Origin of the sequence: Phocaeicola sp. ICN-14070 (assembly GCF_037892625.1) — a bacterium.
In the GTDB taxonomy this organism is placed as follows: Bacteria; Bacteroidota; Bacteroidia; order Bacteroidales; family Bacteroidaceae; genus Phocaeicola; species Phocaeicola plebeius.
Genome location: NZ_JBBKBF010000036.1, coordinates 1 through 41,655, shown reverse-complemented (window position 1 = coordinate 41,655; position 41,655 = coordinate 1). Strand labels below are relative to the sequence as shown.

The 41,655-nt window shown below is 44.6% G+C and carries 33 protein-coding genes; 21 read left to right on the top strand and 12 right to left on the bottom strand.

Going from position 1 to position 41,655, the window contains the following annotated elements:
* Positions 1 to 34: 34 nt before the first annotated feature.
* The 3 genes from WKT20_RS10790 to WKT20_RS10780 all read left to right on the top strand — a co-directional run bounded on the left by WKT20_RS10790 (position 35) and on the right by WKT20_RS10780 (position 3,505).
* Positions 35 to 1,174 carry an OmpA family protein gene (locus WKT20_RS10790; protein WP_270653208.1) on the top strand — a complete coding sequence of 380 codons (1,140 nt, stop codon included), beginning with the start codon at positions 35 to 37 and terminating at the stop codon, positions 1,172 to 1,174.
* A gap of 166 nt (positions 1,175 to 1,340) precedes the next feature.
* Positions 1,341 to 2,285 carry a TIGR01212 family radical SAM protein gene (locus tag WKT20_RS10785; RefSeq protein ID WP_117702602.1) on the top strand — a complete coding sequence of 315 codons (945 nt, stop codon included), beginning with the start codon at positions 1,341 to 1,343 and terminating at the stop codon, positions 2,283 to 2,285.
* A 29-nt stretch (positions 2,286 to 2,314) separates the two neighbouring features.
* Complete coding sequence (locus tag WKT20_RS10780) at positions 2,315 to 3,505, top strand: FprA family A-type flavoprotein (protein ID WP_117702601.1); 1,191 nt, start codon at positions 2,315 to 2,317, stop codon at positions 3,503 to 3,505.
* A gap of 83 nt (positions 3,506 to 3,588) precedes the next feature.
* On the opposite strand, the gene WKT20_RS10775 is transcribed toward WKT20_RS10780, so the two are convergent.
* From WKT20_RS10775 to WKT20_RS10765, 3 genes are read right to left on the bottom strand one after another with little or no spacing between them, the layout of a single operon-like run.
* Entirely contained in the window at positions 3,589 to 4,455 is an 867-nt protein-coding gene (locus WKT20_RS10775; protein WP_118244556.1) for a mechanosensitive ion channel family protein, read from the bottom strand.
* 31 nt (positions 4,456 to 4,486) lie between these two features.
* On the bottom strand, positions 4,487 to 5,098 hold the full coding sequence (locus WKT20_RS10770) for an L-threonylcarbamoyladenylate synthase (protein WP_117702599.1): 612 nt from the start codon (positions 5,096 to 5,098) through the stop codon (positions 4,487 to 4,489).
* Positions 5,099 to 5,147: 49 nt separating this feature from the next.
* A complete protein-coding gene (locus WKT20_RS10765) occupies positions 5,148 to 7,148 on the bottom strand; it encodes an AAA family ATPase (protein WP_117702598.1) in 2,001 nt (666 codons plus the stop codon).
* A 572-nt stretch (positions 7,149 to 7,720) separates the two neighbouring features.
* Here WKT20_RS10765 and WKT20_RS10760 point away from each other — a divergent pair.
* The 3 genes from WKT20_RS10760 to WKT20_RS10750 all read left to right on the top strand — a co-directional run bounded on the left by WKT20_RS10760 (position 7,721) and on the right by WKT20_RS10750 (position 11,288).
* Complete coding sequence (locus tag WKT20_RS10760; protein ID WP_117671745.1) at positions 7,721 to 9,088, top strand: MATE family efflux transporter; 1,368 nt, start codon at positions 7,721 to 7,723, stop codon at positions 9,086 to 9,088.
* A gap of 390 nt (positions 9,089 to 9,478) precedes the next feature.
* Positions 9,479 to 10,045: a Crp/Fnr family transcriptional regulator gene (locus tag WKT20_RS10755; RefSeq protein ID WP_117702597.1), complete on the top strand. Its 567-nt coding sequence runs from the start codon at positions 9,479 to 9,481 to the stop codon at positions 10,043 to 10,045.
* Between the two features lie 91 nt (positions 10,046 to 10,136).
* A complete protein-coding gene (locus WKT20_RS10750) occupies positions 10,137 to 11,288 on the top strand; it encodes an acyltransferase family protein (protein ID WP_340417348.1) in 1,152 nt (383 codons plus the stop codon).
* A 92-nt stretch (positions 11,289 to 11,380) separates the two neighbouring features.
* Here WKT20_RS10750 and WKT20_RS10745 read toward each other — a convergent pair whose 3' ends face one another.
* Positions 11,381 to 13,540 (bottom strand): DNA topoisomerase 3, encoded by a 2,160-nt coding sequence (locus WKT20_RS10745; RefSeq protein WP_117702595.1) that lies wholly within the window; start codon positions 13,538 to 13,540, stop codon positions 11,381 to 11,383.
* A 146-nt stretch (positions 13,541 to 13,686) separates the two neighbouring features.
* Here WKT20_RS10745 and WKT20_RS10740 point away from each other — a divergent pair, with 146 nt between their 5' ends.
* The 6 genes from WKT20_RS10740 to WKT20_RS10715 all read left to right on the top strand — a co-directional run bounded on the left by WKT20_RS10740 (position 13,687) and on the right by WKT20_RS10715 (position 20,226).
* Positions 13,687 to 14,364: a zinc metallopeptidase gene (locus WKT20_RS10740; protein ID WP_007562054.1), complete on the top strand. Its 678-nt coding sequence runs from the start codon at positions 13,687 to 13,689 to the stop codon at positions 14,362 to 14,364.
* Positions 14,365 to 14,446: 82 nt separating this feature from the next.
* Complete coding sequence (gene hisS, locus WKT20_RS10735) at positions 14,447 to 15,811, top strand: histidine--tRNA ligase (protein ID WP_117702593.1); 1,365 nt, start codon at positions 14,447 to 14,449, stop codon at positions 15,809 to 15,811.
* Positions 15,812 to 15,931: 120 nt separating this feature from the next.
* Complete coding sequence (rmuC, locus tag WKT20_RS10730; RefSeq protein ID WP_117702592.1) at positions 15,932 to 17,341, top strand: DNA recombination protein RmuC; 1,410 nt, start codon at positions 15,932 to 15,934, stop codon at positions 17,339 to 17,341.
* 285 nt (positions 17,342 to 17,626) lie between these two features.
* Positions 17,627 to 17,899, top strand: a complete 273-nt coding sequence (locus tag WKT20_RS10725; RefSeq protein ID WP_118164011.1) for a co-chaperone GroES — start codon at positions 17,627 to 17,629, stop codon at positions 17,897 to 17,899.
* A 42-nt stretch (positions 17,900 to 17,941) separates the two neighbouring features.
* Positions 17,942 to 19,579: a chaperonin GroEL gene (gene groL / locus WKT20_RS10720; protein WP_007562045.1), complete on the top strand. Its 1,638-nt coding sequence runs from the start codon at positions 17,942 to 17,944 to the stop codon at positions 19,577 to 19,579.
* A gap of 179 nt (positions 19,580 to 19,758) precedes the next feature.
* Positions 19,759 to 20,226 carry a nucleoside deaminase gene (locus tag WKT20_RS10715; RefSeq protein WP_117671778.1) on the top strand — a complete coding sequence of 156 codons (468 nt, stop codon included), beginning with the start codon at positions 19,759 to 19,761 and terminating at the stop codon, positions 20,224 to 20,226.
* A gap of 189 nt (positions 20,227 to 20,415) precedes the next feature.
* Here WKT20_RS10715 and WKT20_RS10710 read toward each other — a convergent pair whose 3' ends face one another.
* Together WKT20_RS10710 and WKT20_RS10705 are read right to left on the bottom strand one after the other, a co-directional pair.
* Entirely contained in the window at positions 20,416 to 20,919 is a 504-nt protein-coding gene (locus WKT20_RS10710; RefSeq protein ID WP_118164016.1) for an NUDIX hydrolase, read from the bottom strand.
* 18 nt (positions 20,920 to 20,937) lie between these two features.
* The gene (locus WKT20_RS10705; RefSeq protein WP_118441796.1) at positions 20,938 to 22,155 is read right to left on the bottom strand and encodes an S-adenosylmethionine:tRNA ribosyltransferase-isomerase; all 1,218 of its coding nucleotides are present in this window, start codon (positions 22,153 to 22,155) and stop codon (positions 20,938 to 20,940) included.
* Between the two features lie 150 nt (positions 22,156 to 22,305).
* On the opposite strand from WKT20_RS10705, the gene WKT20_RS10700 reads away from it, so the two are divergent.
* Together WKT20_RS10700 and WKT20_RS10695 are read left to right on the top strand one after the other, a co-directional pair.
* Positions 22,306 to 23,358 carry a DUF2027 domain-containing protein gene (locus tag WKT20_RS10700; protein WP_118244207.1) on the top strand — a complete coding sequence of 351 codons (1,053 nt, stop codon included), beginning with the start codon at positions 22,306 to 22,308 and terminating at the stop codon, positions 23,356 to 23,358.
* A gap of 5 nt (positions 23,359 to 23,363) precedes the next feature.
* Positions 23,364 to 23,774: a PaaI family thioesterase gene (locus WKT20_RS10695; RefSeq protein ID WP_118164023.1), complete on the top strand. Its 411-nt coding sequence runs from the start codon at positions 23,364 to 23,366 to the stop codon at positions 23,772 to 23,774.
* Between the two features lie 75 nt (positions 23,775 to 23,849).
* Here the strand turns inward: WKT20_RS10695 and WKT20_RS10690 are convergent, their stop codons facing one another.
* On the bottom strand, positions 23,850 to 25,136 hold the full coding sequence (locus tag WKT20_RS10690; RefSeq protein ID WP_340417347.1) for an O-acetylhomoserine aminocarboxypropyltransferase/cysteine synthase family protein: 1,287 nt from the start codon (positions 25,134 to 25,136) through the stop codon (positions 23,850 to 23,852).
* A gap of 169 nt (positions 25,137 to 25,305) precedes the next feature.
* On the opposite strand from WKT20_RS10690, the gene WKT20_RS10685 reads away from it, so the two are divergent.
* Together WKT20_RS10685 and metF are read left to right on the top strand one after the other, a co-directional pair.
* Positions 25,306 to 25,770, top strand: a complete 465-nt coding sequence (locus WKT20_RS10685; protein ID WP_007562030.1) for an Lrp/AsnC family transcriptional regulator — start codon at positions 25,306 to 25,308, stop codon at positions 25,768 to 25,770.
* A gap of 175 nt (positions 25,771 to 25,945) precedes the next feature.
* Positions 25,946 to 26,899 (top strand): methylenetetrahydrofolate reductase [NAD(P)H], encoded by a 954-nt coding sequence (gene metF / locus WKT20_RS10680; protein ID WP_302462612.1) that lies wholly within the window; start codon positions 25,946 to 25,948, stop codon positions 26,897 to 26,899.
* Positions 26,900 to 26,912: 13 nt separating this feature from the next.
* On the opposite strand, the gene WKT20_RS10675 is transcribed toward metF, so the two are convergent.
* Complete coding sequence (locus WKT20_RS10675) at positions 26,913 to 29,003, bottom strand: alpha-L-fucosidase (protein ID WP_340417346.1); 2,091 nt, start codon at positions 29,001 to 29,003, stop codon at positions 26,913 to 26,915.
* A gap of 115 nt (positions 29,004 to 29,118) precedes the next feature.
* On the opposite strand from WKT20_RS10675, the gene WKT20_RS10670 reads away from it, so the two are divergent.
* From WKT20_RS10670 to WKT20_RS10655, 4 genes are all read left to right on the top strand, one after another.
* The gene (locus tag WKT20_RS10670) at positions 29,119 to 29,823 is read left to right on the top strand and encodes a nucleoside-specific channel-forming Tsx family protein (RefSeq protein ID WP_007562024.1); all 705 of its coding nucleotides are present in this window, start codon (positions 29,119 to 29,121) and stop codon (positions 29,821 to 29,823) included.
* Positions 29,824 to 29,859: 36 nt separating this feature from the next.
* Positions 29,860 to 31,146, top strand: a complete 1,287-nt coding sequence (locus WKT20_RS10665) for an NCS2 family permease (RefSeq protein WP_117702615.1) — start codon at positions 29,860 to 29,862, stop codon at positions 31,144 to 31,146.
* A 354-nt stretch (positions 31,147 to 31,500) separates the two neighbouring features.
* The gene (locus WKT20_RS10660) at positions 31,501 to 32,418 is read left to right on the top strand and encodes an ABC transporter ATP-binding protein (RefSeq protein ID WP_117702585.1); all 918 of its coding nucleotides are present in this window, start codon (positions 31,501 to 31,503) and stop codon (positions 32,416 to 32,418) included.
* Between the two features lie 18 nt (positions 32,419 to 32,436).
* Positions 32,437 to 33,690, top strand: coding sequence for an ABC transporter permease (locus tag WKT20_RS10655; protein WP_007562017.1), 1,254 nt, complete (start codon positions 32,437 to 32,439; stop codon positions 33,688 to 33,690).
* Between the two features lie 93 nt (positions 33,691 to 33,783).
* Here WKT20_RS10655 and WKT20_RS10650 read toward each other — a convergent pair whose 3' ends face one another.
* From WKT20_RS10650 to mutA, 3 genes are all read right to left on the bottom strand, one after another.
* Positions 33,784 to 34,452, bottom strand: a complete 669-nt coding sequence (locus WKT20_RS10650; RefSeq protein ID WP_131201004.1) for a hypothetical protein — start codon at positions 34,450 to 34,452, stop codon at positions 33,784 to 33,786.
* Positions 34,453 to 34,639: 187 nt separating this feature from the next.
* The gene (scpA, locus tag WKT20_RS10645; protein ID WP_117702583.1) at positions 34,640 to 36,793 is read right to left on the bottom strand and encodes a methylmalonyl-CoA mutase; all 2,154 of its coding nucleotides are present in this window, start codon (positions 36,791 to 36,793) and stop codon (positions 34,640 to 34,642) included.
* 8 nt (positions 36,794 to 36,801) lie between these two features.
* Positions 36,802 to 38,712 (bottom strand): methylmalonyl-CoA mutase small subunit, encoded by a 1,911-nt coding sequence (gene mutA, locus WKT20_RS10640; RefSeq protein WP_340417345.1) that lies wholly within the window; start codon positions 38,710 to 38,712, stop codon positions 36,802 to 36,804.
* A 291-nt stretch (positions 38,713 to 39,003) separates the two neighbouring features.
* On the opposite strand from mutA, the gene WKT20_RS10635 reads away from it, so the two are divergent.
* Positions 39,004 to 40,683: a putative transporter gene (locus tag WKT20_RS10635; RefSeq protein ID WP_118441802.1), complete on the top strand. Its 1,680-nt coding sequence runs from the start codon at positions 39,004 to 39,006 to the stop codon at positions 40,681 to 40,683.
* Between the two features lie 299 nt (positions 40,684 to 40,982).
* On the opposite strand, the gene WKT20_RS10630 is transcribed toward WKT20_RS10635, so the two are convergent.
* Positions 40,983 to 41,655, bottom strand: a 673-nt coding sequence (locus WKT20_RS10630) for a M64 family metallopeptidase (RefSeq protein WP_340417344.1), incomplete at its 5' end; no start/stop codon positions are given.

Genomic DNA, 41,655 nt, shown 5'->3' with positions numbered 1-41,655 from the left:
CAGTAATTAGGTATTAAAGTTTTTGAATGAAAAAATGAAAAAGGTAAGTTTTTTAGTAGCAGCGTTAGCTGTATCTGCTCTTTCTGTGAATGCACAAAAAGCGTATGAAGGAACTCGTTTCTTGGATAATTGGTATGTAGGTGTGAAAGGTGGAGTAACTACTCCTACAGCTCATTCTGCATTTTGGCCTAACATGCGTGCTGAAACTGGCATTGAGCTAGGAAAACAGATTACTCCGGTGTTAGGTGTTTCTTTTGAGGGATTGACAGGTATCAATACATCTTTCAGCAAAACAGCTTTTGATGATTTGAATTTAGGTGTGTTGGGTAAGATTAACTTAAATAATCTTTTTGGGGGATATAACGGTGAACCCAGATTATTTGAAGTAGAAGGTATCGCCGGATTTGGTTGGGGACATGATTTCATGAACTCGGGTAGTGGTTATGATCGCTCTTATATGGTAAGCCGTTTTGGTGCCAGCTTTAACTTTAACTTGGGTGAGAAAAAAGCATGGGCTGTAAATGTACGTCCGGCTATTGTTTACAGAATGGATGGCGACCGTGCACAACAACTGAATGTAAACAAGTCGAAGATTGAAATTTTGGCTGGAGTAACTTATCGTTTCGCAAGCAGCAACGGAAAGCACTATATGACTATTCAGAAGCCATACAACCAGGCTGAGGTGAACTCACTGAATGAAACGATTAATGCCTTGCGTGCAGAAAATGCCCGTAAAGATGAAGCTTTAGGAGCAAAGGATGCAGAAAATGCACGTTTGGAAAAAGAGTTGACAGATTTGCGTAATGCACCTAAGCAGGTAGAAACTATTATTCAGAATACACATTCCAAGTCATTGGAATCAGTTATTACGTTCCGTCAGGGAAAGACCACAATCAGTACTGATCAGGTGCCTAATGTAGAGCGTATTGCAACTTATATGAAGAATAATCCAAAGAGTACGGTATCTATTAAGGGATACGCTTCTCCAGAAGGTAGTGCCGAAGTAAATGCACGTGTAGCTAAGCAGCGTGCGGAAGCTGTAAAGAATATGTTGATAAGTAAGTATAAAATTAGTGCTTCACGTATCACAGCTGAAGGTCAGGGTGTAGGATCGATGTTCTCAGAACCGGATTGGAACCGTGTAAGTATTGCTACTTTGAGTGAATCAGAATAATTCTTTTTTTATTGAAATAATGTAGTCTGAAGGCTGTTGCAGGTAAATACTGTGGCAGCCTTTTTTATGTCTCTTTGTTTTCATGTATGTTTTTACATTTCTTGTACAGATAAAGACTGGGAAAAGTAACTGAAAATCCTTATCTTTGCGAGGAATTTGTAAACTCATGGGAGAACGTACACGATACAATGATTTTGCCTGGTTTTTGGCCCTTCATTTTCCTTTTAAGGTGCAAAAAATCTCATTGAATGTGGGATTTACTTGTCCGAATAGAGATGGTGTAAAAGGATATGGAGGATGTACCTATTGCAATAACCAGACCTTTAATCCGGCATATTGTCGGACAGACAAGTCTGTTATGCAACAGTTGGAGGAAGGAAAAGAGTTTTTCGCCAGAAAATATCCGGAAATGAAGTTTTTGGCATATTTTCAAGCCTACACGAATACCTATGCAGAATTGGATAAGCTGCGTCAGATGTATGAAGAGGCATTGCGGGTAGAAGGAGTTGTCGGACTCGTTATCGGCACGCGTCCTGATTGTATGCCCGAAGAATTGCTGGATTATCTGGAAGAGTTGAATAAGCGAACCTTTCTTTTAGTGGAATATGGTATTGAGAGTACGGATAATCATACTTTGCAGCGAATAAACCGGGGACATACTTTTGAATGTACGGTGGATGCCGTAAAACGTACAGCGGAAAGAGGGATACGTGTGGGAGGTCATGTGATTTTAGGACTTCCGGGAGAAAATCATGAAGCTATCATCCGTCAGGCACGGCAGGTGTCTGAACTTCCTTTGACAACGCTGAAAATGCATCAGTTGCAGCTAGTGCGTGGTACACGGATGGCACATGAATATGAGTTGTGTCCTGAAGATTTTCATTTGTATGAGGTAGATGAATACATTGATCTTGTGATTGATTATCTGGAGCGTGTGCGTCCGGATCTTGTGCTGGAACGTTTTGTTTCGCAGTCTCCCAAGGAATTGCTGATAGCTCCAGACTGGGGCATTAAAAATTACGAATTTGCCGTTCGTATGCAGCGTCGTCTTCAGGAAAGAGATACCTGGCAGGGAAAATTCTATGAAGAAGTAAAAAAGGAAACAATATAATATCAAATTTTTAAATTAGTTAGGATTCAATGGAAATTAAAGGTAAAGTTCATTATGTCGGTGTGAACGACCGTACAAAAGCTTTGTTTGAAAATTTGTGGCCACTTCCTTATGGCGTGTCTTATAACTCTTACCTGATTGCCGATGACGATATGGTTGCATTGGTCGATACGGTAGATGTGGCTTTCTTTGAAGTATATATTAAAAAGATACGCAGTGTTATCGGAGACCGTAAAATCAATTATTTGATTATAAATCACATGGAGCCTGACCATTCCGGTTCAATTGCTCTGATTAAGAAATACTATCCTGAAATCGTATTGGTAGGTAACAAGAAGACTTTCGAAATGGTAGAAGGATATTATGGAGTAACAGGTGAACGTTATGTGGTAGGTGATGGAGATTTCCTGAAACTGGGACATCATAACCTTCGCTTCTATCTGGTACCCATGGTACACTGGCCGGAAACAATGGTAACTTTCGATGAAACAGAAGGTATCCTGTTCTCTGGAGATGCTTTCGGCTGTTTCGGAGCATTGAACGGAGGATGCATCGACCGTAACATCAATACTGATATTTATTGGAATGAAATGCGCCGCTACTATGCTAATATCGTAGGTAAGTTCGGTAATCCGGTACAGAAAGCCTTACAGAAATGTGGAGGACTGCCTATCAAGACAATCTGTCCGACTCATGGACCGGTATGGGAAGAATGTATTCCGCAAGTGGTAGATATGTATGACAAGCTGAGCCGCTATGAAGGTGAAGAAGGTGTAGTGATTGTGTATGGAACCATGTATGGTAATACAGAAGAACTGGCTGAAGCTATTGCAGAAGAACTGAGTGCACAGGGCATCAAGAATATCATTCTGCACAATGTTTCTCATACGCATCATTCTTATATCCTGGCCGACATCTTTAAGTATAAAGCTTTGATAGCAGGCTGTACTACTTATAACATGCATTTGTATCCTGAAATGGAATCTCTGTTGAGCAAGGTAGCCGCTCGTGAAATGAAGAACCGCCTGTTTGGTTACTTCGGTTCGTTCACCTGGGCCAGCGCAGCAGTGAAGAAATTGGGTGAGTTTACTGAAAAACTGAAATTTGAAGTAGTAGGTAATCCGGTAGAAATGAAGCAGAGCATGAAGGCCGGCAATTATGCACAGGCTAAGGAATTGGCTAAGGCAATGGCCGACCGTTTGAAAGCAGACCGTAAATAAATCATCTTTTTGATAGATATAAAAAACTTCCACTAAAGGATTTTTCCTTGGTGGAAGTTTTTTTATGGAGTGATATCTGCTTATCAGTCTTTTGCTTGGTGTACGGTCAGTTGCGGGAACGGGAATCCGATGCCTTCTTTGTTGAATGTGTCGTATACGATTTTATTCATGTCAAAATACACATCCCAGTAGTTTTCAGTCTTGGTCCACACACGTACCTTAATATCTACACTGCTGGCAGACAAAGCTCCAAGTCCGATAAAAGGAGCTGGAGTCGTGAGGATTCGCTCATCGGCCGCAATGATTTGCTCCAGTACAGCTTTTACTTTTTCATAATCTTCTCCGTATTCCACTCCGAATACCCATTCAGCGCGGCGCATGTCTTGTTTGCTGTAATTGGTGATGGCATTGCTGCTCAGAGCACCGTTTGGTACATAAATAATTCGGTTGTCTACCGTAGCCAGAATGGTGTGGAAAATCTGAATTTCTTTTACTGTTCCGCTGGCACCTTGTCCGTCGATGTAGTCTCCTACCTTGAAGGGCTTGAATACTAAGATGATTAATCCTCCGGCGAAGTTAGACAGGTTTCCGGACAATGCCATACCGATTGCCACACCGGCAGAAGCTAAGATTGCAGCGAAGCTGGTGGTTTCCACTCCTAATTTGCTGATGATGGCAAATGCTAAGATTAGGTTCAGAAGTATGCTGAGCAGACTTTTTAAGAAGGTCTGTACACTGATTTCCAGTTTACGTTTTTCCAGAATTTTGCTGACCAGTCGGTTGATTTGCTTGATGATAAACCGGCCGACGATGTAGATGATAATGGCAGCCAGAATGTCTTTTCCAACCTCGATTCCCCAGTTGAGCAGTCTGTCCAGCAGCTGTTCTACGTTAATTTTTGAAGCAGTATTGCTTGCTTGTGCTGTAGCTTGTAATAATGTAAGTAACATGTGTAATGTGAATTAAAATTTTTATAGTTAATCATTCATTTAATATCCCCTTGCCTTGTCGGACAATTTCAGGTACATCATCACAACAATTTATGACGGTAGAAGGTTCAATACCTCCCGTACCTCCGTCAATAATAAGGTCTACTTTCTCTCCAAACTTTTCGTCAATCAGTTCCGGTTCAGTGATGTATTCAATGTCTTCTCCTTCCTCTAACGGCAGAGTGGTCGTCAGAATCGGTGCATCGAGCAACCGGCAGATTTCACGGATGATGGCATTGTCGGGTACACGGATACCCACTTCCTTCCGGTTGCGGAAAATCTTGGGCAGACGGCTGTCTGCATTCAGGATAAAGGTAAACGGACCGGGCAGATTGCGTTTCATCAGTTTGAAAGTGGCATTGCTCACGCGAGCATATTCGCTGATGTTGCTCAGGTCGTAACAGATAATGGATAAATTATTCTTGCGCGGATCGATATTTTTCAGTTTACAGATACGCTCAATGGGGCGTTCCTTCAGCGCATGACAGCCTAATGCGTACACCGTGTCTGTGGGGTAGATAATGATACCCCCATCGTTCAGAATGTCTACTATGCGCTGCAGGTCTTCCGGTCGGTTGTTTTTAGAATATAATTTAAGTAACATGGCGTTATTTACGAAGATTTGACTTCGTATGAACGCAAAAATAAGAAAATTATTTCTTTTTCTTTCGCAGTTCTTCTGCAATTCGATAGTGAATGGCAGCTTCTATTTCCTTTCCGCTTTTTTTGAGTGCTTCAGCAAAATATTCATGCGCACCGGCATGCTGCGGCTTCAGGCTGGTAGCCTTGTCCAAATCGGAGAGCGCTTCTTCCGTTTTTCCGGTCAGCAGACGAAGTTTTCCTCGGTTGTATACTGCTTTGAAATCCTGTGGCCGTAGTTGTACGGCACGATTCAGGCATTCTTCAGCTTCTTCCATTCGGTTTTCATCAAAGAATGTCACTCCTTTTCTTACCCAGGCATCCACATACTCCGGATACAGCTCCAGAGCCTTGTCATAGTTGGCTTGTGCTGCCCTCGGGTCGTGTGCCTTAGTGATGCATTCGTTTCCCATCAGGTAATATTCCCGGGCGTACTTCTGTAAATTCTGGCGCTGTTGTTGCATTTGCTCCTTCAGCAATCGGTTTTCTTCCTTTAACCGGTTGATGATGCCTAATTTCCGGCGGATGAAACGCTGTATCAACGGTTTTTCAATGTCATATCGGCTGTGGATGGCCTTAAAGAAAGCTTCTAAGAATTCGGCAAAATTGCCTTTGTCGAAAGCTTTTACAGAGGCTACGTATTGAATGTCTGCCTGTGCCTGCTTCATGGCCCTCTCAAATGTCTGGTTGTCATTGAAGCGCTGGGCAAAGCTGACAATTTCCGGTCGGACAAACACATCTGCGTGCGAAATCCGCCGCTTCAACTGGATGCCTTCCAATGAGGTGCAGCGGCTCAGGGCTACATAAGCCTGTCCTCCGGCAAAAACTCCTCCCGTAAAGTCGATAACTACCCGGTTGAAAGTCAGCCCCTGACTCTTGTGTACGGTGATGGCCCAGGCCAGCCGGATGGGGTATTGTGTAAAAGTGCCTAATTCCTCTTCTTCTATTTTCTTTTCCGTCTCGTTATATCGGTAGCGGATGTTGCTCCAGCTTTCCTTGTGTACATTGAATTCACTCCCGTCTTCCGTTATTACATAGATGGTACCGTCTTCCGAAAGGCCTGATACCGTACCGATGGTACCGTTCACCCAGCGTTTTTCCTGGTCGTTCTTGATGAAAATCACCTGTGCTCCCGGCTTGATGACCAGTTCCATCAGGGTAGGGAGGCTGCTTTCCGGAAATTCACCATGTATTTCTCCTTTTAATGTGACCGGTTCGCCTGGCAGTTCGTTGAGTTTCTTTTCGTTGATATAATCTACATTATCCCTCCGGGTGGCCAGCGTGATGTACAAATCATTCTCTTCCGGGCAAGGTGGTGTCGGCGTATAACGGGTGTTCAATAGTTGTAAATCCGCATTTCCGGCAGTATTGGTCCGGATATGGTCGAGCACGCTGACGAATACCTGGTCTGTTTGCCGGTATACCTTGGTGAGTTCGATGGATACCAGTTCCATCTCCTGGAACACTTTAGCCGAAAAGAAATACGGATTCGGATAAAAACGGTTCAGAATCTCCCGTTCGTCACTTTTTACTACCGGCTCCAGTTGGAATACGTCGCCCACTAACAGCAGCTGTTTTCCACCGAACGGCTCACGTAAGTTATGAGAGTACGTGCGAAGCACCTTGTCGATAAAGTCGATGATGTCGGCCCGCACCATGGAAATTTCATCAATGATGATGAGCTCGATGTTCTGAATGAGTTTCCGGTGGTCGGAAGAATACTTCAGAAAATCTTTCAGTTTCCGCCCCTGAAACTTCGGATCATCGGGCAGGAGCGGATGAAACGGAAGCTTGAAAAAACTGTGCAGGGTACTGCCACCCGCATTGATAGCCGCAATACCCGTAGGAGCCAGTACCACATATTTCTTTTTGGTATGCTGGCAGACGTATTTCAGAAATGTAGACTTACCCGTTCCCGCTTTTCCGGTCAGAAAGACCGATTGGCGGGTATATTGGATGAGTTTCAGTGCATTCTGAAATTCGGGGTTGTCGGTATCTATCAGGGTAGGAGTCATCTGTCATTGTGTTTAGAGATTCATGCAAAGATACGGACAAATGGGAAATAAAAAAAGCGGTTAGAAGTCTAACCGCTTTTTCGTCAGAATATTTACGAGAAGCCTTTCGGCATTTATCAGATTCGTCTTTAAAATGCTGAACTTGTCAGCGTCGCAGTTTTATTTGCGTCTTTCGTCATTCAGCATTACATAACCCCAGATCATTGGATCTGCATTTGCAATCTTGTGGAAAATGTTTTTTACCTTTTTCATAATTGTTACCCTTTCTTTTTTAGTTAGTTTAATTAAATCTTCTTAGCGGACTTCCCAGCCGGCCGTTGTACTTGTTACCTTATTTACCTTGAAAACTTTTTATTGGCTTTTTCTTTTAGCCTTTCTTTTTACACTGCAAATATAGGCCTTTTTTCTTTACAAAATATGTTTTATAGCATGTTTTTCTTGTAAAAGGCCAATTTGTTGATGTAAATCAAATCCGGAGGCAGGGTTATTTCTTTTCAATTACATTTTCCCCTTTCTCTCCCGAAAAACTCGTAACTTTGCAGCCGTTTTGTAGAATACCTATGGCAGCAAGAATGAACAATCAGTACGAAGAACGCCTGGGAACGGAGCGGATGCTTCCTCTCATTTTCAAAATGGCTTTACCGGCAGTGGCCGCGCAGTTCGTCAATCTCCTATATAATATAGTAGACCGTATTTATATCGGTCATATACCGGAAATCGGGACAAATGCATTGGCGGGAGTAGGAGTGACTACCTCTATTGTAATTCTGATTTCTTCTTTTTCGGCTATTGTGGGAGCCGGAGGTGCGCCACTGGCTGCCATGGCACTGGGACAAGGCGACCGGGTGCGTGCGGGGAAATTCTTAGGCAACGGTTTCATGCTGCTGATTCTGTTTACCGTGCTGACTTCGCTGGTATCTTATTTGTTTATGGAGCCTATTCTGCTGTTTGCGGGAGCATCTGCCGTTACACTTCCTTACGCAGAAGATTATCTTTCAGTGTACTTGCTGGGTACTTTGTTTGTGGAAATCTCTACCGGACTCAATACGTTCATCAATTCACAGGGGCGTCCCAATATTGCGATGTATTCCGTCTTGATTGGGGCCTTGCTGAATATTGTGCTTGATCCGATTTTTATTTTCTGGTTTGATATGGGCGTAAAAGGAGCGGCACTGGCCACTATTCTTTCGCAGGCATGCAGCGCCTGGTGGGTGTTAGGCTTTCTATGTTCCGACCGTGCCTCTTTGCGTTTGCAAAAATGTTACCTGAAATTTGACCGCCGTATCGTCGGTGGAATGTTGGCTTTGGGGGTATCTCCCTTCATTATGGCCAGTACAGAGAGTCTGGTAGGATTTGTGTTGAACGGCAGTCTGGAGAAATTTGGCGATATATACGTAGGAGCCCTGGCTATTTTACAGAGTGCCATGCAGCTGGTCAGTGTGCCACTTACAGGATTTGCCCAAGGTTTTGTGCCGGTGGCCAGCTACAACTACGGACATGGTGACCGGCAGCGGGTGAAAGACTGTTTCCGTATTGTACTGACGGTAATGTTCTCTTTCAATTTTGTCCTGATGTTGCTGATGATTTGTTTCCCTACGGTAGTCGCTTCGGCATTTACGAGCGATCCGGAGTTGATAGCCACCGTAGAGCATGTGCTGCCGCTCTTCCTGGCTGGAATGACAATCTTTGGTTTGCAGCGCGCCTGCCAGAATATGTTTGTAGCCCTTGGTCAGGCACGGATTTCTATTTTTATAGCTTTGCTGCGTAAGGTTATTTTGCTGGTACCTCTTGCTCTGGTTCTGCCTCGTTTCTGTGGCGTGGAAGGCGTATTTATGGCCGAAGCAGTTTCGGATGCTACGGCCGCCATCTGTTGCACATTGCTCTTCTTCTGGCAGTTCCCGAAGATACTTCGCAAGATGCAGAATCTGGTACAGAACTAATTTTACGATTCCGATAGGTAAATTGTTTGAAACACAGAGAGATAAAGTGTCAAATGCTTAATCGTATTCTCTGTTTCACAGTGTGGGATACAAAAACCACAGTGTGGGATACATATTTCACACTGTGAAATACAAATCCCACAGTGTGAAACAGAGAATTCTTCGAAGCGTTTTGAATTATGCTTTTCGGAATTTGTAATTATGTGTCGGGAGAGGTGGAATTTCCTGATAGAAATTATCGGCTATGCTATAAATCTTTATAACTTTATCCTCCAAGTATATCGTGGCTATGATTGAGGTGGCATTAAAATGCAGAAACGAATACGGTTGTGTTTCCAGGCTGCCTAGCTCAGTATGCAAGTTTTATTTATTGAAAACCAAGTCTTATAAATGAAAAATATAATAGAGAATATTAGAAAGCAATATCCGGTGTCCGATTTGACCATAAAGGAACTTGAATCCTATTTAACACCTTGCAGTTTTCCTAAAAGGTATCAACTTATAAAGGAAGGTATTTATTGTAAGTATGCTTATTTTATAGAGAAGGGTATCTTAAGAGCCTATTGGGTGGTCGATGGAGAGGAATATACTACCTCGTTCGGAGCAGAGGGATGTATTGTTTTCAGCATGGATGAATTATATTACAACAAAAAAAGCGAAGAATATGTGGAAACGCTGGAGGAAGTGGAAGCCTACAGGATCAATATAAGTGACCTCAAAAATCTTATGGAAACCAACTTGGAGTTATGCAACTGGGGGAGAATTATACATCAGAATGAATACAGACGATTGCACAGAAGCCATAAAGAGAGGTTGTCATTGCCGGCAAAAGAGCGTTATGAAGAATTTCAGAAACAATTTCCGGAAATATGCAAAAAGGTAAATCTGAAATACATTGCATCCTATTTAGGAATCACCCTTTCTACCCTCAGCAGGTTGCGAAGCAAAAAGCCGTAATTTGATTTAGGACAAATTTTTAATGGATGAGATTCCTTATCTTTGCACAATATATGAATTATAAATCCTAATCCTTTTTATTTATCTCAATATGAATCATCGAATCTCATCATCAGCTTTTGCAGATACAAAACCGCATTATGAACTTCTTGACGGGCTAAGAGGGGTGGCCGCACTGCTTGTGGTGTTCTATCACATTTTCGAAGGTTTTTCTTTTGCTGGAGGAGGTACCCTCATTACTGTCATTAATCACGGTTATCTGGCCGTCGATTTCTTCTTTATACTTTCAGGTTTTGTCCTCGGATATGCGTACGATGACCGGTGGAAGAAGAACTTGACGTTAAAAGGCTTCTTTAAGCGGAGACTTATCCGACTCCATCCGATGATTATTATGGGGGCGATAATCGGTTGCATTGCTTTCTTTGTGCAAGGGGGAGTGAAATGGGATGGTACACATGTAGCGACCTCCGCGGTCATGTTGGCACTCTTGCTTGCAATGTGCTTTATTCCGGCTTATCCGGGAGCCGGGTATGACGTACGCGGGAACGGAGAGATGTTTTCCTTGAACGGACCGAGCTGGTCATTGTTCTTTGAATATATAGGTAATATACTTTACGCTCTTTTCATTCGTCGTTTGAGTAATAAGGCACTGACAGTATTGGTCATACTGCTTGGTTTGGGACTGTCCTGGTTTGCTTTGTTTGATGTGGTAGGTTATGGCATGATAGGAGTGGGCTGGACGCTCGACGGACTGAACTTTTGGGGAGGCATGCTGAGAATGCTGTTTCCTTTCACGTTAGGTATGCTGATTTCAAGAAATTTCTGTCCGTTCAAGATTCGAGGCGCATTCTGGATTTGCAGCATTATCCTGTTGGGACTTTTCTGTGTGCCTTATATCGAAGGTAAGTCACCGGTATGCTTGAATGGCGTGTTCGAGATGATATGCATTGCGGTGGTATTTCCTCTATTGGTGTGTATGGGGGCATCCGGCAAGACGACAGACAAGCAGTCGACCGCTATCTGTAAGTTCCTGGGAGATATATCTTATCCGCTTTATGCCATTCACTATCCTATTATGTATGTATTCTATTCATGGCTTATTGAGAAACAGTTGTATACGTTGGAAGACACTTGGCCGGTGGCAGCTGTCGTATATTTCGGAAGTATCGCATTGGCATACTTGTGTCTGAAGCTCTATGATGAACCCGTGAGAAGGTGGCTTGGGAGTAAGTTTGTGAAATGAGGATGAATAATTCTAAATGATATACAATCAATCTCCCCAAATGTCTGAATTTTTGTATCGGACATTTGGGGAGATTTTGTTATCCATTATAATTACGCTTTAAAAGGCTTGCGGAATTTACATCCGTTTTTCCACTGAGAGCATCCGTAAGCTGTTTTCCCTTTGATAATGATGCCCGTGCCGCATACGGGACAGGCTTTTCCTAAAATGCTGTCATCGGCTGGCAGGTTGTCTTCCTTAGGTGCTTCGGGAGTGGCTGCTTTCTTGCTGGCCCGTGGCTTGCGGGGAGCCGCTTTTTTCTTGGGCTCTTCTTCACCGTTTTTAGGGGAAGCTGTTTTTTTCAGTGGAATTTTAGGGCTGTCATCGGTCGTAACGGTTACACGGCGGTTGCTGTTGTCGCGCAGTACGCTGTAGACTATTTCGGTGACCATCTGCTTCAATTCAGCTAAGAAGGTACCCGCATCATAACTTTTTCGTTCGATTTCGCGCAATTTCTTTTCCCAGATACCGGTCAGTTCGGCCGATTTCAGTAATTCTTCGTGAATCAACTGAATCAGCTCCACCCCGGTAGGCGTAGCAATCAGATTTTTGCGTTCCTTGCGGATGTAATGCCGTTTGAACAAGGTCTCGATAATGGCTGCACGGGTAGAAGGGCGACCAATGCCGTTTTCTTTCAGGGCATCCCGCAGTTCATCGTTATCCACCAGTTTTCCGGCGGTTTCCATGGCACGCAGGAGGGTGGCTTCGGTGTAGGGACGAGGCGGCTGTGTCCATTTCTCGTTGAGCATCGGATTATGCGGACCGCTTTCTCCTTTGTTGAATGCAGGCAATACGCTTTCTTCCTCATTTTCTTTCCCTTCCTCCGGAACGTCCTTGGCAAAGATTATGCGCCAGCCGGGGTCCAGAATCTGCTTTCCGGTTACCTTGAACTCTATCTGGTCTGCTTCACCGATGACGGTGGTGGTAGAAAACTTACAATCCGGATAGAACACGGCGATGAAACGGCGTGCAATCAGGTCGAACACCCGTTTTTCCATGTCGCTGAGGCCCTGCGGTTGTACCCCGGTGGGAATGATGGCATGGTGGTCGGTCACCTTACTGTTATCGAATACTTTTTTCGATTTAATCAGTGGTTTTCCGCTTAATGACGTCGTGTAAACAGCATAGTCTTTCAACCCCTCCAGAATTTTAGGGCACTTGGGATAAATGTCGTCACTCAGGAAAGTGGTATCCACACGCGGATAGGTAGCCACCTTCTTTTCATATAATGACTGGATGAGCTGCAAGGTCATGTCGGCCGAGTAGCTGAATTTTTTATTACATTCCACCTGTAAAGAAGTCAGGTCGAACAGGCGAGGAGGCGCCTCCGTACCTTTCTTGGAACTGACTTCGGTCACGGTAAAGTCTACATTCCGGATGCGTTCCTGTAACTCCTTTCCGGTCTGTTCGTCGGTAATCTGTGGAATCCCTCGGTTGGTATCAGATTGTATTTTCTTCTTGGCCGAAGGATTCTCTTTTTCCTTTTCAGCTTCTTCAGCCAGTTCCTCATCGCTCTTTCGTATGATGGCCGAGAACACTGTATCGCGGTAGACCGTTTTCAGTTCCCAGTATTGCTTGGGTACGAAGTGTTCGATTTCCTGTTGTCTTTTTACAATCAGGGCCAGAGTCGGAGTCTGTACTCGTCCGATGGAAAGTACCTGTTTGTTCTGTCCGTATTTCAAGGTGTATAGTCGGGTGGCATTCATGCCCAAAGTCCAGTCACCGATGGCGCGGCTCAGTCCGGCTTCGTAGAGAGGCTGGAACTCAGCCTGGTCTTTCAGATTGGCAAATCCGTCGCGTATAGCCTCTTCTGTCAGTGAGGAAATCCAGAGTCGTTTGACCGGGCATTTGGCACCGGCCTTTTGCATTACCCACCGCTGGATGAGTTCTCCTTCCTGGCCGGCATCCCCGCAGTTGATAATCATTTCGGCTTCCTGCATTAGTTTTTCGATGATGTGAAACTGTTTTTCAATTCCGCTGTCGTTTATCAGCTTGATTCCGAAGCGAGGAGGAATCATGGGCAGGCTGCTCAGACTCCAGCTTTTCCACGAGGGAGTATATTCATGCGGTTCCTTCAGGGTACACAGATGGCCGAATGTCCAGGTTACCTGGTATCCGTTTCCTTCAATGTATCCTTCTTTTCGGTTCTTGGCTCCCAGCACATCGGCGATGTCGCGTGCCACACTGGGCTTTTCGGCTATGCAAACTATCATGGTCTTTCTTTCAATATGGAGCAAAATTACGTAAAGTTACCTGAATAGAAAAATAAAATCTTTATCTTTGGACAGAAATGACTGACAACCTTTCTTTTGGCAAGGTTTTTGCTAAAGAATTAGTATAACAATTAAATGAAGAAATTATGTTGATTTGGATTGTATTTATAGGTATTGCGATTATCAGTTACCTGGTTCAGGCAAACCTGAAGAGTAAATTTGAAAAATATTCCCAGATGCCGTTGACCAATGGCATGACAGGAAGGGAAGTGGCAGAAAAGATGCTGCGTGATAACGGTATTTACGACGTGACGGTGACCAGTACATCGGGAATGTTGACCGACCATTATAACCCGATGAACAAGACGGTAAATTTGAGTGAAGGGGTCTACGGTAGTACAAGTGTGGCTGCGGCAGCTGTAGCTGCTCACGAGTGTGGACATGCGGTACAGCATGCGCGGGGATATGCGCCTTTACGTATGCGTTCGGCTTTGGTTCCTGTGGTACAGTTTTCTTCTTCCATCGTATCTTGGGTGTTGTTAGCTGGTATTCTGATGGTCAACTCTTTTCCTCAGTTGCTGCTTATCGGTATCTGTCTGTTTGCCATGACCACGTTGTTCAGTTTTATTACCCTTCCGGTAGAAATTGATGCAAGCCGTCGGGCGTTGGTATGGTTGAGTAGTGCTGGAATTACCAATGCGTTTAATCATCAGCAGGCTACGGATGCCTTGAAGTCGGCTGCCTATACGTATGTCGTAGCTGCCTTGGGTTCACTGGCTACGCTGATTTACTACGTAACGATTTATATGAATCGTCGCGAGTAAGCATGAAATCCTTTCGTTTTGTGTGCGGAAGGTAGAAATTTTATTCGTATTTTTGCTCCGTTAATTTAAAGACTGATTCATTATGGCAACAAAACCAAGTATACCTAAAGGAACAAGAGACTTTTCGCCGGTAGAAATGGCGAAACGTAACTATATATTCAACACCATTCGTGAGGTATTCTATCGCTACGGCTTTCAGCAGATAGAAACTCCTTCTATGGAAAACCTGTCTACTTTGATGGGTAAGTACGGGGAGGAAGGCGATAAGCTGCTTTTCAAGATTCAGAATTCAGGTGACTATTTTTCTGGACTGACAGATGAAGAACTGTTGAGCCGCAATGCAGCAAAATTGGCCAGCAAATTCTGTGAAAAAGGTTTGCGATATGACCTGACAGTTCCTTTTGCGCGTTACGTGGTAATGCACCGTGATGAAATCACTTTCCCGTTTAAGCGTTTCCAGATTCAGCCGGTATGGCGTGCCGACCGTCCGCAGAAGGGACGTTATCGTGAATTCTATCAATGTGATGCCGATGTGGTGGGCAGTAACTCTCTGCTGAATGAGGTGGAACTGGTGCAGATGATTGATGCTGTGTTCCAGAAATTCGGTATCCGTGTTTCCATCAAGATTAATAACCGTAAGATTCTGACAGGTATTGCAGAAATTATCGGAGAAGCCGACAAGATTGTCGACATTACAGTGGCCATCGACAAACTGGATAAAATAGGTTTGGACAATGTAAATGCGGAACTGGCATCAAAAGGTATTCCGCAGGAAGCCATCGATAAGTTGCAGCCGATTATTCTGTTGAGCGGTTCGAACGAAGAAAAAATAGCTACGTTGAAGAATGTGCTGGCTGCAAGTGAGACAGGTTTGAAGGGGGTAGAAGAAAGCGAATTTATCCTGAAAACAATTACCGGGCTGGGTATTCAGTCGGAAGTGGAACTGGATTTGACACTGGCTCGCGGACTGAACTATTATACGGGTGCTATCTTTGAAGTGAAGGCGCTGGATGTACAGATTGGTAGTATCAGTGGAGGTGGTCGTTACGATAACCTGACCGGTGTGTTCGGTATGGAAGGTATGTCGGGAGTGGGTATCTCGTTCGGTGCTGACCGTATTTACGACGTACTGAACCAGTTGGATTTGTATCCGAAAGAAGCGGTGAATGGTACACAGTTGCTGTTTGTCAACTTTGGCGAAGCTGAGGCTGCGTATGTATTGCCGGTATTGGCACAGGTACGTGCGGCTGGTATTCGTGCAGAAATCTACCCAGATGCTGCCAAAATGAAGAAACAGATGAGCTATGCCAATGCAAAGATGGTACCGTTTGTAGCTATTGTGGGTGAAAATGAAATGAAAGAAGGAAAAGTCATGCTGAAAAATATGACGAGTGGCGAACAGTCGCTGGTTACTCCGGACGAACTGGTAGCTGCCATCAACGGATAAGCGTGAGCGTTAATCGTAAAAAACACAGGTTTCACGGAAGAAACGGAAGAGGCAGATGCTTCAGATTTTTGTTTCGTGAAACCTGTTTTTTTATAGGCGTTTCGAAAATTAGTAGAAGATATGGAATTTGTATATTTGATTGTTGGCGTGATAGTAGGAGGGCTGCTGGGTTATTTGTGGGCTGCGAGAAAGTCTGTTTCTTTGCGATCGGAGTTACAGATGAACCAACAGCATGCCCAGGATTTGCTGAAGGCGGAAAAGGAACGTACTGAGTTGCTGACAGAGCAGTATCGGAAGGAAACGGAAAGGTTACGTGGACAGTTGGATGAACTTTCCGGGAAATGGGCAGAAGCAGGTCGGGCACTGGCGACTTCACAGGCAGAACGTCGTAACTTGGAAGAGCGTCTGGAGAACCAGAAAGAGGAAGTGGAGAAGTTACGGAAGCAACTGAATACGGAGTTCGAGAATATGGCCAACCGGATTTTCCAGCAGAAGACGGAGGCATTCAGCCGGCTTAGTTCGGAAACCTTGAGTAACCTGTTGAAACCTTTCGGAGAGAATTTAAAAGAATTCAAGCATCAGGTGGAAGAGGTGTACGATAAAGAGTCCAAGCAACGCTTTTCTTTGGAAGACCGTATCAAGGAACTGATGCAGCTGAACAAGCAGATTAGCGATGATGCCAACAACCTGACCCGCGCTTTGAAAGGGGATTCCAAGATGCAGGGAAACTGGGGTGAAATGATATTGGAGACTATCTTGGAAAATTCCGGTCTGAGAGAAGGAGAAGAATATTTTCGTCAGGAATTTTTAAAAGATGAACATGGTGAACCGCTCAAAAATGAATTGGGACAGCGGATGCAGCCTGATGTGTTAGTTGTATATCCGGATAACCGTCAGGTAATTATTGACTCTAAAGTATCGCTTACGGCATATGCGAGCTATGTAGCTTGTGAGGATGCCGTGCAGCGCGAACAGTACTTGAAAGCACACTTAACTTCAGTGAAAGCTCACATTGAGGAGTTGAGCCGGAAGGATTATTCCAGCTACAATGTGTCTTCGTTGGATTTTGTGATGATGTTCGTGCCCAATGAACCAGCTTATCTGTTGGCATTGCAGGCTGATCCAGACATCTGGAATTATGCTTATCAGAAGAAGGTCGTGTTGATTAGTCCGACCAACCTGATTGCAGCGCTTCGATTGGCCTTGGATTTATGGAAGCGGGAGTATCAGGTGAAAAATATTCAGGACATCATCAAGCGAGGAACGGTGCTTTATGAGAAACTGGTAGGATTTACCGAGACTTTCGAAAAGATTGGAGACACTTTGCAGGCAGCTTCCACGGCTTACAAGAATGCGTTGGGGCAGCTTTCGCAGGGAAAAGGCAACCTGATTCGGCAGGCGGATATGCTGACGGAATTGGGTATCACTTCGAAAAAGAAATTCTCCTCGCGTATCCGGCAAGAAGCGGACAAAGGCATCACACCGGTGATTCCTGCAAGAGATTTATTCTCGGAATCGGAAGAACAATAAAATTATATAGAAAGGAGAAGCTCCATGGACTTGCGTTGAGTGTGCCATGGAGCTTCTTTTTTATTTCATATTGAGATTAAAGTTTTGCAACGTATTGCTGGGTGGATTTTCCATTATGTGTATTGAAGGACAAGGGGAAAGTGTCAGAATTGACAGCGGAACAGCCATTCTTGTCAGTCTGCTCATGCCAGAATGTCAGTCTTTTGCTTTGGCACGCTTTTCGCAGAAAGATAGGTGCTTTAACGCATTTGATAAACGATAAAATATAAACTAAATTATAGCATTATGAACATTAAACCATTAGCAGACAGAGTCCTGATTCTTTCGGCTCCTGCAGAAGAAAAAACAATCGGTGGTATCATTATTCCTGACACAGCGAAAGAAAAACCGTTGCAGGGTGAAGTAGTGGCAGTTGGCCATGGCACTAAAGACGAAGAAATGGTCTTGAAAGTAGGTGATACTGTATTGTATGGTAAATATTCTGGTACTGAAATCGAATACGAAGGTGTGAAGTATTTGATGATGCGTCAGAGCGATGTACTGGCAGTTTTGGGATAATTTAGGTAATTAACGAATTTAAGATTAGAAAGGAAATTCACTATGGCAAAAGATATTCTCTTCAACATTGACGCTCGCGATCAGTTGAAAAAAGGTGTAGACGAACTGGCTAATGCAGTGAAAGTAACACTGGGTCCGAAAGGCCGTAATGTAATCATCGAAAAGAAATTCGGTGCTCCTCACATTACAAAGGATGGTGTAACTGTAGCAAAAGAAGTGGAATTGAGCGATCCGTTCCAGAATACAGGTGCTCAGCTGGTAAAATCAGTTGCTTCTAAGACGGGTGATGATGCGGGTGACGGTACAACTACTGCTACTGTATTGGCTCAGTCAATCGTAGGCGTTGGTTTGAAGAACGTAACTGCTGGTGCAAATCCGATGGATTTGAAACGTGGTATTGACAAGGCTGTGGCAAAAGTTGTGGAATCTATCAAGGCTCAGTCTGAAACTGTAGGTGATAACTACGACAAGATTGAACAGGTGGCTACAATTTCTGCAAACAATGATCCGGTTATCGGTAAGTTGATTGCGGATGCAATGCGCAAGGTTTCTAAAGACGGTGTTATCACTATCGAAGAAGCTAAGGGTACAGATACTACAATCGGCGTGGTAGAAGGTATGCAGTTTGACCGTGGTTACTTGTCTGCTTACTTTGTAACTGATACTGAAAAGATGGAGTGCGTGATGGAACATCCGTATATCCTGATTTACGATAAGAAGATTTCTAACTTGAAAGATTTCTTGCCTATCTTGGAACCGGCTGTACAGAGCGGACGTCCTTTGTTGGTTATCGCAGAAGATGTAGACAGCGAAGCGTTGACAACTTTGGTAGTTAACCGTCTGCGTGGTCAGTTGAAGATTTGTGCTGTGAAGGCTCCGGGCTTCGGCGACCGTCGTAAGGCTATGCTGGAAGATATTGCCGTATTGACTGGTGGTGTAGTTATCAGCGAAGAAAAAGGTTTGAAACTGGAACAGGCCACACTCGAAATGTTGGGTACTTGCGACAAGGTAACTGTTTCTAAGGAAAACACTACTATCGTAAACGGTGCAGGTCAGAAAGAATTGATTCAGGAACGTATCAACCAGATTAAGGCTGAAATCAAGAACTCTACTTCTGACTACGATAAGGAAAAATTGCAGGAACGTCTGGCTAAATTGTCAGGTGGTGTAGCAGTTCTTTACGTAGGTGCTGCCAGTGAAGTAGAAATGAAGGAAAAGAAAGACCGTGTAGATGATGCCTTGTGTGCAACTCGTGCCGCTATCGAAGAAGGTATCGTACCGGGTGGTGGTGTAACTTACATCCGTGCCATCGATGCATTGGAAGGCTTGAAAGGTGACAATGCAGATGAAACTACAGGTATCGAAATCATCAAGCGTGCCATCGAAGAACCGCTTCGTCAGATTGTAGCTAACGCTGGTAAGGAAGGTGCGGTTGTAGTACAGAAAGTACGTGAAGGTAAAGGTGACTTCGGTTACAATGCCCGTACAGATGTATACGAACACTTGCATGCTGCCGGTGTAGTTGATCCTGCAAAGGTTACTCGTGTAGCATTGGAAAATGCCGCTTCTATCGCAGGTATGTTCCTGACTACAGAATGTGTCATTGTAGAAAAGAAGGAAGAAAAACCTGAAATGCCGATGGCTGCTCCAGGAATGGGTGGCATGGGCGGTATGATGTAATCTTCCCCTTTCAGATATAAAGTAAATCCCAGTCGGAATTTCTGGCTGGGATTTTTTTTTGATAAAGAATCTGCAAAATTTATATATAGCTTTCGTGAGGTGATTCAAAAAGTTTGGATTATTCTATAGTTTTGTGTATTTTCATCAAGTGTTTTACGAATTACTAAAAATAATATGGTATGACGAAAGAAGAATTGATGCGTAAGGCTATTGAGTTGTCAGTGAAGAATGTAGCTGAAGGTGGCGGTCCTTTTGGTGCTGTCATCGCAAAGAACGGTGAGATTGTAGCTACGGGAGTAAACCGTGTGACGCCGGATTGCGACCCGACCGCCCATGCAGAAGTAAGTGCCATCCGTGCGGCAGCTAAGAAACTGGGTACATTCGACTTGAGCGGTTGTGAGATATATACTTCTTGTGAACCATGTCCCATGTGCTTAGGTGCAATCTATTGGGCACATCTGGACCGCATGTATTATGGAAATAACAAGCACGATGCGGCAGCTATCGGCTTTGATGATGCCTTTATTTACGAGGAACTGGATTTGAAACCGGCGGAAAGACGTCTGCCCTCAGAAGTTTTGTTGCCGGAAGAAGCTATTCGGGCTTTTCAGGACTGGACTGAAAAAACGGATAAGGTGGAATACTAAAATGATTGGGTAATAAGGTTGTAATGCCTTTATATTTTTTATGTTTCCCACGGCGGAACCGTACGTTTTTCATACCGGAAACGTATGTTTTCGCTGTGGGAAACTTATGTTTTCCTTAGGGGAAACCTAATAGGGACAAGACTGTTTTTCAGAAAAGTGAGTAACGTTTCCAGGTTACTTGTATTCTTGTTATTTCTGATTTAAGACCGTAGTAAATTCTCGTTCAAAATTGGGCGTGAAAACGTTTTTCCCTAAATTCTGCCGAATTTCATCCAGTGACCAGAAACGTCCTCCTGCCAGTTCTTCACTGGGAGAGATGGGACTGTCGAATACGGTCTTGTGCGAAAATACCAGCTCTTTTTCCCGATCTGATTCAAACACGTAATGTGTCAGTAGTTGAGAAGTAAAATCGGAAATGCCGAGTTCCTCTCCGGCTTCCCGTTTCAGTGCCATTTCCACGCTTTCTCCCAAGTCTACATGTCCTCCTACGGAGGTGTCCCATTTTCCCGGTTGGATGTCTTTCCATTCCGGACGCTTTTGCAGATACAATTCTCCTTTGCTGTTGAATACATGCAAGTGAACCACCGGATGCAGCAGCTTGCTGCCGTTGTGGCATTCTCCTCGGGTAGCGGCACCTGTGATGTTTCCTTCTTCGTCTACGATGGGAAACATTTCTTCGCTATTGTCTGTCATTGTCTCTTCTGTTTGGGGTTAGGGGATAAGTAAAGATGAATCTCCGTAGCTCAGGAAGCGGAAATCATGCGCCAGCGCGTAATCGTAGATGGGACGCCAGTTTCCTTTCACAAAAGCAGAGACCAGTAACAGCAGGGTGCTTTGCGGTTGGTGGAAGTTGGTAACCATTTTCTTGACGATATGGTAATTGTATCCCGGTGCAATGATAATCTGTGTACTGGTATGCAGGGCATCGAGCTGGTTCCGGTCCATGTAGTCGAGTATCTGTTGCAGGGCTTCTGTGGTACTTAACTCCGGATGAGTTTCGTAGGGTTGCCATTGCTGTACGTGCAGTTCCTGCTGGCTGGCATCGGGGTGCTGTGACAAAGTGACACCGATGTAGTAAAGGCTCTCTAGTGTACGGACAGAAGTGGTTCCTACTGCCACGGCTTCACCTCCATGTGCTAAGAGTTTCTCTATGGTTCCACGGTTTACGGAAATGTATTCCGTATGCATTTCGTGGCCTTCTATTTCTTCACTTTTCACCGGTTTGAAAGTGCCGGCTCCAACGTGTAGGGTGACTTCTTCCAAATCCACTCCTTTTTCTTTGAGAGCGTTCAATACGCGTTCCGTGAAATGCAGACCGGCTGTAGGGGCGGCTACGGAACCTTTTATTTTCGAGTAGACGGTCTGGTAAGTTTCCTTGTCGCTTTCTTGTGTCTCTCTGTTCAGGTAGGGAGGAATGGGCAGCTCACCGAAGAATTCCAGAATGTCGGCAAAGGTTACTTCCGGATTGTCCCAGGTGAAATCAATCCAATGGCTGGTGCCGTGACATTCTCCACGGGTAGCAGTTAGCGTCAGTTTCTTTCCCTTTACTGTCATTTCCTTGTGCAGAGGCCCTTCTTTCCATTTCTTCAGGTTGCCAATCATGCAGAGCCAGGCAGCATGCTGGGTTTGCTGGAAGTTGAGTACATAGTCGTTGGGCTTGATGGGCTCCAGACAGAAAATCTCAATCAGTGCGCCGGTTTCCTTGCGGAAGTGCAGACGTGCCTGAATGACTTTCGTGTTGTTGAAAATCATGAGGGTACCGGGCTCCAGGTAGTCCGGAAGGGAGGTGAAATGTGTTTCACTGATTTGCCCGTGCTGATACACCAGCAGCTTGGACTGGTCGCGGACTGGCAGCGGAAATTTAGCGATGCGTTCATCCGGCAGCGGATAGTTGTAGTCGCTAATCTTTATATGTTTTGTTTCTTCCATGTCGTTTATTTTTTGCAAAAGTACAACAAATAGCAGAATCCTCCTAACATAATAATTTTTTCGTGGACTTCCTTTTGCAGACTGCTGAATAATTTCCATATTCCGTGGAAAGTCGTTACATTTGTGAGTGTAATAAATTGAAGACAGATTATGAAAATAGGAGATAAAGTACGCTTCCTGAGTGAAGTAGGTGGTGGTATTGTCCGGGGATTTCAAGGAAAGGACATTGCCTTGGTGGAAGGAGAAGATGGTTTTGAAATTCCTATGCTGATTAGGGAGTGTGTGGTAATACAGACCGACGATTATAACATCCCGTTAAAATCTACAGCCAAGCCTTCTGCACCGGAAGTTGAAGAAGAGGAGGAAGAAAAAGAAAAGCCGATAACTTATCGGGCACCTGAAATCCGTGGAAATGATGTACTGAATGTATTTCTGGCCTACGTGCCGCAGGATGTAAAGTCCATATCCTCTACTGCGTTTGATGCCTATCTGGTGAATGACAGTAACTATTTTATTGATTATTTGTATCTTTCGGCAGAAGGTAAGAGCTGGACCTTACGCAGCCGGGGAACGGTGAAACCGAACATGAAGATGCACCTGGAAGAGTTTGAAAAGAGTGCATTGAATGGCATGGAGCGTGTGGCCGTACAGCTTCTGGCTTACAAAGATGACCGTACTTTCTTACTGAAACAGGCGGTGAATCAGGAGTTGCGCATTGATACCGTGAAGTTCTACAAGTTGCATACTTTCCAGTCTTCTGACTTTTTTGAGGAACCGGCCTTGATTTATGAGATTGTCAAGGATGATGAAACGGTAAAGCAGGTATATGTTTCGGCCGATGATATCAAGAATGCACTGTTGCAGAAGAACGTGCAGGACGTACCGGCAAAGTTGCAGAAAAAGCAGCATGTGGTAAAGAATGAAATTGTGGAGGTCGACTTGCATATCCATGAACTGCTGGATGATACTACCGGTATGGGAAATGCCGAAATGCTGAATTATCAGCTGGATGTGTTCCGCAAGACATTGGAGGAATACAAACAGAAGAAAGGGCAGCGGATTGTGTTTATCCATGGCAAGGGAGATGGTGTATTGCGTCGGGCTATCTTGGATGAGTTGAAACGCAAATACAAGACTTATCAATGGCAGGATGCTTCTTTCCGTGAATATGGTTTCGGGGCTACAATGGTTACAATACATTAAAAGATATGGGAACGTTAAAAGAAATGCTGTCGGCCGACCGTTTTGCGGCTGAGACTGGAGTGGAATTACTGGAAATCAGTCCGGGATATGCCAAAGCTCGGATGAAGGTGACTGAAAAGCATCTGAATGCCGGAGGAGTTTGTCAGGGAGGTGCATTGTTTACATTGGCCGATTTGGCATTTGCCGCTGTGGCCAATAGCCGTGGACGTCTGACTTTGTCACTGAATGCCAATATCACTTTTCTACGTGCTATCAGTGAGGGCTATGTATATGCGGAGGCTACTGAGACGTTCAATCATGGAAGGGTACCTTTCATTGAGGTGCGTTTGGTGGATGAGCAACAGCAACTGATTGCGGTGCTGACCAGTTCCGGATATCGGAAAAGCGAAGAATTGAATATCGACGAACTGGAATAAATTCGGAGTATAGGAGAATGTGTCAAACGGAGAATGCTCGTTACTGAAGTGGGCATTCTCCGTTTGTATTTTGGATTAGATTTGTTCAAGGGCCTGACTCAGGTCGGCAAGCAAATCTTCAATGTGCTCGGTACCGATGGAAAGACGGATGGTAGACTGTGTGATGCCTTGTTCTGCCAGTTCCTGGTCGTTGAGCTGGGAGTGTGTCGTACTGGCCGGGTGGATGACCAACGATTTGACATCGGCTACATTGGCCAGCAGGGAGAATATCTCCAGGTGGTCGATGAAGCGGTGCGCTTCCGTACGTCTGCCTTGGATTTCAAACGTGAAGATGGAGCCGGCTCCTTTGGGAAAATATTTCTGATAAAGGGCTGGGAAAGTGTGCTCAGGAAGGGAGGGGTGGTTGACCTTTTTCACTTTAGGATGATGCTGCAGGAAGTCTACTACCTTCAGCGCATTCTCTACGTGGCGTTCTACTCTGAGTGAGAGGGTTTCCAGTCCTTGCAGAAGGAGGAAAGCATTAAACGGACTGATGGCGGCTCCGGTATCGCGTAACAGAATGGCACGTATTCGTGTGATATAGGCCGCAGGACCTGCCACATCGGCAAAGCAAAGTCCGTGATAACAGGGGTCGGGGCTTGTCAGTTGGGGGAATTTACCGGAAGCTTTCCAGTCGAATTTACCGGAATCCACAATGATACCTCCTAATGACGTGCCGTGTCCTCCGATAAACTTTGTGGCAGAATGTATGACGATGTCGGCACCATGTTCAATGGGGCGCAGCAGATAAGGAGTGGCAAATGTGTTGTCAATCAGTAAAGGAATCTGATGACGGTGAGCTATTTCCGCAATGCGGGCGATGTCGACAAGCGTGCAGTTCGGATTTCCTAAACTTTCAATGAATACCGCTTTGGTATTGGGCTGGATGGCCTGCTCCACGTTTGCCGCTTCTTCTGCGTCTACAAAAGTGGTGTGTATCCCACGGCTGGGGAAAGTATGTGCCAGCAGGTTGTAAGTTCCTCCATAAATGGTATGGGCCGATACAATATGGTCACCGGTGCGCGTAATATTTTCAAACGCATAACTGATGGCGGCCGCTCCGGAGGCTACGGCCAGGGCAGCTACTCCTCCTTCCAATGCAGCTACTCGCTGTTCCAGTACACTTTGGGTGGGATTGGTCAGTCGGCCATAGATGTTGCCGCTGTCTTCCAGACTGAAACGGGCGGCCGCATGAGCCGAGTCATGAAAGACGTACGAAGTCGTCTGATAGATGGGGACTGCTCGTGCATCGGTCGCCGGATCGGGATTTTCTTGTCCCACATGTAACTGAAGGGTTTCGAAGTGTAGCTTAGTTCTATCCATAGTCGTAAGTGTGTAAAAGTGATTAAATGATACTGCAAAAGTAGTTTGTATGGTTATATCATCCAATATTTGATGAAAATATGGAGAATTGTTCTATATAATGCTGGTTTAAAAGAAAAAACTTGTAGATTTGCTGTCGTAAAACAATTCATAATAGAATAATATTCTTATGACAGAAAAACTGGATAAAGTGGATTTGCAGATTCTCCGTACGTTACAGGAGAATGCTAGGTTGACTACTAAAGAGCTGGCAGCACAGGTCAGCTTGTCGTCTACTCCCGTGTTTGAGCGGTTGAAAAGGCTGGAAAGGGAAGGATACATCAAGAAGTATATTGCCGTGCTGGATGCCGACAAACTGAATCAGGGATTTGTGGTATTCTGCAATGTCAAATTGCGCCGGATGAATAAAGATATAGCCATGGAGTTCACCCGTATCATTCAGAACATTCCGGAAGTTACGGAGTGCTATAACATTTCCGGAAGTTACGATTACTTGCTGAAAATCCATGCCCCGAACATGAAATATTATCAGGAGTTTATTATTAATGTACTGGGTACAATTGACAGTCTGGGTTCGTTGGAAAGCATGTTTGTCATGGATGAAGTGAAGCATGACTATGGACTGCACATATAGGAGCGGGAAAGCCTTTTCTATGTATTTATTCCATAAACAGAATAGAACATAGAATATTATTCTAATTCTATCCGTCTTTAATGGGAAAAACAGTCCGTTTTTTCTAAATATCTTCCGATTGTTGGTGGATAGCACTTTTGCTTGTATCTTTGCCGACAAATTATACAAATGCACTATGAAAGTAATAGATTTGATAAAGAATAGTAAGGAACCCGTGTTTTCCTTTGAGATTTTGCCACCGTTAAAGGGAAACAGTATACAAAAAGTATATCACATCATTGATAAGTTGAGGGAGTTTGACCCTAAATACATCAACATCACTTCACATCACAGTGAGATAGTGTATTTGCCGCAGCCCGATGGAAACCTGAAGAAGACTACGGTACGCAAGCGCCCCGGAACGGTAGCCATCGCCGCTGCCATTCAGAATAAGTATGGCATTCAAGCGGTACCTCATATTATCTGTAAGGGATTTACGAAGGAGGAAACGGAATATGCTTTGCTCGACTTGAATTTCTTAGGCATTAACAACTTGTTGCTGCTGAGAGGAGATTCCAAGCCGCTGGACATTGCAGAAAAAGATTTGTGTTTGTACCATGAGCATGCCACCGATTTGCAGGAACAAGTGAACCGTTTTAATCAGGGTATTGGACTGGATGGCTCCAAGATAGAAGGCATTGAAACACCTTTCTCTTATGGTATGGCTTGTTATCCGGAAAAGCATGAAGAAGCTCCTAATATGGAGTCCGATCTGTTCTACTTGAAAGAAAAGGTACGCAACGGAGCCGATTATGTAGTGACACAGATGTTTTTCGACAACGAGAAATACTATGCTTTCGTAGAGCGTTGCCGTCAGGAAGGTATTGACGTACCCATTATTCCGGGTGTCAAGCCTGTGGTATTTAAGAATCAGTTGAACGTATTGCCTAAAGTGTTCCGCACAGACATTCCTGAAGCCTTTGCTTCAGAACTTCGTAAATGTACGACGGACGAAGAAGTGAAAGCTGTAGGAGTGGAATGGTGCAAGGCACAGTGTAAGGATTTGCTGGCACACGGAGTTCCGGGCCTGCACTTTTACACATTCATGGCATCCGACAGTGTATATAAGGTAGCCAAAGAGGTATATTAACCTCTTTGACTGTTTACATCGCAATCCTTCTTAACCGGATACGCAGGTTGAATAATTCAGCATCTGTGTGCGGGGAAGAGGGATTGTGTGGTTTTATAGTGAGGCTATGCTCTTTTCCGTTTACCGCATCCGGTATGATGAAATCCTGACGGTAGGCTTTCTGTTCCTCGGCAGGACGCAACAGATAAGCCGTTTCGTCTTCAAAACGGTTATAACTGCGAAGGATTACCTGATTCTTTCCTTTCTTCAGTGGAAGAATCACTTTTTCCGTGCGGAACTTCGTGCGATACGGGTTCAGATGCTTGGCTATGAGTTTTCCGTTCAGGTAGACCTCCATTCCATTTCCGGCACCAATTTCCGCCAGAATATGCTGTGAACGCGGGGAGTCTATTTCTCGCATCACATAATAGCTGGATAGAATCGGGCAGGAAACCTTGTCACTGTCTTTATCTGTTTTGATCCATGATTTACCTGAAACAGGCGCATGCTGTAAGTCTGCATCCAGTTTCTCTGCTGAGTGGAACACTCCACTGCCGGGGCCACATACGTAGGTATCTCCCCAAGTGGTACCTGAAAAAGCAGTTTCTTTTATCTCTTTTCCTTTATCCAATGTTACGGAGTAGGTCTTTCCATCTAATATCAGGTCTATTTCTCTTCCGGCCTCCTGCGAAGTATAGATAATTTCTAGTTGTTTCAACAGAAGTTGTTCGAAATTCCAACTGTAGCCCGTAATGCTACGGTAATTCGTATAGTAGTCAAAGCAGGAATAGCTGTATTGCGGTGTAGCATTACGCGGAGTAAGTATGGCATTTCTAATGGTCTTTCCAGGGAACGGTTCAATCTTTTTATCGAAGGAAAGAGTCAATACGTGTATTTGTTTGTCCTTGTAGGCTGAGGCCGGTACGGTCAATACTACCTCGTTACCATATTGCAGGTAAGTAGCCATTTTCCCGTCTCCTTTCTGCAGAAGATAGCCGGGCATTTGCAGGGTAATTTTTCCATCTGCCGGATATTTCCCAGAGAGAAATAAGTACAGGTGATTGTCTTTGCGTGTCACTTCTCCCCATGTAAACTCTTCCTGGAAAGGAGAAGCCTCTGTCTGATATACAGCATAGCCATAGCGGGAAAGCCAGTCGCCCATCTGTTCCAACACTTCTTTCTCAAAGTCAACTACTGCTCCGTTTCCCTTCGGACCGATGTTCAGCAGATAATTTCCTCCTCTGGAAACCACATTAATCAGGCTTCGAGTTTTTTCGCGTACTTTGCTTTCTATGTTTCCACGGTCCTGCCATGCTCTGTATCCCCAAGTCTCATCGAACATGGATGCGGCACTCTGCCAGGGAGCATGAAGGGTTTTATCCGGATAGTCATTGTCGGCCATTACGCAGAAATCATACCGGTCGTTTCCCAGGCGTCCGCTCACCATGCAGTCGGGCTGGTATTGGTGTACGAGTTCATACAATTCCTTACTTTGTGCCGGGGTGTTTGCCCCCATATCAAACCAGAGTTCGGAAATCTTTCCATAATTGGTAAGGAGTTCCTTCAGTTGGGCTTTCGAAAAAGCATGGTGTGCTTCTGTAATAAAGTCAGCATTATGAGGTGACATGGGCGATGCATACGGATAGTGCCAGTCGATAAGCGAATAGTACAGTCCGAACCGCAGTCCATGACGGCGGGCAGCTTCCGACATTTCTTTCACGAAATCCCGTTTGCATGGAGTTGCATCGTATGAGTTGAAGGAAGTAGTAGCCGTTTTGAACAGGCAGAAGCCATCATGATGTTTACTAGTCAGGATAATGGAATGCATTCCCGCCTTTTTTGCCAGTAAGGCAATGGAGTCAGCATTAAACTGCGTCGGATTAAACTGGCTGGCAATTTTTTCGTAGTCTTTCTTGGAAATTGGGGCAAAAGCCTGAATCTGTTCACTGTATCCATTCTGCACCTGTTTACCCTGCCATACCCCGCCTAATTGTGAGTAAAGTCCGAAGTGGATAAACATGGAATATTTGTCTCCGTGCCATTGGCGGAAGGCTTCTTGAGATACCTGGCCTTTTGCTCCCAGGCCTATCACACACATCAATAGAATGATAAACAGTTTTTTCATGGCTTCTTATTTATGCTCTTTAAGAGCAAAGATAACGAGTTCTTTGTTTTTATACCGCTTTTTTATGTAATTTTGCAGCCGATTTTAAAAACCATTAAAAGTACGTTAAATTAAAATGAAAAAATTATTTCTTTTTGCGTTTATTCTTCTTTCAGTATGCGCAGGAAAAGTGATGGCTCAGAACATTCAGTTGCATTATGACCTTGGTCGTGCCTTGTATAAGTCATTGGACGAACGTCCATGGGTGACTACAACGGTCGAGATGTTCAAGGCAGACAAGTGGGGTAGCACTTATTTCTTTGTCGATATGGATTATACAGACAAAGGAGTGTCATCTGCTTATTGGGAAATCAGCCGTGAACTGAAATTCTGGAAGGCTCCTGTTTCTGCACATGTAGAATACAACGGAGGGTTGAATTATATCAACAATGCCTTCCTGGGAGGTGCTACCTACTCATGGAACAGCAGTGATTTTTCCAAGGTATTCGGCGTACAGGTGCTGTATAAATATATTCAGAAGAATGAGAAACCGCATAACTTTCAGTTGACAGGTACATGGACCCTGAATTTCTGCAAAGAAAAATTTACTTTCAGCGGATTTGCGGATTTCTGGCGTGAAAAACATACGGATGTAGATGGAAATAACCATGACTTTGTATTCATCAGCGAACCGCAGTTCTGGGTAAACCTGAATAAGTTCAAGCATGTAAACAAAGACTTGAACCTGAGTGTAGGTACAGAATGGGAATTGAGTACGGATTTTGCCGATCGTAACGGATTCTATTTCATCCCGACGCTGGCCATGAAGTGGTCTTTCTAAACCGGTTGAATCATTTAAAGCGATTATAAAATGAAAATGCTGGAAAAATTATTCGGTTTTAACCCTCGTGAGACGCGTGTGCGTACGGAAATCTTGGCCGGAATCACGACCTTTCTGACCATGGCCTATATTTTGGCTGTCAATCCCAACATTCTGGCGGCTACAGGTATGGACAAGGGAGCGCTTTTCACGACGACAGTCATCGCTTCGGCTTTTGCTACGCTGTTGATGGCCTTTTATGCCAAATTGCCTTTCGGATTGGCACCGGGAATGGGATTGAATGCGTTTTTTGCCTATACCGTTTGTCTTACGCTGGGCTATACCTGGCAGTTTGCTCTGACGGCTGTACTTTTGGAAGGAATTATATTCATTCTGCTGACGGTAACCAATTTGCGTGAAAAAATCGTAGATGCGCTGCCCTTGAGCCTTCGCAATGCCATTGGTGCAGGTATCGGCTTGTTCATTGCGTTCATCGGTTTGCAGAATGCCGGTATCATTGTGAATAACGATGCGACTTTGATTTCATTGGGAGATATTACTTCTGGTTCAGCCTTGCTGGGCATTATCGGCCTTCTGGTTACTTCCATCTTGTTGGTGAAGAAAGTCCGTGGAGCCTTGCTGATAGGAATCTTGCTGACGACCGTCATCGGTATTCCTATGGGATTGACACATCTGGATGGCGTGTTGAGCACTCCTCCTTCTATCGAACCCATTTTCTTCCAGTTCCAGTGGGAGCATATCTTTACAAAGGAAATGGTGATTGTTGTGTTTACTTTCCTGTTTGTAGATATGTTTGATACCATCGGTACGTTGGTCGGAGTGACTACAAAGGCCGGAATGGTGACAAAAGATGGAAAGATTCCTCACCTGAAGCAAGCCTTTTTAGTGGATGCCATCGGAACAACAGCCGGTGCCATGCTGGGTACCAGTACTATTACCACTTTCGTGGAAAGTGCTTCCGGAGTGGGCGAAGGCGGACGTAGTGGACTGACTTCTTTTGTTACGGCAGTGTGCTTCCTTCTGTCGTTGTTTTTGGCTCCGTTCTTTTTGGCAGTACCGGGTGCAGCTACGGCTCCTGTATTGATTCTGGTAGGTCTGATGATGATGTCTTCTGTGAAGAAAGTCGATTTTATGGATTATTCAGAAGCCATCCCGGCGTTTATCTGCATCATTTTCATGCCTCTGGCTTACAGCATTTCCGATGGAATTGTGTTGGGAATGATCAGTTACGTCTTGATTAATCTGTTGTGCGGACATACCAAGAAGCTTACACCGGCCATGTATATTCTGGCCTTTATCTTTGTCTTTAAATTCTTCCTGTAAGCTTTTGTATTATATTGGAAATTGTTGCGGAAATGCCTGAGCAATCACTGCGGGCATTTCCGTTTTTTTATGTCGTTTCCATGCACTTGCTTGACAGATTTTTCCCTCCCTGAAGGGCTGTTTTTCCTTATCTTTCAAAATGCCCTTATGTTCAATCCCAAATGTACTTGCGTTTAGAATCAAACGTCCTTGTGTTTTACTTCAAATGCACTTGTGTTTCAAGTGAAACGTCTTTACGTTTTTCTTTCCTGCTTTTTATGCAGAAAATTGGAACAATTTTCTTTACTTTGAATGAAATTGATAACTTTGTGAAACTTATATCTTTTAAATGTTCAATTTTTAATAAGTAACGACATGAATGATTCTTTTTTGGAAACACGACAGGTCATAAAACGTTATGCCAACCATACGGCGCTGGATGGAGTAAGCATCACGGTGCCCGAAGGACAGGTATTTGGTTTGCTGGGACCCAATGGGGCAGGAAAGACCACATTGATTCGTATTATCAACCGTATTACAGCTCCCGATGCCGGTGAGGTGTGGTTTGACGGACGGCTCTCACGTCCGGAAGATATTTATTCCATTGGCTATCTTCCCGAAGAGCGTGGACTTTACAAAAAAATGAAGGTGGGCGAACAGGCCATCTATCTGGCACAGTTGAAAGGATTAAGCCGTCAGGAGGCTAAGAAAAGACTAACCGACTGGTTTGAACGCTTTGAAATCATGCCTTGGTGGAACAAGAAACTGGAGGAACTTTCCAAAGGTATGCAACAGAAAGTGCAGTTTGTCATCACGGTGTTGCATCGTCCCCGCCTGCTGATTTTCGACGAACCGTTTTCAGGCTTCGATCCGGTAAACGCAGAACTGCTGAAAAGAGAAATTCTGAAATTGAAAGACGAAGGACATACCATTATATTCTCTACGCACAACATGGCTTCTGTGGAAGAAATCTGCGACCATATTGCACTGATCAATCATTCAAAGGTGGTGCTGCAGGGAGCGGTAACGGACATTCGTTCACGTTATAAAAGTAATCAGTATGAGCTGACGATGCAGTCTTCGAAACCGTTGCAGAATTCGGATGCCTTTGAAATTGTCAGCAGTGAGGTGCAGGATGAGCAGACGGTAAACTATAAACTGCGGAAGCTCACTTCCATTTCCAATTCTGAGTTATTGTCACTTGTAGGTGCGCAGGGCGAAATCTGCAAGTTTACCGAATGTATCCCTTCTATGAACGATATCTTTATCCGTACGGTAGAGGAGAAAATCTAATCAAAAAATCTTTCAGCTATGAACAAGACATGGATTATTATTCAGCGTGAATTCATAAACCGGGTAAGCAAAAAGTCGTTTATCCTGCTTACCATATTGATGCCGTTCATTTTTGCGGCACTTATTTTTGTCCCGTTGTGGTTGTCTACGGTCAAGGGCGGAGACCAGAAACAGGTAGCCGTCATTGATGCCACCATGAAATACCTTCCTCAGTTTAAAGACGATGAATCCTGGCATTTTGTGGGAGTTCCCCAGATGGAAGCTTCTTTTCGAAGTGACTCTACCCAGTTTGATGCCGTGGTCGAAATCAAGGCCGACCTGGCTGAACATCCGGAGGCCGTAACGATTTATTCGCGGAAAGAAGTACCCAACAGTCTTTCGCGGCTGGTAAGTGAAACACTTGACGAGCAGGTGCGTCAGGACAAGTTGTTGCGTTATGATATTCCGCAGCTGCCTTCCATCATGCAGGATATGAACCGTAAGTTGAATATCCGTACGGTAAAATGGGGAGAAGACGGGAGCGAAAGTGAATCCAATGCAGGAGCGGCTATGGCAGCCGGTATGGTATTGACTTTGCTGATTTACATGTTTGTGATGTCATACGGAGGTATGGTGATGCAAAGTGTGATGGAAGAAAAGACCAACCGTATTGTAGAAGTCATCGTTTCCTCTGTGAAGCCCTTTCAGTTGATGATTGGAAAAATTATCGGTATCGGACTGGTCGGTGTGGCACAGCTGGCTATCTGGGTGGTGCTGATTGTGGTATTGTTGGCCGTAGCCGGTGGAATTTCCGGTAGTTCGCCAGAACTGATGGGAGGAGCATCCGGTTTGCTGGCTACCCTTCAGGGGTTGAATCTGGCCAAGATGGGGGGACTCTTTATCTTGAATTTTATCGGAGGATACCTGGTGTATGCTTCCATATTTGCGGCTATCGGGGCGGCCATCAACGGACAGGAAGATTCTCAGCAGTTTATGATGCCGATTGTTCTTCTGTTGATTTTTGCCCTCTATGCAGGTATCTATAGCTCTGATAACCCCGACGGACCGTTGGCTATCTGGTGTTCCATGATTCCGTTTACTTCACCTATTGTCATGATGGTGCGTCTGCCTTTCGATGTACCGGTGTGGGAAACGATGCTGTCAGTCGTTCTTTTGTATGCTGCCGCTTTCGGCATGATTTGGATAGCCGGAAAGATTTATCGGGTAGGTATCCTGATGTATGGAAAGAAACCTTCTTTCAAGGAAATGATTCGCTGGATTACGTATAAGTAAAAGTATTCTGTTGAATCTTTTAAAATAGAAATGGCAGGTGCGAAAGGAAACTTTAATCTTTTACACCTGCCATTTTTATGTTTTTTGTTTCAATTATAAATGATAGATGAGAGATAATTGGGGGCTGGTTATAAAAACTCCCAGTTTGGAGCGTTTTTCGAACATCTTGCTTGGGATTTCAATCTTTTCATCGAGGTGCTTGAATATATAATATTCTACAGAGATTGATATTTTCACACCTAAATGTGTGTGGAATTTATACTCTACACCTATGTTTGAGTTCATACCAAGTCCTGATTTAGGAACTGAATATTTTTGGTCTTTGTTTATGGTACCTTTGTTTAAATAATGCGCGTATCCAATACCTAAATCGAGGTAGCTAATCATTCCTTTTAATAGTTGCGCCTCATGAACAGACGAAAATTGTGGAGCAAGATAAAAGATTTGGATATTTTCATGTAAGGATGAATTTTGTGCACTTTCCGGAAATGAGAGTCCATGCATATAGTGTTTAAAGGCAAGCCCATAACCTATATATTTGTGATGTCTCAAAAAATCTATACCATATTGAAATCCGCGACTACTTTTTTTAGGATTGCTGTACCATAAAGATTCTCCTGTTCCTTCTTGATTGGCAGAGGCTATACCGAAATTAAAACGGATAGAAATGTCTTTTTGAGGAATTTGATTGTTCTCATCCATTTTCTTTGCACGCGTGGGCAGGCAAAATAAAAGACACAATAAAATGGCGATTGTTCTCATGATTACAAGGTTTGTAAGCTTTATTTGTAAATATATAAAAAAAATGACATTCTATTTTCCGATATGGATATTTAACTTATCAAATCTTTTGGAGAGAACGTTTTCGATAGTAGTATAGGCGTAGCTGTGTATAAAAAGTAAGTCCCGAACATAAAGTCCGGGACTTACTTTTTTATGGAAATTATTTTTATTCCTCTTCTGCTTCTAACAATAGTTCCATTACCTGGCAGGCTGATTTAGCCACGGAAGTACCCGGACCAAAGATAGCCATTACACCGGCTTTATACAAGAAATCGTAGTCCTGTGCCGGGATGACACCACCTGCAAAGACCAGAATATCTTCGCGGCCCAGACGTTTCAATTCGGCAATGATTTGCGGAATCAATGTCTTGTGTCCGGCAGCCAATGAAGAAACTCCCACTGCATGAACATCGTTTTCTACTGCTTCGCGAGCGGCTTCTTCCGGAGTCTGGAACAACGGGCCCATATCCACGTCGAAACCACAGTCCGCAAATCCGGTAGCTACTACCTTGGCACCACGGTCGTGTCCGTCCTGTCCCATCTTGGCAATCATGACACGCGGACGACGGCCTTCTTTCTTCGCAAATTCTTCGGTCAGTTCGCAAGCCCGTGCGAAATCTGCATCCTTTTTACTTTCTGATGAATACACGCCTGATATTGTTCTGATAATTGCTTTATAACGTCCTACGACTTTTTCGCAGGCGTCAGATATTTCTCCCAGTGTGGCACGTACGCGAGCGGCTTCTACGGCCAGTTCCAGCAAGTTACCCTTGCCAGTGCGTACGCATTCCGTAATAGCGTCCAATGCCTTGTCCACTTCAGCCTGGTTACGGCCTTCTTTCAGACGGCGCAGGTTCTCAATCTGTTCCTGACGTACGGCAGTGTTGTCCACTTCCAGAATATCAATCGGGTCTTCTTTTTCCAGACGATATTTGTTTGTACCCACGATAGTCTGTTCACCCGAGTCGATACGAGCCTGAGTACGTGCAGCAGCTTCCTCGATACGCATTTTGGGAATACCGGTTTCGATGGCTTTGGCCATACCGCCCAGTTTCTCGATTTCCTGAATGTGTTCCCAAGCCTTGTGAGCCAGTTCGTTGGTCAACGCTTCTACGTAGTAAGAACCGCCCCACGGGTCCACATTTTTACAAATCTGCGTTTCTTCCTGAATGTAAATCTGAGTATTACGTGCAATACGTGCCGAGAAGTCGGTCGGAAGAGCAATAGCTTCGTCCAATGCGTTGGTATGCAGTGACTGCGTATGTCCTAATGCAGCAGCCATGGCTTCGATACAGGTACGTCCTACGTTGTTGAACGGGTCCTGTTCAGTCAGTGACCATCCGGAAGTCTGTGAGTGTGTACGCAGTGCCAGTGATTTCGGGTTCTTCGGATTGAACTGTTTTACAATCTTAGCCCACAGCATACGTGCGGCACGCATCTTGGCTATTTCCATGAAGTGGTTCATACCGATGGCCCAGAAGAACGACAGACGCGGAGCAAAAGCGTCAATATCAATGCCGGCAGCCACTCCCGCACGAAGGTATTCCAATCCATCGGCCAGTGTATAAGCCAGTTCAATGTCGGCGGTGGCACCCGCTTCCTGCATGTGGTATCCCGAAATAGAGATAGAGTTGAATTTCGGCATCTTCTGAGAAGTATATTCAAAGATGTCAGAAATAATCTTCATGGAGAAGGCAGGCGGATAAATATAGGTGTTACGCACCATGAACTCTTTCAGAATATCGTTCTGGATGGTTCCGGCCATTTCTTCCAGTTTGGCACCCTGTTCCAGTCCGGCATTGATGTAGAATGCCATGACAGGAAGTACCGCACCGTTCATAGTCATGGAAACAGACATCTTGTTCAAAGGAATACCGTCGAAAAGCACTTTCATGTTTTCTAGTGAACAGATAGATACACCGGCTTTACCTACGTCGCCCACTACACGCGGATGGTCAGGGTCGTATCCACGGTGTGTCGGAAGGTCGAAAGCTACTGACAATCCTTTCTGACCGGAAGCCAGGTTACGACGGTAGAATGCGTTGGATTCTTCGGCGGTAGAGAATCCGGCATACTGACGGATAGTCCACGGGCGGAAGGTGTACATCATAGAGTACGGGCCACGAAGATAAGGAGGAATACCGGCTGCATAGTTCAGGTGTTCCATACCCTCCAGGTCTTCTTTCGTATATACAGGTTTCACCTGAATCTGTTCAGGTGTTTTCCAGTTGGCAGTAATGCCATTTTCTTTCTGCCATTCCATGCCATTCTGCGGATGGAAACCGGCAAATATATCGATTTGTTTGAAATTCTGTCTCATAATTCAATTCAGGATAAGAGTTTGCTGTTGTATTCGCGTAAGGTTTCCAGTACGTTGCAACGCACATGAATGAAGTTTTCGATGCCGGCAGCCTTCAGTTCTTCCATGCAAGCTGGAGCGCCGGCTACGATAAACATAGCACGTCCGTTGAGTGCCTTGAAGGCTGGGATAGCATATTCCGCATATTCATCATCGCTGGAGCAGATTACCACGATGTCTGCCTGTGCTTTCATGGCTGCTTCAATTCCTTCTTCTACGCTGGCAAATCCTAAGTTGTCAATAACCTGATAGCCTGCACAAGCCAGGAAGTTGCATGAGAACTGTGCACGAGCCTGACGCATGGCCAGGTTACCGATGGTCAGCATGAAAGCTTTCGGCCGTTTGCCTGAATTTTCAGTTTCCAGTCGAAGAGCTTCAAATTCGCTGGCTGCACGTGCGGTTTCCAGTTTGGCCAGAGTGCCTTCTTCTTCGTGTGCTTCTCCATCGCAACCGCATTTCTTGCATCCATCCAGCGGACGTTTGTCGCCTGCCAGTTCATTGAAATTCGGATACTGGTTGGTTCCCAACAGGATTTCTTTACGTTTGGAAACCGCTTCATGACGGGCTTTGTTGCTTTGGTTTACAGCTTCCTGAATGCTTCCTGCCTTGACAGCCTGCAACATACCTCCTGCTTCTTCAACAGAAAGGAAGAGATCCCAAGCCTGTTTGGCAATGGCTACAGTCAGATTTTCAATATAATAAGAACCTGCAGCCGGATCAACGATACGGTTCAGGTGTGATTCTTCTTTCAACAGCAACTGCTGGTTGCGGGCAATTCTTTCAGAGAAATCGTCTGGTGTTTCATAGGCTTTGTCGAATGGAGATACCGTGATGGAGTTGACTCCGGCAATGGCAGCACTCATGGCCTCAGTTTGCGTACGGAGCAAATTCACGTGTGCATCAAACAAAGTAAGGTTGAAATTGGATGTCTCTGCATGGGCCACCATCTTGCAGGCACAGTAGCAAGTGCCGTCGGCTCCTGTATTCTTGCAGTCCGTACGAGGGCATTTCGGTGCGTATTGTTTTACGATGTCAGCCCATAGCATACGTGCGGCACGGAATTTGGCGATTTCCATAAAGTAGTTAGAGCTGATGCCAAAGTTAAATTTGATTTTCTTGGCAGCCAGTGCGGCTGGAACGCCTGCTTCTACCAACTGGTTGAGGTATTCATTTCCCCATGCCAGTGCATATCCTAATTCCTGATAAATGTAGGCTCCGGCGTTGTTCAACTGTACAGAGTTCACGGCAATGCAACGGAAATGCGGGTATGCGGCCAGTGTTTCCACCAGTTCCTTACCCGTGGCAATGACAGCGCTTACATCTTTTCCTTTTTGCATCATTTTGCTGATAGGGTCGAAGTTGAGTGAGCCTTTCAGCTTTGCAGGTGCATATCCTTTTTTCTGGAAATAGGCTACCAGCAGTTGTGACAGTTGCAGCGTATGACGCTGGCAGGTAGAGAAGTTCAGTTCCACACATTCGCAGCAGATGTCTTTCAGCAAAGTATCGAGGTATTCTGCATTGAGTTCTTTGGCTTTGATATGGAATCCGAGTGAGTCTACACCTTTATTTAATATATCAAGGGCTTTGGCGTTGGCTTCAGCCGCATCGTTTACGGTAATGTCCTGACGGATAAACCAAGTGTTATCGTCTTTCTTGATGCCTCTGATGTAGGGATATTGTCCGGGAAGTCCCTCTGTGGTTTTCAATCCTTCCAAATCTTCCTGACGGTAGAATGGTTTCACTTTGAAACCTTCGTTGGTTCTCCATACCAACTTCTTCTCAAAATCGGCTCCTTTCAAATCTACCGTAATCTTGTCCATCCATTCTTGTGTGGACACGGACGAAAAATCTGAAAAGAGTTTTTCTTTACTATCTGCCATAGTGAATTAGTGTTTTTGGGTTGATATTCAGATTTAAAATTATCACACAGGTTGTAGCCTGCATGGGCAAATATACAAATTTTCCGCTTGTTTATTCCACATTACCCCTTTTTTATAGCTATAGAAAGCTAAAAACATTAAACGTGCGTAGAGGGCACTGAGGGCTTTTGGACGGGAAAAGAGTGTACGGAATACATCAGAGAGAAGGTTGGAATGAAAAAAGAAAGAAAAGTTTGCCCTATTATTTTTGATTGGTTATATTTGCCCCCTGAATAAACAAATTTAATATCTATGAACTGGCTACAAGATTTATTGACGAATCCCAACTCGATAGCGCATATAGTGGCATTGTATGCCTTTGTAATTGCGGCGGGGGTACTGTTGGGAAAAATTAAATTCTTCGGCATATCGCTGGGAGTTACATTCGTCTTGTTCGTAGGAATCTTGGCTGGACACTTCGGTTTTACTGGAAATCCTGCCATCCTTTCTTTCGTGCAAGATTTCGGACTGATTCTTTTTGTCTTCTGTATCGGACTTCAGGTCGGTCCTTCATTCTTTTCTTCTTTTAAACGGGGAGGTATTACATTAAACCTGCTGGCAGTGGGAATTGTGTTCCTGAATATTGCCGTAGCATTGATTCTGTACTTTGCTTTGCAAGGCAGAGTAGACATTCCGATGATGGTGGGTATCCTGTGTGGAGCGGTTACCAATACTCCGGGACTTGGTGCGGCGAATGAAGCTTTGCAACAGTTGCACTATCAGGGACCTGAAATTGCCATGGGATATGCCTGTGCTTATCCGTTGGGTGTGATGGGTATTATTCTTTCCATGATTATTATCCGCTATATCTGCCGGGTAGATGTGCAGCGTGATAGCGACGAGATTCAGAAAGAGGAAGAAGCCAATCCGCACATGAAGCCTTATACTATCTCGCTGAAAGTGCAGAATGAGGCGCTGAGCGGTAAGACGTTGTCGCAGGTGCAGAACTTCCTGGCACGTGACTTTGTATGTACGCGTATTATTCAGGACGGTCACATGATTACGCCGAATGCCAATACGGTGCTTCGCCTGGGGGACCGTATGTTCCTGGTTTGTGCGGAAGATGACTCAGAAGCTATCATGGCCTTCATTGGTCCGAAAATCGAACAGGATTGGGATGCCACTAACCAGCAGGACAAACCGATGGTGTCTCGCCGTATTTTGGTGACACAGCCGAATATCAACGGAAAGACGCTGGGAGAACTTCATTTCAGCAGTATGTATGGAGTTAACGTGACACGTGTTAACCGTTCGGGTATGGACTTGTTTGCCGCTCGTCAGCTTCGCTTGCAGGTGGGCGACCGTGTGATGGTAGTTGGTCCGCAGGATGCCATCGAACGTGTGGCTAACTTGCTGGGTAACCAGTTGCGTCGTCTGGACCATCCGAACATTGTAACTATTTTTGTCGGTATTCTTTGCGGTATCCTTTTCGGAAGTTTGCCTATTGCTATTCCGGGCATGCCGACTCCGGTCAAATTAGGTCTGGCTGGTGGTCCGCTGATTATTTCTATTCTGATTGGACGTTTCGGACATAAAGTGAAACTGGTAACTTACACCACCATGAGTGCCAATCTGATGCTTCGTGAAGTGGGACTGGTGCTCTTCTTGGCAAGTGTAGGAGTCAAGGCCGGCGAGAACTTTGTGCAGATGGTAGTAGAAGGTGATGGCGTGTTGTATGTGGGTCTCGGTTTTCTGATTACTTTCATACCGTTGATTATTACCGGTATTATTGCCCGCTGGCATCACCGGGTGAACTATTTCACGTTGATGGGTTTGATTGCCGGTAGTAATACAGACCCTCCTGCCTTGGCATACGCCAATCAGATTGCAGGAAACGATGCGCCGGCTGTAGGTTACTCAACCGTTTATCCGTTGACCATGTTTTTGCGTATCCTGACAGCACAGCTGCTTGTCTTGCTGATGGCCGGATAAAAATATAAACGAAAAATAAAAAAGCAACGCCCTGTATCTGTCACAGACTCAGGGCGTTTTTGTTTGAAGTAAATTACTTCAGGTTTTTTATAACAGGTTTTTTATAACAGGTCCTTTTATTAAGATGTCCTTGCATGATTATTGCTTCATTTAGTTGTTTTTTATGTCTTTCATTCGTGAAACGTAGGTTTTTCTAGGGGAGAATGTTGGGCTTCCGATAGAGAAACTTACGTTTCAGCTTGCAGAGACATAGTGCATTTTAAAGGATTTTTCTATTTACCTATTGAAGTTTTTAAATTTTACTTGTGGACAGACTTGCCGACAAAATGTGGGCGTGCAAACTGACGGCTACTGCTGGTAGAGGCTGAATTACGGCTGAAGGTTTGGCTTTCAGAAGGATTCTGTTTGTCAAATACCGTAAATTCTTCATAGGATGTTTCCCGATTTTCTCCTCTTTTCATAACCATATCGTAGATGGCTTTACGTGATGGCGCGTTAAATCCGCAGGTATTGGTATTCATCATGCTGTCTTCAGTAGGGCGATATACGCCACTCATATACGTGCAAGCTCCTTCATAAATACCGATACTTTCAGAAGTATAGCGGCTGTCTTTCAGGAAGGAAGACCACAGGATGGTATTTTCATCCTGAGTGAAATCCACATTTTGTGCCCATCCATAGCTTTGCAGCATTTTTACACTACTGATTTCTGAGGAAGAAATTTTTCCGTTTTGTTCATAACTGTATTCATCTTCCAGTTTAGCGAATCCGTGACCTACCGCTTCGTGTACCAGTACTTGTCTGAAACTTTCATTTTCCAGATCGTAGATGATAGGGCAATAAGCTATGGCCAGTTCGGTTACCTGGTTATTTTCGTTGTAATACCCGAAATATGTAGTTCCGGCATACGAAGGAGAATTAAGTACGACTACTGCCAGCGTTTCGTATAAATCAATATTTTCTATACATTGT

Bases quoted from the DNA above. Each gene is read 5' to 3' on its own strand.
- WKT20_RS10760 (WP_117671745.1), top strand. From the start codon at position 7,721: ATGAACAATCAGTACGAAGAACGCCTGGGAACGGAGCGGATGCTTCCT.
- WKT20_RS10635 (WP_118441802.1), top strand. From the start codon at position 39,004: ATGAACTGGCTACAAGATTTATTGACGAATCCCAACTCGATAGCGCAT.
- WKT20_RS10790 (WP_270653208.1), top strand. From the start codon at position 35: ATGAAAAAGGTAAGTTTTTTAGTAGCAGCGTTAGCTGTATCTGCTCTT.
- WKT20_RS10755 (WP_117702597.1), top strand. From the start codon at position 9,479: ATGAAAAATATAATAGAGAATATTAGAAAGCAATATCCGGTGTCCGAT.
- WKT20_RS10660 (WP_117702585.1), top strand. From the start codon at position 31,501: ATGAATGATTCTTTTTTGGAAACACGACAGGTCATAAAACGTTATGCC.
- WKT20_RS10675 (WP_340417346.1), bottom strand. From the start codon at position 29,003: ATGAAAAAACTGTTTATCATTCTATTGATGTGTGTGATAGGCCTGGGA.
- WKT20_RS10715 (WP_117671778.1), top strand. From the start codon at position 19,759: ATGACGAAAGAAGAATTGATGCGTAAGGCTATTGAGTTGTCAGTGAAG.
- WKT20_RS10725 (WP_118164011.1), top strand. From the start codon at position 17,627: ATGAACATTAAACCATTAGCAGACAGAGTCCTGATTCTTTCGGCTCCT.
- WKT20_RS10770 (WP_117702599.1), bottom strand. From the start codon at position 5,098: ATGTTACTTAAATTATATTCTAAAAACAACCGACCGGAAGACCTGCAG.
- WKT20_RS10750 (WP_340417348.1), top strand. From the start codon at position 10,137: ATGAATCATCGAATCTCATCATCAGCTTTTGCAGATACAAAACCGCAT.
- WKT20_RS10655 (WP_007562017.1), top strand. From the start codon at position 32,437: ATGAACAAGACATGGATTATTATTCAGCGTGAATTCATAAACCGGGTA.
- WKT20_RS10745 (WP_117702595.1), bottom strand. From the start codon at position 13,540: ATGATAGTTTGCATAGCCGAAAAGCCCAGTGTGGCACGCGACATCGCC.
- scpA (WP_117702583.1), bottom strand. From the start codon at position 36,793: ATGAGACAGAATTTCAAACAAATCGATATATTTGCCGGTTTCCATCCG.
- WKT20_RS10665 (WP_117702615.1), top strand. From the start codon at position 29,860: ATGCTGGAAAAATTATTCGGTTTTAACCCTCGTGAGACGCGTGTGCGT.
- WKT20_RS10670 (WP_007562024.1), top strand. From the start codon at position 29,119: ATGAAAAAATTATTTCTTTTTGCGTTTATTCTTCTTTCAGTATGCGCA.
- WKT20_RS10705 (WP_118441796.1), bottom strand. From the start codon at position 22,155: ATGGAAGAAACAAAACATATAAAGATTAGCGACTACAACTATCCGCTG.
- rmuC (WP_117702592.1), top strand. From the start codon at position 15,932: ATGGAATTTGTATATTTGATTGTTGGCGTGATAGTAGGAGGGCTGCTG.
- WKT20_RS10710 (WP_118164016.1), bottom strand. From the start codon at position 20,919: ATGACAGACAATAGCGAAGAAATGTTTCCCATCGTAGACGAAGAAGGA.
- WKT20_RS10685 (WP_007562030.1), top strand. From the start codon at position 25,306: ATGACAGAAAAACTGGATAAAGTGGATTTGCAGATTCTCCGTACGTTA.
- hisS (WP_117702593.1), top strand. From the start codon at position 14,447: ATGGCAACAAAACCAAGTATACCTAAAGGAACAAGAGACTTTTCGCCG.
- mutA (WP_340417345.1), bottom strand. From the start codon at position 38,712: ATGGCAGATAGTAAAGAAAAACTCTTTTCAGATTTTTCGTCCGTGTCC.
- WKT20_RS10695 (WP_118164023.1), top strand. From the start codon at position 23,364: ATGGGAACGTTAAAAGAAATGCTGTCGGCCGACCGTTTTGCGGCTGAG.
- metF (WP_302462612.1), top strand. From the start codon at position 25,946: ATGAAAGTAATAGATTTGATAAAGAATAGTAAGGAACCCGTGTTTTCC.
- WKT20_RS10690 (WP_340417347.1), bottom strand. From the start codon at position 25,136: ATGGATAGAACTAAGCTACACTTCGAAACCCTTCAGTTACATGTGGGA.
- WKT20_RS10700 (WP_118244207.1), top strand. From the start codon at position 22,306: ATGAAAATAGGAGATAAAGTACGCTTCCTGAGTGAAGTAGGTGGTGGT.
- WKT20_RS10765 (WP_117702598.1), bottom strand. From the start codon at position 7,148: ATGACTCCTACCCTGATAGATACCGACAACCCCGAATTTCAGAATGCA.
- groL (WP_007562045.1), top strand. From the start codon at position 17,942: ATGGCAAAAGATATTCTCTTCAACATTGACGCTCGCGATCAGTTGAAA.
- WKT20_RS10780 (WP_117702601.1), top strand. From the start codon at position 2,315: ATGGAAATTAAAGGTAAAGTTCATTATGTCGGTGTGAACGACCGTACA.
- WKT20_RS10650 (WP_131201004.1), bottom strand. From the start codon at position 34,452: ATGAGAACAATCGCCATTTTATTGTGTCTTTTATTTTGCCTGCCCACG.
- WKT20_RS10740 (WP_007562054.1), top strand. From the start codon at position 13,687: ATGTTGATTTGGATTGTATTTATAGGTATTGCGATTATCAGTTACCTG.
- WKT20_RS10775 (WP_118244556.1), bottom strand. From the start codon at position 4,455: ATGTTACTTACATTATTACAAGCTACAGCACAAGCAAGCAATACTGCT.
- WKT20_RS10785 (WP_117702602.1), top strand. From the start codon at position 1,341: ATGGGAGAACGTACACGATACAATGATTTTGCCTGGTTTTTGGCCCTT.